Raw genomic sequence first — 56,750 nt, 5'->3', positions numbered from 1 at the left:
GACCCCTGAGCGTGCGTCGGGCGACCGCCGCCGACGCGCGCGGCATCGCCAGAGTTCACGTGCGATCGTGGCGCGAGGCGTACGCTGGCGTGTTCTCGTCGCACCTGCTCGAGAACCTGGATGTCGGCACGCGGGCCGCGCGCTGGGAACGCATCATCGCGGGCGGCAGCGAGGTGTGGGTTGCGGAATCCAACGGGAGGATCGTGGGGTGGGCATCCGCCGGCCCGGCACGCGAGGTCGACGACCCGGCACCGCTCGAGCTCAGGGGCATCTACGTCCTGCGCGACCACTACGGTTCGGGCGCCGGCCAACGGGTGCTGGATGCCGCGCTCGGCGAGTCCGCCGCCTATCTCTGGGTGCTCGCGGACAACCCCCGCGCGCAGGCGTTCTATCGACGCAACGGCTTCGCACTCGACGGGACCGCCAAGGTCGAGTCGTTCGGCGGCGAGCCCGCGCACGAACTGCGCATGGTGCGGACCGCCCGATAGCCGGTGCGGCCGACCTACGGCAGCACGCCGACCGCGGCCAACGCGGCCTTCACGAGCGCGCCGCGGCCACCCTCCAGCTCGGCGGTGACCTGTGACGAGCAAGCCTCCGCCGGCGACAGCCAGGTGAGTTCGAGGGCATCCTGCCGTGGTTCCGTCGTGCCGGTGACGGGCACCACGTAGGCGAGCGAGACCGCGTGCTGACGGTCATCCGAGTACTGCGAGACGCCCGGAATCGGAAAGTACTCGGCCACCATGAACGGCACCGGGCTCGCCGGCAGCTGCGGGAAGGCCATCGGCCCGAGGTCCTTCTCCAGGTGCCGGAACAGTGCGTCGCGCAGGCTCTCGCCGTACATCACGCGGCCGGAGACGACCGTGCGCGTCATCTCGCCCATGGCGTTCGCGCGCAGCAGCAGGCCGACCTCGATGACCTGTCCGAGTCCGTCGACGCGCACGGGGACCGCTTCGACGTAGAGGATCGGCAGCCGGTGCCTGATCTGCTCGAGTTCGATGTCGCTCAGCCAGCCAGGCCCCACGCCGGGCAGCGTGCCGTCGTCGAAAGATCCGGCGTCGAAAGATCCCTCATCGAGAGGCCCCGAGTTCTCCGGATCCGGATCCGGTGTGCGCACCGCCATGGGTCGATCCTACGGATGTCCGGCTGATGCGTCGCCGTCGGCATCACTCAGCCGCCGAACGCGGAGAGCACGATGCCGACCGGAACGCTCAGCAACAAGACCACCAGGATGCTCCCGTACAGCCAGGCCGCCCAGTGCAGCTCGGGTGAAACGCGCCGAAGCTGCACGAGTTGCAGAACAAGGACGACCACCAGGAGCGTGCCACCCAACGCGACGGCGGTCGGGATGCCTGCCAGGTCGCCAACCACGACCGCCGCGTTCCCGACATTCCAGCACACGAACTCCATGGCGAAGCGCGCGCTGGTGATCGGAGACGTGGCAACGTAGCGACGCACAATTCCGAAGAGGCACTGCGCCACCCCACAGACCAGCACGAGATAGGCAGCGACCCAGGGGCCGCTCTGTAACCCGAGCGGTGTCGAGACGGCGGCGACGAGTCCACCAAGGACAATGAACGCCGAGCCGACAAGAAAAGAGGTGAGGGAGTACCTCGCATTCATCGCGCGGCGTCGTCGCCCAGGTGGATGAACTGCAGCGACCACGCCTCAGGCCCACGCTCCAGATAGGTCACGGCGAACCGTTCTCCGGTCCGTTCCCTGATCTGCGCGAGCAACGGCAGCGGGTCGTGCGGTGCGATCAGCACAAGCCCCTCACGAGGACCCAGGGAGTCGAGTGCACCGAACACCGCAGCGTGCCTGACGGCGTGCGGCACCTCGCGCACATCGAACTGCGGCAGGGCTGCACCGGCGACGACCCCGCACTCGCAGACCGCGGCATCCAGCAGCCGACGGTCTTCGGGCGACGGGGCGTGCGCTCTGATCGCCCCGTCGCCGTCCAGCGTGGCCGGATTCGTCTCGGCGATCGCCGAGGGGAAGCCGATCACGTCATTCCCGCCGACGCCCGCCCCATCCGGGGACACCCGCGTCGAGGCGTCGGCGAGAGTCAGAAGCACGTCGGCACGGCCGATCGCGCGCAGTGCGTGTCGAACGTGGGGCGCCAGGTAGAGCACGCCGCCTGCCTCGAATCGTTCCGCCGCCCCGTCGACCTCGATGTCGACTGCGCCGGAGAGCACCTGGATGAGGATCGGCACTGCCGCCTCGTGTTCGGCCAGCTCCTGCCCACCCGCGAAGGTCAAGCGCACCACGACGAATCCGGGCGCCTTCAGGACTCGCCGACTCGCAACGGCGTCGTCACGTATCGCGAGCAGATCGATCAGCCCGGCTCTGTCGCTCGCGATCGTGATGCGGCCACCGGCCGCCACCGAATCAGTCACAGTGCCCTCCGTCGTTTTAGGCGTTGTCGTTTCAGAGCATTATCCTTTTAGAGCATTCAATTCCTTTTTATTCTAATCACAAGCCAGGCGCATGGCTACCGGCCGGATGTTCGAGACCATTCGCCGTCGCGCCCCTCGCTCCACTCCTCGGCGTCGGTTGCGTTCGACAGCACGTCGGTGAGCCAGTAGGTCTGGTCGGGATCCCAGCCGGCGATCGCGCTCGCGACGCCATCCGACACCGGAAGCGCCCGACCGACGACTCCCAGGTACTGCCCGAAGTGTTGCACCGTGCACCACGGTGGTACACTTGCTGTCATGCCGACCACTCGACCGCGATTCCAGGTCACAGAGACGCCCGAGGTCGAGCGCGCTCTGACAATTGCTGAACGGGCTTGGCCCGACGTTCCCCGCGCCGAGCGAGTCTCTCGATTGCTCGAGCTGGGCGCGGATGCCTTGCAATCGGAACACGACGAGCAACGCGGCACGAGACTCGCCGCGATCGACTTCACGGCCGGCAGCCTCGAGGTCGCGTACGGGCCCGGCTACCTGGATCACTTGCGCGACGACTGGCCGGCATGATCGTTCTCGATGCGAGCATCGTCATCGCCCATTTCGATCCTCGTGACGCGCACCATCAACGAGCGACGGCGCTGTTCCGTGATCACCTCGACGACGATTTCGTCGTCCATTCCCTCACGCTGACCGAGATTCTGGTCGGGCCGATTCGCGTCGGGCGCGAGGCGCTCGCCCTACAGCACCTCGACCGCCTGCACATCCGCGAATGGGCCCCGTCCGGCGGCGGCGCCCTACGGCTCGCTCAACTCAGGGCCGAGAGCGCGCTGAAGCTCCCGGACTGCTGCGTGCTCGACGCGGCCATCGTGACGGCGTCCCCGCTCGCGACGTTCGACGAGCGACTCGCCGCGTGCGCGACATCCTTCGGTATTCCCACCCTCCCCTGACTCGCGGCCGGCCCGGAGCCCGGACCTCCTTCAGCCGCTCGACGACCCGGCCCTACTTCAGCCCCTCGACGATGAGCGCACTCAGCTCCTCCGGCCTGGTGAACTGCGGCCAATGTCCCGTCGGCAGATCGACGAGTCGCAGCGAGTGCAGGTGGCCGGTGTCGCCGAGCCACGCGACATCCCGTTCGATGAGGTCCTTCATGTCCGTGCTCGGCATCGTGGACAGGATGATCGTGGCCTGCACGTCGAGACGGCGCTCGTCGCTCACGTGCAGCGGGTCGACAGCGGCGTGAGACGGCGACGGATGCGTGTGCGACGCGATCTGCTCGCCCAGCTCCGATGTGATGTCGCGCACGTCGGCCTCCTCGAAGGCGTCCCAACCGGGGAACGGCATGTCGGCATCGTCGTATGGCAGTTCGTCGTTGACGATCGATCCCTCGCCGCCGGGCCAGGAGTCGACGTACACGACGCGGGTCACGCGGTCCGGTCGCCTGTCGACGGCTCCGTGCGCCACGAGGGCACCGCCGCTGTGGGCGACGAGCGCCACCTCCTCGTCGGCTGGCGTCTCGTCGATGAGGCGCACGACGTAGTCGATGTGGCTGTCGAGGGTGATGGCGGAGCGGTCCGCATCATCCGCCTCGAGCCCGGGCATCGTGAGCGGATGTGCGTGGTGGCCTGCCGCCTCGACCGCGGGAGTCACGGCATCCCACGATGACGCGTCGAGCCAGAGTCCTGGAATGAGAAAGGTCTGCATGCGGCGAAGGTAGCGCGGGCCGGCGACAGCCGGTAGGGGCGGCACGTTCGCCGCAGGCGCACGTCAGACGTTCGTGCTGGGATAGAGCGATGACCGACCTGCTCGACCGCTTCTCCCCCGCCACGCGCGCGTGGTTCGAGGGCGCGTTCGACGCACCCACCTCCGCACAGCTCGGGGCGTGGGATGCCATCTCCCGCGGCGAGCACACGCTGGTGATCGCGCCGACGGGGTCGGGCAAGACGCTGGCGTCCTTCCTCTGGTCGATCGACCGCCTGATGCACCAAAGCGCCGACGCTTCCAGCGCCCTGAGCCCCAGCTCCCTGAGCGAGCGAAGCGAGTCGAAGGGTCCGCCGAAGAGCCCCACCACGCCCAAACGCGGCACGCGCGTCCTGTACATCTCGCCGCTGAAGGCGCTGGGCGTCGACGTCGAACGCAACCTGCGTTCGCCTCTCGTCGGTATCACGCAGACGGCGAAGCGCTTGGGCACCGAGCCGCCGCACGTCACTGTCGGCGTGCGCAGCGGCGACACCCCGGCGAGCGACCGGCGGTCTCTGCTGTCGAAGCCGCCGGACATCCTGATCACGACGCCCGAGTCCCTCTTCCTCATGCTCACGTCGCAGGCTCGCGAGACACTCGCAAGCGTGCAGACGGTCATCGTCGACGAGGTGCACGCGGTCGCGGCCACGAAGCGCGGCGCTCACCTGGCGGTGTCGCTGGAGCGGCTGGATGCCATGCTGCCCAAGCCTGCCCAGCGCATCGGGTTGTCCGCGACGGTCCGTCCGCCAGAGGAGGTCGCCCGATTCCTGGGCGGCCGCAGCCCCGTGACGATCGTTGCACCGCCCTCGCAGAAGAGGTTCGACCTGAAGGTGGTCGTTCCCGTCGAGGACATGAGCGACCTCAGCCCGGCCGCGCACGAGGACGACTCGAGCCCCGCGGGCGGATCCATCTGGCCGCACGTCGAGGAATCGATCGTCGACCGCGTGCTCGAGCACCGGTCATCCATCGTCTTCACGAACTCGAGACGGCTCGCAGAGCGACTGACCGCGCGCATGAACGAGATCTACGAGGAACGCCTGGCGGATGCTGCAGAAAGAGACCGCGAACCGGGCGAGCCGGTCCTCGTCGGGCAGGTTCTCGACGACATCGGTGGTGCGAATGCTCCGAAGCGCGCGCCGGCCGAATTGATGGGCGGATCGGGTCAGACAAAAGGGCTGCGCCAGGCACCCGGTGATGAGAAGGCCACCGACACACTTTTGGCCCGCGCCCACCACGGCTCGGTGAGCAAGGAGCAGCGCGCCGTCATCGAAGACGACCTCAAGAGCGGACGCCTGCGCTGCGTCGTCGCCACGAGCAGTCTCGAGCTCGGCATCGACATGGGCGAGGTCGACCTCGTCGTGCAGGTGGAGGCGCCGCCGTCGGTGGCATCCGGCCTGCAGCGCGTCGGTCGCGCCGGGCACCAGGTCGGCGAGGTGTCGAAGGGCGTGATCTTCCCGAAGCACCGGTCAGACCTGATCAACTCCGCCGTGGCCAGCGAGCGCATGGTCGCCGGCCTCATCGAGGAGCTCCGGGTTCCGGCCAATCCGCTCGACATACTCGCCCAGCAGACCATTGCGGCGACAGCGCTCGAACCGGTGGATGTCGACGGCTGGTTCGACACGGTGCGTCGCAGCGCGCCGTTCGCGACGCTTCCCCGCAGTGCGTACGACGCCACGCTCGACCTCATCGCCGGCCGCTACCCGAGCGACGAGTTCGCCGAGCTGCGACCACGTGTCGTGTGGGATCGCGACCACGGCGTGCTCACCGGCCGTCCTGGCGCGCAACGACTGGCCGTGACGAGTGGCGGCACGATTCCCGACCGCGGGCTCTTCGGCGTCTACATGGTCGGAACGAGCGACGAGACGAATCCGTCGAAGGGTGGCCGCCGCGTCGGCGAGCTCGACGAGGAGATGGTCTACGAGTCGCGCGTCGGCGACGTGTTCGCGCTCGGGGCCACGAGCTGGCGCATCCAGGAGATCACGCACGACCGCGTACTCGTCTCGCCGGCCTTCGGGGAACCCGGGCGACTGCCGTTCTGGAAGGGCGACGGCCTCGGTCGACCGGCCGAGCTGGGCGAGGCGGTCGGCGGATTCGTGCGCGAGGTGGCGCACGTCTCCGAGGCGGATGCCCGTGCCCGCACCGCGAACGCCGGGCTCGACGACTTCGCCACCGGTAACCTGCTCGCTTACCTCGACGAGCAGAAGAAGGCCACCGGCCACCTGCCGACCGACCGCACGCTCGTCGCCGAGCGCTTCAGAGACGAGCTCGGCGACTGGCGCATCGTGTTGCATTCCCCGTACGGCATGCAAGTGCATGCGCCGTGGGCGCTCGCCGTGGCGGCACGCGTTCGGGAACGCTTGAACATCGAGGGCTCCTGCATCGCGAGCGACGACGGAATCGTCGTGCGCATCCCGGATGCCGAAGCCGAGCCACCCGGCGCCGATCTGTTCGTCTTCGAGGCGGAAGAACTCGAGCAGATCGTGACGGACGAGGTGGGCGGCTCCGCGCTCTTCGCCTCACGCTTCCGCGAGTGCGCGGCACGAGCGCTGTTGCTGCCGAAGTACAACCCCGGCAGGCGGTCGCCGCTCTGGCAGCAGCGGCAGAAGGCGGCGCAGTTGCTGGATGTCGCGCGCAGGCATCCGACGTTCCCGATCATCCTCGAGACCATGCGCGAGTGCCTGCAGGATGTGTACGACCTGCCGGCCCTGCGCACGGTGGCGGAGCGGATCGCGAGCAGGGACATCCGCATCGTCGAGGTCGGCACCGACGAGGCGTCGCCGTTCGCGCGGTCGCTGCTCTTCGGATATGTCGCAGCGTTCATGTACGAGGGCGACTCACCGTTGGCGGAGCGCCGCGCGGCCGCGCTTGCGGTTGATGCCTCGCTGCTGTCCGAGCTGCTCGGTCGCGCCGAGCTGCGCGAACTGCTCGACCCGGCCGTGATCGAACGCGTCGAACAGGAGGTGCAGCGGCTCGCTCCCGATCGACGGATGTTCGGCCTGGAGGGAGCAGCCGACCTGCTGCGCCTGCTCGGCCCACTGACCGTCGACGGGGTGGCTGCGCGGTGGTCGCGGGAGCGTCCCCCGAGCGCTCTCAGCTCCCTGAGCGAACGAAGTGAGTCGAAGGGCGGCGACGTCCATGACGAGACCCTTGGACTCGCTGATGCTCGCTCAGGGAACGGGGACGCTGACGCTCGCTCAGGGACCGGGGACCTAGGCGCTCGCTCGGGGAATGAAGCTGACGCGCGCACTGCCCTCGACGAGCTCGTCGCGACGAAGCGCGCGCTCCGTGTCAGCATCGCCGGCGGCGAGCACTTCGCAGCGATCGAGGATGCATCCCGCCTGCGCGACGCACTCGGCGTCCCGTTGCCGATCGGCGTTCCCACCGCGTTCATCGAACCGGTGGCCGACCCGCTCGGTGATCTGCTCGGCCGCTACGCGCGCACGCACGGTCCGTTCACGGTCGCCGACGCGGCATCCCGATTCGGACTCGGCACGGTCGTCGCCCACGACGCCCTGCGCCGGCTTGCGCAGGACCGCCGCATCACGGAGGGCGAGTTCCGACCGAACGCGAGCGGTACCGAGTGGTGCGATGCCGAGGTGCTGCGCCGACTGCGCCGCATGTCGCTGGCGGCGTTGCGGCACGAGGTGGAGCCCGTCGATCCGAAGACGTTCGGGCGATTCCTGCCGCGGTGGCAGCACGTCGGCAGCGGGTTGCGTGGGGTCGATGCCGTGGCATCCGTCATCGAGCAGCTCTCCGGCGCTCGTGTTCCCGCATCAGCATGGGAGAGCCTGATCCTGCCGTCTCGCGTCTCTGACTATTCACCGGCGATGCTGGACGAGCTGACTGCGAGCGGCGAGGTGCTCTGGAGCGGGAGCGGATCACTGCCCGGCAACGACGGCTGGGTGAGCCTGCATCTGACCGAGAGCGCAGCGGTCACCATGATTCCGCCTCCGGAGCACGCCACCGACGAGCTGCAGCGCGAGGTACTCACGGCGCTCGGCGCTGGCGGCGCGTTCTTCTTCCGGCAGCTGTCGGATGCCGTCGGCTCGCTCGACGACGCCGCACTGACCACAGCGCTCTGGGATCTCGTCTGGGCCGGGCTCATCACGAACGACACGTTCGCACCGTTGCGCGCGCTCACCGGCGGCAGCGGTGCCCACAAGCCGCAGCGGGCGACTCCGCGCGGTCGCATCCGCGCTCCACGCGGCTACGGACGGCCGACGTTCGCCGAGGGCCTGCGCGCCGCATCCGCTCGCTCCGGACCGCCGACCACGGCGGGCAGATGGTCGATCCTGCCGTTGCCTGAGACGGATGCCACGGTGCGCGCGAAAGCAGCAGCGGAGACTCTGCTCGAGCGCTACGGCATCGTCACGCGTGGTTCCGTGATGGCCGAGAACCAGCCGGGCGGCTTCGCCCTCGCCTACCGGGTGCTCAGCGGATTCGAGGAGTCCGGCCGCGCCCGCCGCGGCTACTTCGTCGAGACCCTCGGAGCTGCGCAATTCTCCACCGGCGCCACGGTGGACAGGCTGCGCACGTTCACCCTGGACAGCACACTCGAACCGCCGAGAGACGCCGTCGCGTTGGCCGCGACCGACCCGGCGAATCCGTATGGGGCGGCGCTGCCGTGGCCGCAGGCATCCGTGACGGGAGGCAGCGTGTCGGCGACCGGGCACCGACCGGGACGCAAGGCCGGCGCGATCGTCGTGCTCGTGGACGGCGCACTGGTGCTCTACGTGGAACGCGGGGGCAAGACGACGCTGCTTTTCGACCGGGCCGAGGAGCCGATGCGGTCGGCAACGAGGGCACTGGCCGACGTCATCCATCGCGGCCGCATCTCGACTCTGACGATCGAGACGGTCGGCGGCGAGTTCGTTCTCGGCACCCCGTTCGGCGAGGCGCTCACCGCCGCCGGGTTCAACGCGTCGCCGCGCGGCCTGAGGTTGCGGTCGTGAGTTGGTCACCGTGCCCCGGTTTACAGGCAGATATCTCGAGGACAGGCAGATTGTGCCTGTTACCGAGAGGTAACCGCATTCCTGCCTGTTTTGTCGTGGTGGCCGACCGGACAAGTGCGGCGGGCGCGCGGGATGCCTGAGGGCGACACCGTGTACCGGCAGGCACGCGCGCTGAACGACGCGCTCGCCGGGCAGGTGCTCACGCGGTGCGATCTGCGGGTACCGGCCTTCGCGACGCTCGATCTCAGCGGACAGCACGTGCGGGAGGTCGTCAGCCGCGGCAAGCACCTGCTCATGCGCGTCGGCAGGCAGACCATCCACAGCCATTTGAAGATGGAAGGCGAGTGGCGGGTCTACGAGCCCGGCGAACCCTGGCGGCGCCCGGCGTTCCAGGCGCGGGCCGTGCTCGCCACGGTGCGTGCACAGGCCGTCGGCTTCGAACTCGGCCTGCTCGAGGTGCTGCCGACCGTACGCGAAGCGGATGCCGTCGGCCACCTCGGCCCCGATCTGCTCGGCTACGACTGGGACGAGCGTGAGGCGGTGCGGCGTGTTGCTGAGCATCCGGATGCCGCCATCGCCGTCGCCCTTCTCGACCAGCGCAACCTCGCGGGACTCGGCAACGAGTACGTCAACGAACTCTGCTTCGTGCGAGGGATGCTCCCCTCCCGCCCTGTGCGCGACGCCGATCTTCCGAAGACCGTCGCGCTCGCCCACCGCATGATCGTGGCGAACAAGGACAGAACGGTGCGCTCGACGACCGGCGAGACGCGGCGCGGCCGCACATCGTACGTGCACCGCCGCGAGGGGATGCCGTGCCGTCGCTGCGGCACCGCGATCAAACGCATGCAGCTGGGGCGCAACGAACTCGAGCTGCGCGAGACCTGGTACTGCCCGACCTGTCAGAGCTGACGCCGGCCAGGCATCGCGCCCAACGCACGGACGGGCGACCCGAAGGCCACCCGTCCGGCGCTTGCGCGATGTGATCAGGCCGCGGGGCCGGATCCCAGGGTCACGGTCACGGTGTTCGAGGCACCGGTCGCGTCGGTGTAGGTGATCGTGGCGGATGCGCCCGGCTTGAGCTGCGCGAGCGTCGCGGTCAGCCCGTCGGACGACGAGATCGCCGTGCCGTTCACCGCGGTGATGGTGTCGCCGGCTTCGAGGCCTGCGGATGCCGCCGCCGTGCCGTCGATCACCTGGGCGATCTGAGCACCGGAGACCGTCGTCGAGGTTCCGCCGCCGTAGCCGGGGTCGGTTGCGTCGCCGCCACCTGTCGTCGAGCCGTCGGCTGCCACCTCGACACCGAGGAAGGCGGGGAGCCCGATCGTCACGGTCGAGCTGGACTCACCCGACTCGATCTGACCGGCGATGCCGAGGGCATCCTCGATCGGGATCGCGTAGCCGTCGGACTCCGCCGTGTTCGACGACGCCGCCGTGTCGATGCCGATGATGTCGCCCGATGCGTCGTACAGCGGTCCGCCGGAGTCGCCGGCCTCGATGGCTGCGTCGGTCTCGATGAGCCCGTTCAGCGTCTCGGATGCGACGGCCTCTTCCGCCTGCGTGGTGATGGTCTTGTCGGTGCCGGTCACGCTGCCGCTGGCCGCGGTGAGCGTTCCGGTGCCGCCGGCGTTGCCGACCGCGGTCACGCCGTCGCCCACGGCGATGCTTCCGCTCGAATCGATGGATGCCGTCGTGAGGCCGGATGCCCCTGTCAGCTGCAGCACCGCGACATCGTCGGTGGCGTCGGTGCCGACCACGGTCGCCGCGTAGGTCTTCCCGGTCGACGCGATGGTCACCTTGATACTGGTGGAACCCTCGACAACGTGGTTGTTGGTGAGGATCTCGCCGTTCGACGTGAGGATGATGCCCGTTCCCGCGGCTTCGGCGTCGTTGTATTGAAGCACGGTGTCGATGATGGCGACTCCCTTCTCCTGGCTCGCCGTGGCGGCGCTGCCCGAGGATGTCGTCGAGGAGCCGGAACCGGAACCATTCCCACCCGGCGTCTGGTCGCTACCGGAGGATCCGCCGTAGGGGTAGTAGCCCGTGCGCTGGTTCGAGCCCTGCGACGCGGGAGATGCGGAGAGCGCCGACACGACTGTGTCGACGGTGGCGAAGCTCAGGGCGGCTCCGCCGATGGTGAAGACCGCGGTTGCCGCGGCGGCTGCCGTGATCCAGCCGGCGACGTGCCGGCGCTGTGTCTGGTTGCTCATGATCGAGTCCTGTTCTGGTGTGCTGCGGTGTTCGATGTATCCAGTGGACCCCGCCCACGCGGTAAACCTCTTTGACTCCTCCATGTAAAACCTATGAAACGTGGACGGTAGCTGGGAGTTGACTGGATTGCCACTGCCGCTCCGACGGCTTGACAGCGATCATCGCCCTTCCTACGCTGAGAAAACAGCAACTCGCTCAAACGAAACATTTCGCTTGGTCGACCCGCGTTCGGGACTCGATCACCGATCGGTTCCATCCGGACACCCTTCCACGCGGCGAATCTGCTCGAGCCACGACGACGCAGAGCACGCGAAAACATCAAGAGACAGTGAGGTCCCGCCCATGCTCAGCGCGCAACCGCCGAAGTACGTCCGCACCGACGGCACCCGATTCCTCGACGGGTACGGAGCGCCCATCCGCTTCACCGGTGTCTGCGTGGGCGGCTGGCTGAACATGGAGAACTTCGTCACCGGATACGCCGCGAACGAGTCGATGATGCGCACGTCGGTGACGAACGCGATCGGCGCCGAACGCGCTGACCGATTCTTCGAACGACTGCTCACCTCGTTCTACGGCGAGGCGGACGCCCGCTTCCTCGGCGAACTCGGCATGACGATCATCCGCATCCCGGTGAACTACCGGCACTTCGAATCGGATGACCGTCCGTTCGAGATCCTGCCGACCGCGTTCGACCATCTCGATCGCGCCATCGAGGCATCCGGTCGCCACGGCGTCTACTCGATCATCGACCTCCACGCGCTGCCCGGCAGCCAGAACCACCACTGGCACTCCGACAACGAGACGCACCTGCCGCACCTGTGGCAGCATCCGCACTTCCAGGACCGCGTGGAGAACATCTGGAAGGCCATCGCCGAGCACTACAAGCACAACACCTGGGTCGCCGGCTACAACCTGATGAACGAGCCGGCCGATGAATCGCGCGGTGTCGTCGGTCCGCTCTACCGCCGGCTGTTCGAGGCGGTGCGGGCGATCGACCCGCACCACACGATCTTCCTCGACGGCAACACGTATTCCACCGAGTTCGACATGTTCGACAGTGACTCGTCGAACAGTGACTCGTCGAACGGTGCAGTGCCGTGGGAGAACACCGTCTACTCGTTGCACGACTACGTGGCGGCCGGCCTGGGGCGCGGCGGCGACTACCCGGGCGAGACCGACGGCGTGTGGATCGACCGCGACTACGCGTACCAGAAGTTCCTGCAGCGCTCGGAGTTCGCGCGCAAGACCGGCACCCCGATCATGGTCGGCGAGTTCGCACCGATCTACACGGGCGACGAGCGCAGGGATGCCATGCGCCGGCGCATCCTGGCTGACCAGCTCGAGATCTACCGCGATCACGACGTGAGCTGGACGAGCTGGATGTACAAGGACGTCGGCCGCCAGGGCCTTGTCCGCGTCACCCCCGACTCCGCCTACCGTCGACGGTTCGACGCGTTCATCGACAAGAAGAACCGGCTGGCCGCCGACCAGTGGGGCAGCGACCGGCTGGGCGGCGAGGGCGTGCGCGAGGTGAGCCAGGCCGTGCAGGATGTCGTTGCGCGCGAATTCCCGAACTTCGATCCGTACCCGTGGGGCCGCTTCGACTGGGTGTCGACCCTGCTGAACAACCTGTTGTTCGCCCAGCCGCTCGCTCAGGAGTACGCGGATCTCTTCCGCGGCCTGAGCGACGAGGAACTCGACGCCCTCGCCGACTCGTTCTCGTTCGAGCAGTGCGTGGTGTCGGAATCGCTTCGCGACCAGCTCGTTGGCGGGCAGGACCGGCGAAGCGGCACGCCCGTCGAGCGGACGGCGTGACGGTGCGCGCCGTCGTACTGCGCGAGGCCGGAGTGCGCCCGGCCGTCGAGGAGGTCGTGCTCGCGGCGCCGAAGCGCGGCGAACTGGTCGTGCGCATCGAGGCCGCAGGCGTGTGCCACAGCGACTACCACTACGTGACGGGAGAACTCGTCGCACCGCTCCCTCTGGTGCTCGGGCACGAGGGCTGTGGCATCGTGGAACAGCTCGGTCCAGAACCCGACGGCCGCATCGCCGTCGGCGACCGGGTCGCTCTGCTGTGGCGCCCGCGGTGCGGACGGTGCGCAGCCTGCCTCGCAGGCAACCCCGCGCTGTGCGAACGCGGCAGGGTGCAGGCATCCACCGGCGGCCTGCCCGACGGCACGAGCCGACTCTCGCTCCCCGACGGCGGCGAGCTGCACCACCTGATGGGCGTCTCGTGCTTCGCCGAGCGTGTCGTCGTCAGCGAGAACGCCGTGGTGCCGGTGCCCGACGGCGTGCCGCCGGAGGTCGCTGCCATCTCTGCGTGCGCTGTGGTGACGGGCGTCGGCGCCGTGCTCAACGTCGTGGAGCGGGCGGCCGGGCGGGGCATCCTCATCGTCGGCGCCGGGGGCGTGGGCCTCTCGAGCGTGATGGGCGCGCGCCTCGTCGGCGCGAATCCGCTGATCGTGGCCGATGTCGACGACGCGAAGCTCGAGCTCGCGCGCGAGCTGGGTGCGACGCACATCGTCAACAGCTCACGAGACGATCTGGTCGGCGAGGTGCTGCGCATCACCGGAGGGGAAGGCGTGCCCTGGGCGATCGAGGCGGTCGGCAGGCAGCAGACCCTGGAGACCACGCTCGAGTGCCTCGCGGCAGGCGGCACCATGGTCGCGCTCGGTCTCGGCTCGGTGGACACCCGGTTCACCGTTCCGCTCAACCAGCTGGTCCAACGGCAGAAGCGCGTGGTCGGCGCGCTGTACGGCTCGTCCAACCCGCCGCTGGATCTTCCGCGCATCTTCGGCCTCTACCTCGACGGCCGGCTGCCGCTCGACCGCCTCATCGGCGATCGGATGCCTCTGGCCGACGTGAACCTCGCGTACGACGCTCTGCTGAGCGGGGCGGTGGGGCGGGGCATCCTCGTTCCGTGACGGCCGTCGTGCGATGAGCTCGCACCCGACAATCCGATTCAATTGCGCGATGTCAGAACAAATTGGGCAGACTGGAGTCTGCGTCTCTCGCTGCCACGCGACGAAACGCACGCCATGACGCCCCATCGACGCCTCACCGAGCAAAGGAGCTTGCCCATGACACTGCGGAGCCAGGACTGGTATGGCGGCGAAGGCCGTGACCCCTACATCCATCGCGCGTGGATGCGCCGCGGCATCCCGACGGATGCCTTCGACGGCAAGCGCCCGCAGATCGCGATCGCGAACACCGCGGGCGACCTCGTTCCATGCAACATGCACCTGAACGAGGTGGCGCAGTACGTGAAGAACGGGGTGTACGAGGCGGGCGGCATTCCCCTCGAGATTCCGGTCATGGGGCTCGGCGAGACCCTGGTGAAACCCACAGCCATGCTGTGGCGCAACATGGCGGCGATGCAGGTGGAGGAGATGCTGCGTGCCAACCCGGTGGATGCCGTCGTGCTGCTCGGCGGGTGCGACAAGACGATTCCCGCTTTGCTGATGGGCGCGGCATCCGTCGACATCCCGGCCGTCGTCGTGCCCGGCGGGCCGATGCTGAACGGGCACTTCCGCGGCAACCTGATGGGGTGCGGCACCGGCGTGTGGCAGCTCAGCGAAGAGGTGCGAGCCGGCACGCTCACCGAGGCCGAGTTCGAGGGCTCGGAGACGTCGATGATCCGGTCGAAGGGTCACTGCAACACGATGGGCACGGCTTCCACGATGGGGCTGATGGCCGAGGCGCTCGGCATGACGATCCCCGGGCTCGCCGGCACCCCTGCTCCCGACAGCCGCCTGCTCGAGGCGTCGCACGCATCCGGTCGACTGGCCGTCGAGCTCGTGCGTCAGGACCGTCGCATCTCCACCGTCATCACGAAGGAGTCGTTCCACAACGCGATCATCGCCCTCGCCGCGATCGGTGGCTCGACGAACGCTGTCGTGCACCTGCTGGCGATCGCCGGCCGACTCGGCATCGACCTGACGCTCGACGACTTCGACCGCATCGGCAAGGACGTGCCGCTGCTGGTGAATCTGCAGCCGGCCGGCGAGTACCTGATGGAGGACCTGTTCCGGGCCGGCGGCTTCCTCGCCGTGCTCGACCAGGTGCAGGACCTGCTCGACCCGAACGCGCAGACCGTGATGGGCACGGCGCTCACCGAGTTCCTCGGCGACCACCCCGTCTGGGATCGCGACGTCATCTCACTGCGCGAGGATCCGCTGCAGGATGACGCGGGCATCGCCGTGCTGCGCGGCAACCTGGCCACTCGCGGCGCGATCATCAAGCCGGCAGCCGCCACGCCCGAGCTGCTCGTGCACCGCGGCAAGGCGGTGGTCTTCGACTCGATCGAGGATTTCCACGCTCGCATCGACGACCCCGATCTGGATGTCGACGCCGACTCCGTTCTCGTGCTGCGTGGCTGCGGTCCCAAGGGTTACCCGGGCATGCCCGAGGTCGCCAACCTGCCCCTGCCGTCCAAGCTTCTCAAGCAGGGTGTGCGCGACATGGTGCGGGTCTGCGACGGCCGCATGTCGGGCACCGCGTACGGAACCGTGGTGCTGCACGTCGCGCCGGAGGCCGCAGCGGGCGGAACGCTCGCGCTCGTGCACGACGGCGATGTCATCTCGCTCGACGTGCCGAACCGGAGCCTTCAGCTCGAGGTCGACGATGCGGAACTCGCAGCGCGCAAGCCGCCGTTCCGTGAGACCGGAGCGTTTGCGAAGGCGGACCGCGGCTGGCAGAAGCTCTACATCGAGCACGTGCAGGGTGCCGATACCGGTGCCGACCTCGACTTCCTGGTCGGCTCGAGCGGCTCGACCGTGACGAGAGAGTCCCACTGATGGGTCCAGCCGGCGCATTTCGCGAAACCCCGACGAACAACGATCAAGACAGGACGACAGCATGAACACCACAGCACCCCTCGCCCTCGCCCGAGTCGCATCGGGCGACGACATATTGTGGGTCGTGCGCTCGGGCGACGACTTCGCACCGCTGGGCATGACGCTGTCCGAGCTGCTGCGTCTGCCACGGGAGCAGGCACGCGCGGCGGTCGAGGCGGCGGGCGCCAGTGTCACGGGCGGCAGTGCAGCGGGCACGGGCATCCATGTCGACCGCGTGTTGGCACCCATCGACGACGCGCAAGAAGTGTGGGCTGCGGGAGTCACCTACCTGCGCAGCCGCGACGGCCGCATCGAGGAGGCGACGGATGGCTCGCCCTATGACCGCGTCTACGTCGCCGAGCGTCCCGAGCTGTTCTTCAAGGCGACCGGGCGACGTGTCGTGGCTTCCGGCGACCCTGTCGGAGTGCGCGCCGACTCCACGTGGGATGCCCCGGAGCCCGAGCTGGGCGTCGTGCTCGATGCCACCGGCGAAGTGTTCGGCTTCGTGCCGGGGAACGACGCGAGCAGCCGTTCGATCGAGGGCGAGAACCTGCTCTATCTGCCACAGGCGAAGGTCTACACCGCGTCCTGTGCGCTCGGCCCGGAGATCGTGCCCGCCTGGCTGGCCGTGCCACCGTTCGACATCTCGCTGACGATCACGCGTGGCGGCGAGACGGTGTTCGAGGGCGCGACGGCGACGGATTCCATGGCCCGCACTCTGCCGGACCTCGCCGATTGGCTGTTCCGCGGCCTCGACTTCCCCGACGGGGTCTTCCTGCTGACGGGTACCGGCATCGTGCCCGGCGCGGACTTCACACTCACGGCGGGCGACGAGGTGACGATCGACGTCGCGGGCGTCGGCACGCTGACGAATCCGGTGATCACCACAGGTCGGTGATGGACCAGAATAGAGTCGGGAAACGTTTTCTCGGATGCCACGAGGCCCGGTATGCGCGGCGCCGCTGGTGTGCGAGACCCATGCACGAGATCCACGAGCGAGATCGATGAACCAGATCGATGAAGGAGACCCGATGAGCGACACAACAGCGGAACGGTCCGAATCGGTTCAGCCGAGCCCCGACCTCGACGTCGCGATGGCTGCCGCCGTGAAGGCCTCCCCGCTGCTCGCCGCGACGGCTCCGGCGGAACGGGCCGTCTGGCTGCGGGCGATCGCGGACGCGCTGGATGCCGACGCGGACACCCTCGTTCCGCTCGCGATGAGCGAGAGTCACCTGCCTGAGCAACGCCTTACCGGGGAGCTCGTGCGCACAACGTTCCAGCTGCGACTCTTCGCGGAGCTGCTCGAGCGCGGAGCCTACCTGGAGGCGGCGGTCGACCACGCCGATCCGACGTGGGGCATGGGACCGCGTCCCGATCTGCGTCGCGTGCTGCGGCCGCTCGGCGTGGCAGCGGTGTACGCGGCGAGCAACTTCCCGTTCGCCTTCTCGGTTCCGGGTGGGGACACGGCCGCCGCGATCGCTGCCGGATGCCCCGTCGTCGTGAAGGCGCACCCTGCACACCCTGAACTGTCGCGCGCGGTCGCCTCGCACATCGAAGGCGCACTGCGGGCATCCGGAGCTCCGGACGGAACGTTCGCGCTCGTCGAGGGGCTGCAGACCGGACGCGACCTGGTGCTGCACCCCGACCTCACGGTGGCGACGTTCACCGGATCGCTGCGCGGCGGACGCGCCCTGTTCGACTTGGCCGCCTCGCGTCCGACTCCTATTCCGTTCTATGGCGAGTTGGGCAGTGTGAATCCGGTGTTCGTCACCGCGAGCGCCGCCGCCGCGCGCGCCGAGGAGATCGCGACCGGTTTCGCCGGATCGATGACGCTCGGGGTGGGCCAGTTCTGCACGAAGCCCGGCGTGCTGCTCGTGCCGCGCGGCGCAGGAATCGAGCCGCTCGTCGTGGACGCAGTGCGGGCATCCAGCGGCGGGGTCATGCTCGACGACAAGATCCGCGACGGCTTCTTCTCCGGGCTCGGCACGCTGGCCGATCGTTCCGACGTCGAGTTGCTCGCCGGAGATCCGACGAGTGCCGACGTGCCGACGCCCACGCTCTACGCGACGGATGCCGCGGCCCTGCTCGCCCACCCGCACGAGCTGCTCGAGGAGCACTTCGGCCCTGCAGCGCTCCTCGTGCGCTACGACTCGCCAGACGAGGCGGTCGCGATAGCCAACGCGCTCGAGGGTCAGCTGACGGCGACGGTGCAGAGCGAGGAAGGCGACGCGGATGCCGCAGCCCTCGTCTCGGTACTCGCCGACAAGGCGGGCCGCGTGCTGTGGAACGGCTGGCCGACGGGCGTCACCGTGTCGTACGCGCAGCAGCACGGCGGGCCGTACCCGGCGACCACGGCGCCGCACTTCACGTCGGTGGGGACGGCATCCATCGCACGCTTCCTGCGCCCGGTCGCGTACCAGGGAGTGCCGGATGCCGTGCTCCCGCCGTCGCTGCAGGACGCGAACCCGTGGGGAATCCCCCGCACGGTCGATGGAGCGCTGCTGGTCGAGTAGCGCCCGCAACCTTGCCTCACCCGTCGAAGACCGGAAGCGGCCGGCCGGCGATGCCGGGGTCGACCGCGAAGACGGCGCCTGCAGCAGGCTCCGCACCGTCCGCGATCCCCTGCCTCGACGTCGTGATGTACAGCGTCGAGAGATCCGTCCCGCCGAACGCGGCAGCGGTGGTGTTGCTCACGCCCGGCACCTCGACGACGGCGGTGAGCGCTCCCGCCGAGTCGTACCTGCGTACCTGCCCGCCGTTCCAGAGCGCGACCCAGACGCCGCCATCGGCATCCACCGCGAGGCCGTCCGGGTGCCCGTCTGTCGGGTCGACGACGGCGAACGTGCGGCGGTCGTGGAACGAGGCATCCTTTCCATCGAAGTCGAACACGTCGATGTGGTTCGTGGGGGTGTCGACGTAGTACGCGGTCTCGCCGTCGGCGCTCCACTGCAGGCCATTCGAGATGGTCACGCCGTCGAACACCACGTGGGTGGAGCCGTCCGGGTCGAGCCGGTACAGGGTCCCGGCGCCCGGCTCCTCGTCGTACGCCATGGTGCCGCAGTAGAACCTGCCCTGCGGATCGCATCCGCCGTCGTTCATGCGGATGCCGGCATCCGTCACCACGTCGGGCACCGTGCGCTCGAGCTCGAACGGATCGCTGAACAGGCTGAAGCCGTGTTCCGTTGCCACCACGAATCCACCGGATGCCCGAGGCCGCAACGCCGCAGCCACCGGAGACCCGACAGCATGCCGCACCGCCGTGACGGGTTCTCCCGCAGCCCCGGCGGCCGTCGGATCGCCCAGGTCGAGCACCTCGCCGGCGAGCATGTCGACGATGAGCAGGCGGCCGCCCGCGCCATCCCACACAGGGCCTTCACCGTGCTCCGCGACCCGCTCCGTGATCTGCTCGGCCTTCATCGCACCCTCCGTCCGCTCGAGAAGACGATCACTCCCAGCCGCCGTCGACGACCCACGTCTGGCCCGTGCAGAGACGGGAGTCCTCGGCCGCGAGCCACAGGACCATGCGCGCCACGTCGGCGGGGTAGAGCAATTCGGGAAGGGCCTGCATGCGGTAGATGTGTTCTCTCTCCGCGTCGCCAACCCACATCGTGAGCTGGCGCTGCGTCATGATCCACCCGGGGATGACGCAGTTCACGCGGATGCCGTCGCCACCCAGCTCCCTCGCCAGCGTGCGGGTGAGGCCCTCGACGCCCGCCTTCGCCGCGATGTAGATCGGCAGGTCGGTGAGGTCGATGTGCGCGCTGATCGAGCCCAGGTTGATGATCGAGCCGTGGCCGGCCTTTCGCATGCCGGGCGCCACCGCCTGCGCCGCGAAGAAGTGATGACGGATGTTCACGGCCATCCGCTCGTCCCAGAGCTCGACGTCGACCTCGGCGACCGCGTGGCGCGAATCGTTCGCCGCGTTGTTCACGAGCACGGTCACCGGTCCGAAGCGATCGGCTGCGTCGTCGATCGCCGCGACCAGCGCCGGAACGTTTCGCACGTCGACGACGGAGAACACCGGCTCGGGATCACCGCGTTCGACGATCTCCGCAACCAGCGAGCGACCGGATGCCTCATCCAGGTCGACGAACGACACCCTCGACCCCTGGCCGGCGAGCTGGGAGACGAACTCTCGTCCGAGCCCGGAGGCGCCGCCGCTCACGAAGGCGTGCTGCCCCTCGAGTGAGGGATAGGTTGCGAACGCCGACGTTCGATCGGTCATGAATGTTTCCCACGTGTCACGAAATCTATCTATCTCGTCAGCGTAGAGGGACACTTCAGGCACGTCAACGTGCCGGACGGGCGTGGAAACTTTCGTAGGGGCATCCTGTGGCATACAGTGATGGGCATGTCCGACGGCGAGGCGATCACGACACACGCGTCCCGCGCCACCCTCGCCGAGGTGGCAGCGCTCGCGCGGGTGTCGGTGGCGACCGTATCGAAGGTGTTGAACGGCCGCGCAGGGGTCTCCGCCGAGACGCGCAGCAGGGTCGAAGCACTCCTCAACGATCGCAACTACAACCGACGCTCGACACCCCAGGCCACCGCTTCTCTCATCGAGGTGCTCTGTTTCGAGATCGACAGCCCGTTCGGCGCTGCGGCGATCGCCAGCATCGAACGCGTCGCCCGCGAGCAGCAGATGGGCATGGTCGTCTCGGCGTCCGACGACGACCACCTGCCGGCCGCCGGCTGGGTCGACGGTGTGCTGCGCAGGCAGCCGCTGGGCATCATCCTGGTGGCGGCCCAGCTCGAATCGAAGGACATGCAGCGCCTGCGCTCCCGCGGCATCCCGATGGTGATGATCGACCCGTACGGCTCGCCGGCGTCGGATGCCCCATCGATCGGGTCGGCCGACTGGAACGGCGGCTTCCTGGCAACGCAGCACCTGATCGGACTCGGCCACACCGACATCGCGATCATCACCGGCCCCGACAGCATGATGGCGTCGACGGCACGATTGTCCGGGTACCGCGCAGCACTGGATGCCGCGCACCTGCCCGTGCGCTCCGAGTACATCCGCTCCGGACGATTCCACCACGCGGATGGCGTCACTGGCGGCCGCGAGCTGCTCGCGCTGCCTGAGCCTCCTACCGCCATCTTCGCGACTTCGGATCTGCACGCCCTCGGTGTCTACGAGGCTGTCCGATCGCTCGGAAAGACCATTCCGGGTGACGTCTCCGTGGTCGGCTACGACGATCTCGCGATCGCGAAGTGGGCGGGGCCGCCGCTCACGACCATCCGCGTGCCGCTGGCGACGATGGCGGAGCAGGCGACGCACCTGGTGACCCGCCTGCGCGACGAGCCGGAACTCGCGTTCAGCCGCGTCGAGCTGGCGACGTCGCTGGTGGTGCGCGAGAGCACGGCGCCGCCCCGCGGCTGACGCCGCGTACGCGCACCCGCTGATCCAGGAAGAGCGCGCACCCCGCTGGTCGAGTAGCGCGCCGAAGGCCCGCGTATCGAGGCCCTCTCGTGCATCGGGTCTCGATACGCGTCGGCCCGCGGGCGGCGCTGCTCGATCAGTGGGGCGCGAATTGGTAACGAAAGTTTCGTTCTTCACTAGAAACCTTGACATGAAGTTTCGCGCTGGCTAGTTTCATGACGAAAGCGGGTTGCACCCCGCGACCGCAGCAGGAACAACGACGTCAATGCGCGTGATACCTCAGCAGGCATTCGGGTCGGAACGTCGTCACTCCTCTGTGCAGGCCGTGATCAGGGCGATTCCGGCTCCCCAACTCGGATACGACGCCGTGTCCGCAACCGAAGAGGATCACAATGCACTTGCCATTCCGATCGAAGAAGACGCTGCGGGCGGTCACCGTCGCAGCGATGGTGGGCATGACAGCGCTCGGGCTCGCCGCATGCAGCAGCGGCAGCAATCAGAGTTCGAGCGGGTCCGCCACGAAGGGAACCATCAATTGGTGGGGCTGGACACCCACGAACAGCCAGGAGGCGAAGGACTTCATCGCCCAGTTCAACAAGAAGTATCCGAACATCAAGGTCAACTTCAAGCTGATCGACATCACGAGCTACGACGCAACGATTCGCGCGGCTCTCGCTTCCAGCGGCGGACCGGACGTCTTCGACCTCCAGCCTGGCGCGCGCGTGCAGCAGTTCGGGCCGTATGCGGAAGACATGGCGCCCGTCGCGAAGGCCGCGCTCGGCTCCGACTGGAAGTCGAAGATCGCTCCTATCGCCATCAGCGGCATGACGCTCAAGGGCAAGCTGACCGCTCTACCGGTCGGCTCCACCTACGCGGGCATGCTCTGGATCAATTCGGAGCTGTTCGACAAGTACAAGCTGAAGCCGCCGACCACCCTCGACGAGTGGAAGAAGGACTGCCAGGTCTTCAAGCAGAACGGTGTCGGATGCTTCGTGCAGGGCGCGGCACAGGAGGGCTTCGACCAGGACACGCTGCAATCCATCTCCAATTCCGTCAAGCCTGGTCTGTGGACCAAGGCATCGGAGGGCAAAGCCAAGTGGAATGATCCGACCATCGTCAAGACTCTTTCCATCTGGAAGGACCTCTTCGACAGCGGCATCATGCAGTCCGGAGCACTCGGCGCGCAGCAGTACCCTGACGCGAACAACCAGTTCCTCACCGGCAAGTACGCGATGATCATGATGGGCACCTGGTACACGCAGTACTCCACTGAAACCGCCATGAAGGAGGCCATCTCCGCCGCCGGTGTCTCAGGGGCGAAGACGTTCCCGATCCTTCCCGTCGCCTTCCCAGATGTCGCCGGCAAGGGCAACACGAGCGAGATGTACGGCGACGCCGACTACGGCCTTGCCGTGGCATCCAAGTCCAAGAACCAGGCGGCTGCCGAGACCTTCGCCAAGTGGATCGCCACAACTCAGGACGGCCAGCAGACGATCGCCGATCGCCTCGACACCCTGCCGACGCTCAAGGGCATCAAGCCGAACTTCTCGCAGATCAAGTTCGTCGACCCGTCTCTGCAGAGCACCCCGGTCAACGACCTGCTGAAGAAGGTCGGAAGCGTATCGGAGCCCCGCGAGGCCCTGCTCAGCGCCGACGTGCAGAACGCCATCCTCGCGGCGGCGCAATCCGTGGCAGGCGGGAGTTCGACACCTCAGCAGGCCGCCGACACTCTCGAGAAGGCCGCCGAAGCCGCGGCGAGCAAGTGAGGCAGCGATCGGTGATGACTCGTCATCGCATGCGGAGCGATGAATCGTGACCGAGTCCGTTCTTCATCCGCAGCGCACCTCGCGGCAGGCGGCGTCCGGCGGACGGTCCCCCAGGGGGGACGCCCGCCGGCACCGCCGCCTGCAGGCACCCGGGCTGCCCTGGATCCTGCCGGCACTGGTTCTGGGCATCGGCCTTATCTACTACTGCATCGGGTACACGGGATTCATCTCACTGCTCGATTGGGATGGGCTGAGCCCGGAGCCCGAGTGGGTCGGGGTGCACAACTACATCGCGATCTTCCAGGATCCGGTGTTCTGGAAAGCTGCCTCGCACACGGTGCTGTTCTTCATCGTCACGTTCGGTCTGCAGACCTTCCTCGGGCTCGTGTTCGCCGTGATGATGCACTCGAAGATCAGGCTCGGTGTTCTCTACAAGATCATCGTGTTCGTGCCCGTCGTGCTCGCGCCGGCGATCATGGCGCCGGTGTTCCGACAGATGTTCGCGGCGAACGGTCAGTTCAACTGGCTCCTCGATCACATCGGCCTCGGCTTTCTCGCCCAACCGTGGATCGGCCAGGAGAGCACGGCGCTTCCCGTGATCATGGTCATCACCATCTGGCAGTGGACCGGACTCACCTTTGTGCTGTACTTCGCGGCGATGAGCCAGATCGATCAGTCGATGATCGAAGCGGCGCGCATCGACGGCGCCGGCAATGTGCGCACGCTGATCAGCATCATCTGGCCCAGCGTGCGGGGTACGACAGTGGCACTGGCCATCCTGAGCGCGATCGGGGCGCTGAAAACGTTCGACGTGCCGTGGCTCGTCACGATCGCCGGACCGAATAACGCCACCCAGTTCCTCGGCACGTACATCTACCAGACCACCATCCAGCTGGCCCACGCCGGCTATGGAGCGGCACTGTCGATCATCCTGCTCGTCGTCGCTCTGGTGATGGCGATCATCTTCCAGACGGCCGGCCGTGAACGCACCCGAGAGAAGAAGGGAGCTCGCTGATGTTCGAGGTACGCACACGGTGGGGCAAACTCCTGCTGCAGGTGGTCGCGACCGTCTTCGTACTTCCGTTCCTGTTCCCGCTGATCGTCATGGTGCAGGGATCGTTCGCGGGAGCGGGATGGGGCAACTACTCGGCCGTACTCGGAGTTCCGGGATTCTTCCGGTTCTTTCTGAACAGCGCCATCATCGCGATCGGGGTGATCGTGCTCGTGTACGTGGTGACGATGCTGGCGTCGTACGGCTTCGCGAAGCTGCACATCAGGGCGCGCGAGGTGTACTTCTGGATGCTGCTGGTCTGCCTAACACTGCCGGAGGTCGTACTTCTCACGCCGCTCTTCGCCACAACGCAGCAGCTCGGCCTGTACAACACGTACCTCTCGGTGATCCTGCCGTTGGCTGCGTTGCAGGTCCCGTTCGCCGTGCTGCTCACACGCAACTTCATCAACGGTCTCCCGGACGAGATGTTCGAGGCGGCACGTGTCGACGGTGCCAACTCGTTCCGCGGGTTCCTCTACCTGGTTATTCCACTCACCAGGCCGATTGCGGCGGCGGTGTTGATCTTCACTCTGATCGGAGCCTGGAACGACTACCTGATGCCGCTCGTCTTCCTGCAGTCGCAAGACCTGCAGACCATCACGCTGGTTCCGCAGTTCTTCGTCGGCGAGTTCAGCAACGACCAGACCAAGGTATTGGCCTCAGCCGTGCTCACTGCGATACCGGAGATCGTCGCATACCTCTGCCTCCAGGGTCTGTTCGAGCGAGGGCTGTCGGCGGGAGCGATCAAGTGACGACGGCGCGCGATTCCGGTTCCGCACCGAACCCGATTCCTGTCAACAGGATCTCCGAACCACCTGCACTGCGGAATCATCCGGATTTCCGAACCGCCCAGAAAAAGAAGGAGGCCTCGTGCCGCTCATTCAAGTCGATCTGTCCCGCGAGCTGTTCGAGGCGTCGCACGAGAGAATCGGCAACGCGATCCACGACGCACAGATCGAAGCACTCGGCATTCCGGCCGACGACCGCTTCCAGGTGTTCCACCCACACGGGGAAGGCGAACTCAAGTTCGACGCGACCTACAACGACGTCGAGCGACACGACCTTCTGCTCATCCGGGTGACCGCCGTGCACATGTACCCGGTGGCGACGAAGCGACGGTTCTTCGAGGCGGTGGTCGCAGGGCTCGAGCCGCTCGGCATCCGTCACGAAGACGTGCTCATCTGCCTTACCGAGAACGGCTTCGAGGACTGGTGGGCCGGCCGCTAGGCCGCTGACCCGATAGCGGGCCCAGACTCGTAGGCCGAGACTCGTAGGCCCAGACTCGTAAAACCCAGAGAGGAATCACTGTGCTCCAGCACGACAACGCGCCGCTGAGCGTGCTCTTCATCGGCGGAACCGGCACGATCAGCGCATCGTGCGTGCGGCTGGCCGTCGAGACGGGGATGCACGTCACGGTGCTGAACCGCGGCGCCAGCCGGGTGCAGCGCGAGCTGCCGGCATCCGTCGAACGCATCACCGCCGACATCGCCGACGAGGATGCCGTCACCGCCGCGATCGCGGACCGCAGCTTCGACTCGGTCGTCAACTTCGTGTCGTACGACGTCGACGACGTGCAGCGGATGCTCCGCATCTTCACCGGCCGCGTCGGCCAGTACGTGCACATCAGCTCAGGATCGATTTATGCGAAACCGGTGCTGCAGACCCCGATCACCGAGTCGACGCCGACGGCGCCGAACCCTCCGCTGCCGTATGCGACGGCGAAGTGGCGGGCCGAGCGAGCGCTCTTGGACGCGCACACGGCATCCGGATTCCCGGTCACCGTGGTGCGCCCCTCCCACACGTACGACGATCAGAACCCGCCGCTGCCCGGCGGATGGACCGTGGTGGACCGCATCGCCCGGGGAATCGAGATTCCGGTGCACGGCGACGGGACCTCGCTCTGGACGCTGACCCACGCCGAGGACTTCGCCCAGGGGCTCGTCGGCCTGCTCGGCGACTCGCGCACGATCGGCGAGGTCTTCAACATCACCGGCGACGACGTCTACACGTGGGACCAGATCTACACGATCGTCGCCAGGGCCCTTGGCGTCGAACCTAGGCTGGTGCATGTGCCGAGCGAGTTCTACCCCGTGATCGCCCCCGAATGGTTCTGGTCGGGAGAGATGGTCGGCGACCTCGGGCACTCAGCCGTCTTCGACAACGCGAAGATCCGCCGGTTCGTCCCGGGCTACGCCCCGAAGCTCACGTTCGAGCGCGCGGTCGCACGCATGCTGCGGTGGCGGTCGGAGCATCCGGATCTCGCGGGCGGTGACGCGGAGACCGAGGCCGTGCTCGACCGCTTCGTCGACGGCTACCACGCCGCCCGCGATGCGTTCGAGGAGCGGAATCCGGCTCGTGTCGACACCGCCTCGACGGTTGGGGCCGGAGCGTGACCGCGGAAGTCGGCATCCGTTCGCTCGGGTCGAACGGACTCGACGTCACGACCCTCTGTTTCGGCACCAGTCCGTTGGCGAGCATGGCTCGGCTGTACGGCTACGACGTCGACGAGCGCCGGGCGATCGACACGGTGCTGGCGGTGCTGGACAGTCCGATCAGGTTCATCGACACCTCGAACGGCTACGGCGAGAACGGCACCGCCGAGCGCCGCATCGGGGCTGCGTTGCGCGAATTCGGCGGACTTCCGGCCGACGTCGTGCTCGCGACGAAAGTCGACCCGGATCCCGTCACCGGCGACTTCTCTGGAGCGCGAGTCGCGGCATCCCTGCGCGAAAGTCTGGAACGGCTCGGCGTCGACCGGGTGCCGCTGCTGCACCTGCACGACCCGGAGCGGATCGGCTTCGAGCGGGCGGTCGCCGACGACGGACCGGTGGCGGCCATGGTCGCGCTGCGGGACGAGGGCATCGTCGACCGTATCGGTGTCGCGGGCGGCCCTGTCGATCTGCTCGCGAGCCTCCTCGAGACCGGGGCCTTCGACGTGGTGCTGAGCCACAACCGGCACACCCTGCTCGACCGTTCGGCCGACGGGCTGTACGCGATGGCCCGCCGGCGCGGTGTCGGTGTGCTGAACGCGGCGCCGTTCGGCGGCGGGATGCTCGCCAAGGGCCCTGCCGCACAGTCCAAGTACGGCTACGGCGAGCGTGATGACCGCGTCGCGGTGGCCGCGAACGCGATGCAGCATGCCTGTGCACGCCACGGCATCCCGCTCGCAGCCGCCGCGCTGCAGTTCTCGTTACGGTCGCCGTTGATCGACTCGACCGTCGTCGGCATCTCGGCGCCGGAGCGCGTCGCCCAGACCCTGGAACTCGCGAGCATCGACATCCCGCACGAGCTCTGGGACGAGCTCGCGGAGCTCACCCCGCCTGCCGAGGTCTGGCTCGGCTGAAGCTCAGCCACTCTGGTCGAGTAGCGCCCGCGGAGCGGACGCGACCAGCGGCGGCGCTACGGCGCCACGAACCTGCCGGCGTCAGCGTCCGCTGATGCCTGCGCCTTCAGCTTGAAGTGCTGCTTCTTGCCGGTGGCGGTGTACGGCAGCTCGGTGACGAACGTGTACCGCCGCGGACGCTTGTAGTCGGCGAGCGCGACGCTCGCGCGCAGGTAGGCGTCGAGTTCGGTCGCGGCGGCAGCGGCATCCGCCAGCTTTCCATCGCGCGGCTGGATGTACGCGACGACGACCTCGCCCCACTGCTGGTCGGGCAAGCCGACGACGATCGAATCGGCGACGCCCTCGTGCCCCGCCAGCACCTCTTCGACCTGCACCGGATGCACGTTCTCGCCGCCCGAGATGATCATGTCGTCCTTGCGCCCCACCACGGTGACGATCTCGTTCTCGTCCCAGGTGGCGAGATCACCCGGGTACACCCACCCATCGCGGAACTTCTCGGCCTGTTCCTCCGGGTTGCCGAGGTAGGCGTATCCGCTCTTCACGGAGCGCATGATGATCTCGCCGATCTCCTGACCGTCCTTCTTCGCGTGATCCTCCGGCGACGCGATGCCCTCTTTGTAGACCTTGACCACGGCGACGTCGTCGTCGAGGCACGCGCGACCGGCGGCTCCTGCGGCATCCGGCAGATCCTCGGGCCGAAGGTAGGTGTTCCAGAACGCCTCCGTCGTGCCGTAGCCGTTCGCGATCCGCGGAGTCAGCACGCGCTGGTAGCGCAGCGCGGCGGCCCGGTCGAGCGGCGCGCCCATCGTCACGATGCCGTGCAACGACGACAGGTCGCGGGGCTGCGCTTCCTGGGCATCCGCCAGCCGTTCCAGGTTGGTGGGGGCGCCGATCACGTACGTGAGCCTGTAGTCCTGGATGCTGTCGAGCACGACCTGCGGATCGAACTTCGGCAAGGTGACCACCTCGGCGCCCACGAAGAACGCGGTGTTCGGGCCGGCGCAGTAGTTGCCTCCCCGGTGGAACCACGGCGACATGTTCATCGTCTTGTCGGTGGGCGCGAGCGGAAAGTGCATGATCACGTCGTGCGCGGTGAGCACCTCGTTGAGGCTGGTGAGCGGAACGGCCTTGGGCATGCCCGTCGTGCCCGACGTGTACAGGCGAGATGTCTCATCCCAGGTGCTCGCATCCGCCGGCGCGTGGAAGCTCGGCGCGCCATCCGCGAAAAGGTCGTCGAACCGCACGGTGTCGGGCAACAGGTCATCGTCGCCGACGCCGGCGACGATGCGCGGCGCATGCTCGGCGAGGTCGAGAGCAGCAGCGACGTTGGCGGCGTCCGCCGTGTCGTACACGAAGACCACCGGATGCGCCTGGTCGATGATGTGCGCGGTCTCGGCGGGAGCCAAGCGGAAGTTCATCGGCGAACTGACGGCACGCAGCCCCTGCGCCGCGATGTAGAGGAACGCGAACTCGGGCACGTTCATCAGCTGATAGCAGACGATGTCGCCGACACCCACCTCGCGCGATCGCAGTCCTTCGACGAGTCGTCCGGTGACCTGGCCGAGCTCGGCATACGTCCACGATCTACCGGTCGGGGGGTCTGTCATCGCTGGTCGATGCGCATAACGGTGGATGTTGCGCTCGAACGCGGCCGCCCACGTGAAGTGACCTTCGAAGACCCGTCGGAACTCGCTCGGGTCGTACTCGGTGTTGCCTGCACTGTTGCCGACACGGCCGTCTGCCGTCATGGTTGCCTCTTCTCTTCTTGCTCGGGCGGCCGCTCCAGTCGTGACTGAGCGCCCGGACGAAGCCGTCGAGCGTGTCGTGCTCGGCGTCGGGTTTCGCCAGCCTATTACTGCTGTGCCCAGCGCGTGGATGCGCGGTTGCTAGCCTGGAAGGCCATGCAAACCCCCGCAGCGAACATCCGTGTCGATCCCGAACTCGTGCGAAGTCTGCTCGCCGAACAGCACCCGGATCTGACCGGGGACCTCGAACTGGTCGCCAACGGCTGGGACAACGTGATCTACCGGCTCGGGCCCGACCTGGCCGTGCGAGTGCCACGTCGCGATGTCGCGGCGCACCTCATCGCCCACGAGCAGCGCTGGCTCCCTTCACTCGCACCCTGGCTTCCGGTACCCGTGCCCGTTCCCGTTCGCATCGGCGTTCCGAGCCCGCTGTTCCGCTGGCATTGGAGCGTGGTGCGCTGGGTCGACGGCATCGACGGCGCGGATGTCGCTTCCCACGACCGCACGCAGCTCGCCGTGCCGCTCGCCCGCTTCGTGACGGCGTTGCATCGACCAGCGCCGACTGCGCCGGATGGCATGGTGCATCAGGATGTGCCGCTCAACCCGGTGCGCGGTGTGCCACTGCGTTCACGCGACGCCGCAGTGCGAGAGAGACTTCGCGAGCTGCGCACCGACTACGACACCCGGTTGCTCGCCGCGCTCTGGCAGGAGTCGCTCGACGCGCCGGTCTGGGATGGGCCGCCGATCTGGATCCACGGCGACCTGCACCCTGGCAACCTTCTGCTGGATCAGCGCGGGGGCCTCGCCTCCGTCATCGACTTCGGCGACCTCACGGCCGGAGACCCCGCGACGGATCTGGCAACGGCCTGGCTCACATTCCGGCCCGAGTCGCGCGCCGTCTTCCGGGCGCTCATCGACGACGCCACGCACGCGGATGCCGCCACCTGGCTGCGCGCCCGCGGCTGGGCGCTCTGCATGGGCACCGCGCTCGCCACGTCATCCGACGACAACCGGCGGATGTCCACGCTCGGCTCTCACGTGCTGGGCCAGCTCATCTTCCACGACGACTGACGACCACCGCGCCGCACGACGAACGCTCAGGCCGTGCGGCGCAGCAGCGGGGTATCGGCCAGATCACGCCGGTCGGAAGCGATCGCCGTCGGCACGGTCGCACCCGGGTGCTCGGTCAGGGAGCGCAGCGCGCTCTGCCTGACGATGTAGCGCTTGCCGTCGGGGAATCGCACGATGCACGACGGCACGGTGAGGATGGCGATCACGGTGCCGCGGCGGCCGAGCACCTCGACCTCTTGCCCCAAGGTGAAGGGCACCTTGCTCCGCGACCGTCTCATTTCTCCATGGTGAGGGGCGAATCCTTGAGGGTTCTGTGCTGCTCCCGAATACGAACCGAGTGATGACTGTACAGATGATGAGTTCCGTCGTCCACTGCGTCTGAGAGAGGTCATAGGCAGCCCACAACGCACACCGAACGACTCGTCGCACCATGGCATTCGTGCCTGATTACGCAGCCGAGATCGAGTACATCGCAGAAGGATTCGGGCTTTCCGAATTCCGGATGCTCCGCCGTCAGCTCGTTCCCCTCCTCACGGACTCCAAGGGGGTATCGGGCGTGCGAACGGACCGTTCCGGCCGCAGTGTCACTGCCGTTGTCGTGGTGAACGCCCCGAGTTCATCCACGGCGATGGCTCGGGCCGCCTCGACGGCCCGAGCTCTGCTGCCACGGCTTCGTGCGGTTCGAACGGGTTCTCTGTCGCTGCGCATCAGGCTCGAACGCGACGAGCGTGCGGAGGTCGCATCACACGGCGGCTCCCGCGCGCTCGTCGAGCGCTGACATCGTTGTAATCCCCCTCGAATGGGGGACAATAAATACGGTAGGTTGAGGTGACATCCACCGGATGTGACGTCCGGTACTTCCAGGAGGCAGCACTGCCTCGAGGGAAGGCTACAGGCGCGTTCCCGGTGGTGTTGATAGGGAATCCTGGCGGCCAGGTGTTCGGGTCACTTCGCCTCCAGGATTCCCGCTTGTGCGGATGCCGTGCGGCGCCCTGCCGTCGCGCGGCATGATGGAGATCTCGCACGGACGGACACCCACATGCGCATCGGCATCCTTGGCGCGGCGCACATCGCCGCGACATCGCTCGTGGCACCGGCACGCAACGTGATCGACGTGACGATCGGAGCGGTGGCCGCACGCGACGCGAGCAAGGCGGCGGAGTATGCGCACCGGCACGGCATCCCGCGCTCGTATGGCAGCTACAACGAGTTGCTGGCCGACGAGTCGCTGGACGCCGTCTACATTCCGCTGCCCAACGCGCTGCACGGCGAGTACACGCGGCGGGCACTCGAGGCCGGCAAGCACGTGCTCTGCGAGAAGCCGTTCACCGCGAACGCAGACGAAGCGCGCTCCGTTAAAACGGTGGCGGACGCGACCGGTCTGGTGGTGATGGAGGCCTTCCATTACCGCTATCACCCGTTCGCCCGGCGCGTGATCGACATCGTGCGCTCAGGAGAGCTCGGCGTCGTCGAGTCGGTGTCTGCGACGCTCTGCGTTCCGATGCCGCCGTCGAGGCGGAACATCCGCTGGCACTACATGCTTGCCGGTGGATCGATGATGGACCTCGGCTGCTACGCCGTGCACATGGTGCGATCCGCGACAGGCCTCGAGCCCGAAGTCATCGCGGCGAAGACGGCGACCGTGCACAGCGACGCCGCCGTCGACCGCTACCTGCGTACGACTCTGCACTTCCCCGACGGGTCGAGCGGCGCCACGACGGTAGCGATGTGGTCGTCGCGTCTGCTCTCGCTACGGCTCGATGTGCGCGGCACACGCGGCCACCTGACGGCAAGTCGCCTGCTCAGCCCCCAGTTCTTCGCTCGCGCCGTCGTGCACGCGGATGCCGGCAGGCGCGTCGAGCACGCATCCCGCCGCCCCAGCTACGAGTTCCAGCTCGAGGCGTTCCGGGATGCCGTCGCGGGCGACGACACCAACCTCACGCCTCCGACCGACTCGGTCGCCACGATGACGGTGATCGATGCGGCCTATCGCGCGGCCGGTCTGCCGGTGCGGATCCCGTACAAGTAACCCGTCGCGGAGGATGTGCCTGCCACGTCGTGGCTGCAGCATGGGTCATGATCGCACGGGCGCGCATCCACCCGATGCCCGTCTGCACCGCGAGAGGGGATGATCGTGAGCGATTCGGCTCGAGCCGTCACCGGCCTCCGCATGCCGGCCTGGCTCTTCCCCGGATTCTCTGGTTACCAAAGGCGATGGCTGGGCAACGATCTACTCGCCGGGCTCTCCGCAGGCGCTGTTGTCATTCCGCAGGCGATGGCGTACGCCACGATCGCTAACCTGCCGGTGCAGGTGGGCCTCTACACGTGCATCGTGCCGATGGTCGTCTACGTGCTGCTCGGCGGCTCGCGCGCGATGAGCGTCTCGACGACGTCGACCATCGCCACCCTGACCGCGTCGACCCTGGTCACGGTGGGCGTGGCGGCGGGTTCGAAGGATGTCATGGGCTCGGTGATCACGCTGACCCTGCTGGTCGGCGCGATCCTGCTCGTCATGCGGCTGCTGAAGCTCGGCTCCCTGGTCGAGAACATCAGCAAGGCGACCATCATCGGAGTGCAGTGCGGCGTGGGTGCCACTGTCGCGGTCGGGCAACTCCCGAAGCTGTTCGGCGTCGACACGAACTTCACGGGACACGGATTCATCCGTTCGATCATCGCGGTGGTCGAAGCGCTTCCCGGCGCGAACTGGCCGACGGTCATCCTCTCCGTCGTGTCGGTGGCTCTGCTCGTCGTGCTCAAGCGACTCGCACCCGCGATTCCAGCGGCGCTGATCATCGTCGTCGGTGGCATTGCGCTGGTGGCCTTCTCGGGCATCCGTAGCGACGGCGTCGACCTCATCGCTCAGGTGCCGCAGGGACTGCCGATCCCGCACCTGCCGGACTTCACGCACACGCTCGATCTCCTGCCCGGCGCCCTCGGCATCGCGTTGATGGCGTTCCTCGAGACGGTGGCGGTGGCGCGGGGCATCCGCACGTCCAGGGAGCCGCAGATCGACAGCAACCGCGAACTGCTCGCCATCTCGGCCGCGAGCATCGCCGGGTCGTTCTTCTACACGCTGCCGGCTGCGGGCGGCTTCTCGCAGAGCGCCGTCAACCAGAACTCCGGTGCGAAGTCCCAGCTCGCTCAAGCGACCACCGTGGTGCTGGCGATCCTCGTCGCGCTCTTCCTCGGACCCGTGCTCTCTCTGCTACCGCAGGCCACGCTTGCGTCGCTCGTCTTCGTCGCCGTTCTCGGCCTGATCGACGTGAAGGGGCTGGTGCGCCTGGCGAGGATCAGCCCCCGCGACTTCTGGATCGCCCTGGTCACCGCGGGGGTCGGGCTCACGCTCGGCCTGCTTCCCGCCGTGCTGGTGGGCGTCGTCACGACACTCGTGCTCGTGCTGCGCGAGCTGAACACCCCGCTCTTGGAGATCGAGGAACGACGAGGAGACGCTCTCGCGATCCATCTCGCGCGGGGGCTCTACACCGCCAACGTGCTGGAGAACGAGCGGGCGATCCTCGCGCTGGTCGATCAGCAGCAGCCGCCGATCCGCGTACTCGTTCTGAACCTCGAACGCCTCTCCGCCATCTCGATCACGGTGCTCGACGCACTCGAAGACCTGGACAGGGAGCTGTCAGCCAAGGGAATCACGCTCCACGTGGCGTGCATGCCGCAGCCGTCAATCGACATTGCAGGCAAGCTGCCGTGGTACCAGCAGCTGGAGACATCCGGCCGCTCGCACGCCACCGTCGCGGATGCCTTCGCCACGCTCCGCTAGGTCCGCCATAGCGCGTGCCGCCCAGAACCCTGAGCGAGTAGAGCGAGTAGAGCGAGTCGAAGGGTCGCACTTGACGCTTCCGGCACAATGACATATTTTCCTTTCGTGGTAATTTCTACTAAAGGCAACTATGACATCGGCCCCGTCTTCGCCGCGCTCGCCGATCCCACCCGCCGCCGCATCGTGGAGACGCTGCACGACCACGAGGTCACCGTGGGCGCACTCGCCGACGAGCTGCATCTCAGCGCGCCGACGGTCTCGAAGCACCTCACGGTTCTCGAGCGTGCCGGCCTGGTCTTCCGGCAGCGCGACGCGCAGCGGCGGGTCTGCCGCCTCGAGCCGACCGGCTTCGCGAGCCTCGCCGAGTGGTCGAGGCGCTACGAACGATTCTGGGCAGGAAACCTGGAGGGCCTCGACGACTACCTCGCCGAACTCGAGACGGACGAGGCCGCGCGATGACCGGCGCGACGACCGTGAGTCGCACGGCGACGGGCATCCGCCTCGACCGATCGTTCACCGCGGCGCCCCGCACGGTGTTCCGAGCGCTGTCGGAGCGGGAGCACTTGATGCGCTGGTGGGGTCCACCGAACTGCCGCGTCGTGGAGTGCGACGTGGACTTCAGGGTCGGCGGAGTCTGGCATTACCGTCTGCTCTCGCCCGACGGCACCGAGCACTGGAGCCGCGCCGTCTATCGCGACATCGTTCCGGACGAACGCATCGTCTACGTCGAGACCGGGTCGGATGCCGCCGGTGGCGTCGTGCATGACCGGCCGGCATCCGTCGCCACCATCTCGCTCTCGCCGATCGAGCAGGGCACCCACATGGACGTGCAGCTCGTCTTCGTCTCGGCACTCGACCGCGATCGCGCGGTCGCGAACGGGGTTGCGGCCGGATTCGGCGCGGCGCTGGACCAACTTGAACCTCTGCTCGCAGAACTCGTTTCGGACCGAAGGGAACCACACGATGTCCACTGAACAAGCACCCGCCGAACAGGGCGGTGCCGGCCTCACGAGGTTCGACCACTCCACCGCGGCGCACTCCGCCGACGGCATCGCGATCGCGTATGAGATCCACGGTGACGGACCTGGCGTGATCCTGATCGACGGAGCGATGTGCTTCCGCGACTCCGGCCCGATGCGCCCGCTGTGCACGCAGCTCGACGACGATTTCGCCGTGCTCATCTACGACCGGCGTGGGCGCGGGCAGAGCGATGATGCGCTCCCCTACTCCGTCGACCGCGAGCTCGACGACCTGGCCGCGCTCGTCGATGTCGTGAGCGAGACCGCCGGATCCGCAGCTCCGCCTGCGCTGGTCGGCGTCTCCTCTGGCGGTGCCCTCGCGCTGCGGGCTGCGGCACACCTCGACGAGCGCGTGCGCTCGGTCGTCGTCTACGAGCCGCCGTACATGCCGGCCGACCTGGCCGCCGGCGCGCACGAGTACACGGATGCGCTCGGGCACGCACTGGCATCCGGCGACCGCGACACGGCGCTCTCCCTCTTTCTCGCCCGGGTCGGGATGCCAGAGCAGGCGCTCGCCGGCATGCGGCAGAGCCCGGCCTGGCAAGGGATGCTGGCGCTCGCCCCGACCCTCGCCTACGACGACGCCGTGCTCGGCGACAGCATCGTTCCCGCCGAACTCGTCGCGTCGATTCCGGTTCCCGTGCTGGCGATCGCCGGCGGCGCGAGCCCGGCGATGATGCAGCACGGGGCACGGGAGGTCGCCGCCGCTGCAGCGCACGGCGCGTTCGACGAGCTCGCCGGGCAGCAACACGATGCGGATGCTGCGGTGCTGGCCGCAGGCATCCGTGGGTTCCTGAGGCCCTGACCGGCAGGCGCTCCCGCGCCTACCGCGTGGTCGTCGGCGCCGCCGCGACCGGCACCTCGATACGACCCTCGAGCGCGGCCTCTCGGTAGAAGATCACCGACACCCAGCTGAACCACGCCCAGGCCAGGATCACGACGACTGTGAACGCCACGTTCGCCGCGACGTTCCCGCCACCGGCAGCGATCGCCACGAAGCCCACCAGCAACAGGATGCCCGCCACGACACTCAGCACAGCCCAGGTTCGCGACGTGCGCGCCAGTCGCCTAGCGAGGAGGAAGGCGGCGACGGCGAACGCGACGAACCCGACGCCGCCGACGAGCAGGTGCAGCATGCCGTGCACGGTGAATCCGTTGCCCGGGCGGTCGGGGAAGAAGACGCCGGCCGCGACGAGAAGCACTCCGTACACGACGAGGTAGACCCAGGCCGTTGCGCCCTTCCCCTCGGCGATGTGACGGTGCACGCCGATCGCCGCGGCGATGACCATCAGCCCGGTCAGGATGAACACGACGACGTGCACCCAGCCGGCCGCGCCGAGCGAGAGCAGGCTCCAACTGTCCCTGGCGAAGTCGAACCCTGGAGTCAGAAACCCCTGCACGACCGATGCGACGACGTAGAAGGGACCGGCGATCACGCCGTATCCGAGCAGCGATTTCGTGACGCGCGCCTCTGGCGTGCAGTCGTAGCGCACGGCGGCTGAACCCTGCGACGAGAACATGTCATCACATCCAATCAATACTGAACGGTTCAGTTTCGTTTGATGTTAGGCTCCGAACAGCGGGTCGGTCAAGCGATTCGAGCAACTGGGAGGTGGCATGCGCGAGCGGAAGTCGGCGGAGATCCTCGCTGCAGCGCGCGAACTGTTCCTGCGGAACGGCTTCGCTGCCACGTCCATCGACGCGATCGCGTCGGCCGCCGGCGTCTCGAAAGCCACGGTCTACAGCAACTTCGCCGACAAGGATGCGCTGCTGATCACGCTGCTCGACTCCATCACGACGGAAGCGACAGGTATTCTGCAGCACGCGACCGCGGGACTCGAAGGCGATGCGACCCTGCGCGAGCGCTTCGTCGCGGTGGGCACCGCGCTCGTGGCAGGCGTGCTGCGCCCCGAGGTGCTGAGCCTGCGGAGACTCGCGATCGCGCAGGCATCCGCGTTCCCGAAGCCGGTCGGAGAATACTGGCGGCGCGGTCCGGCCGCGACGATCGAGCTGCTGACCGCCCACCTCGAGCGGATGCATGCCGCGGGCGAGCTCCTCGTTCCGGATGCGCATGAGGCGGCATCCCAACTGGCCTACGCTCTCGTCGGCCCTCTGCAGGATCGCGCTCTGCTTTCACCCGCAGATCCGGCACCGGCGAAGGCTGCGGTCGATGAGCACGTCGAGTCGACGGTCGATGCGTTCCTGCGGGCGTACGCGAGATAACGCAACGCGACCGGCGGCAGTGAAGAGGATCAGACGTGCGCGCCCGCGAGCTCTTCCGCGCGGCGCTCTCTTGTCCTGTTGACATGCCGAGCCAGCAGCATGCCGACGATCAAGCACGGGACCCACGAGACCCAGCCCAGCCACGGGTAGAGCCGAGAGAACTGATCGAGCGCGATGATCGCCCCGTTCTCGCCGCGGATCACGACCGCTGCGAAGGTGAGGCTGAAGTTGGAGATGATCCAGAACCGATGTGCCGCGATGTCGTGTCGGATCAGGATGCCGCGCAGAGCCATCACGAGCGTGAACAGCCACGTGAGTCCCAGCGTGCAGAACCCGCTCGTCACGATCAGTCGACCGAACGGGATGACGCCCGGATACGCGTGGAACGACATGAAGACGGCGCAGGTCGCGGAGACCGTGACGGCCACGGCGTAGATGCTGCCGAACACGCGGTGCGTGCGCGTGTACCCGTTGCGCAGCGCGTTCACGAGGTTGATGGGACCGGCGATCAAGGCGACGGTCCCACCGGCGATGTGGGTCAGCAATGGCACGACATAGGTCGCGTAGGTCTGCTCTTGCTGGCTGAAGTAGTACTCCCGAAGGAACGGCATCGCCGGCATCACCACGAAATACAGCGAACCCATCGCAAGCGCCACGAGAAAGCTCGGCACCAGGACGAGCAGGATGACCGGCAGATATCCACCGTGCTGTCGCGCGGCGGCAGGGAGAAACGAGGATCCATCAGAGACGGTCACGAGCGATAGCGTGCCACTCGACACGACCTGCCTCCACTGTGCATTCGGATGCATGCAGGCCGGCACCGCGCATCCGTCGTCCGATGCGGAGCCAGGGCGGAATCGCGTCCGCCCCGCGAGGTCGCGAAGCGCGGGCGCTCGCCGGCCGTAGCATCCTGAGCATGGATGCGTCCATCGGTTCGATCGTGCTGATTCCCGCCCTCGCCGTCGTTGCGCCGATCCTCTCGACGCTCGTCGGTCGCGTGGCCAAGATTCCGCTGGTGGTCTTCGAGATCATCCTGGGCATCCTGATCGGACCGAGCGTGCTGGGTTGGGTGGCGAAGTCCGATGCGCTCGACATGATCTCCAACTTCGGCCTCGCGTTCCTGTTCTTCATGGCGGGCAACGAGATCGATTTCGCGACGATCAGGGGCAGGCCGCTGGGCCGAGCCTCTCTCGGATGGCTGATCTCGCTGATCGTCGGCATCGGGTTGGGCATCCTGCTCGCTCCGAGCCCGATCGCCGGTGTCTATGTGGGGATCGCGCTGTGCTCGACCGCACTCGGAACGCTCATGCCGCTGCTGCGCGACGCCGGCGAGCTCAAGACGCCGTTCGGAATCGCGGTCACCGCGGTCGGCGCGGTCGGGGAGTTCGGTCCGCTGGTCGCGATCGCCCTCTTCCTCTCCGGACGCACCCCGCTGTCGGCGGCACTCGTGCTCGCAGGCTTCGTCGTCATCACGGTGCTCGGCATCTGGCTCGCGTCCAGGGGAACGCACGACCGGTTCCATCGTCTGATTCGCGCGACGTTGCACACCAGCGGACAGTTCGCCGTGCGCTTCGTGATCGCGATCATCGCCGCGCTCGTCGGGTTGAGCCTCGCTCTCGGCCTCGACATGCTGCTCGGGGCCTTCGCAGCAGGAGTGCTCGCCAGGGTGCTGCTGTCCGGCGCGCGCCCCGGCGACGCGAAGCAGATCGAGGGCAAGCTCGAAGCCGTCGCATTCGGCTTCGTCGTGCCGATCTTCTTCATCGCGACGGGCGTCAACTTCGACCTGCGCGGCCTGTTGGCGGACTCCCGGTCGCTCATCCTGCTGCCGATCTTCGTGCTGATGCTGCTCATCGTTCGCGGGGTGCCGGGGATGCTCGCCATCCCGCCAGGATCGACCGCCCGCGACCGCACAGCACTCACACTGTTCTCAGCGACGGGCCTGCCGATCATCGTCGCGGTCACCAACATCGGGCTCGAACAGCACGACATCACGCAGGGCACCGCCAGCGCGCTGGTCGGCGCAGGGATGCTGTCGGTGCTGCTGTTCCCCGCCATCGCGCTGGCGCTGCGCCAACGTTCGTCCGACGGCGGACTGCGCCCGCCCGACGAGGAGCACGTGCCGATCGTCGGGTGAGGTGGGCGGCGTCCCCCAGCTCCCTGAGCGAGCGCAGCCCCGGGTCAGCGTGTCGTCTGCAGCAACGCGGCGTCGCTCTCGATCGCAGCGGGCGCGCGCCCGTAGTCTGCGACCGCACGTGTGATCAGCGCGGCGATGGGGCGGGTCTGCAGCACGCGCATGACGAACCTCATCGTGGCGATGCCGCGGCGGGTGCGCGGGGCGTAGGAGCGCACGCGGCCCGGGTACATCTTCTGAGCCGCCGTGGTGCGCGGGCGCATCTCGCGCTCGTAGGCATCCAGAGCCTGCTCGAGATCGTCGGGGACCGCGCCGTCGAGCGCCGCAGCGAGGGACTCCGCTCCCTGGAGGGCGAGCGCCGTGCCGAGGCCGCTGAGCGGACTCGCACACCAGGCGCTGTCGCCGAGGAGCACCACTCGTCCGCGGTGCCACCGGTCCACGTGGATCTGATCGTAGGTGTCGAGAGCGAAGTCGGCGGCCGAGCGTGAGGCATCGAGGAATTCGCGCGTGCGCCATCCGGTGTCGGCGAAGACTCGTTCCAACAACGCGAACCGCGCCTCGGCATCCTTGCGTGAGGGAAGCGTGTCGGCGGGGAACGTCAGTCCGACCTCCTGCTCGCCAGGATGCCCCGGCCTCGCCCCGATCACCCGCGCGCCCACCGCGTTGCACATCAGCGACCAGCCTTCGACGCTCGGTGTCGTCGCCGTCTCACGCAGCGTGAACCACGCGTGGGCGAGACCGAGCGGATGCCTGAAGTCGCTCTCCGGACCGAACGCCAGCGACCGCACCCGCGAGTGCGTGCCGTCGGCGCCGACAACGAGGTCGAACGTCTCGGACTCGTGACGACGGAACGTGACATGCACGCCGTGCGCATTCTCGGTGAGCTGTGCGACGGTGTCGTCGAAGCGGTGCTCGGTACGCGGACCGGACGCCGCGTGGATGATCCGGGCCAGGTCGGTGCGCAGCAGCTCCTCCGACGAGACGAATCCCTGTCCGCCGAATGCCTCGACCGGCATCGCCGCCCGGCGCTCTCCGCTCTCATCGATCCAGGCGAGCCCGCGCTGGTCCACGAGGTGCAGGAGACACTCATCGAGGAGGCCGAGCCTGTTCAGCACCTCCCGACTGTCACCACGCAGGTCGACGGTCTGACCGCCTGCTCGCAGTTCCGGCGCGATCTCGACGACCGTGACGTCCCATCCGGCGCGGTCCAGCATGAGCGCGAGCGCGTCTCCACCGATTCCTGCTCCGACGATCAGCACCCGTGACATGTCGACCTCCCGTGTTTCCCGCACTCGGCGGTGCTGGCATGCGTCCGCGTATGCGAATCGATTCGCGTTAGCGAGTCTAGACACCATGAGGTCTAAAATGCAACACAATTCGCGTTAGCATGATCGGGTGAGCGGGGACGAGCGATCGACGGCGGCCACACAGGACAGCGAGGAAGCGACCGCAGCCCTGGCCGCCGATGGCGTGCAGACGGTCGGCAATGCTCGGCCTGGAGGTCGCACAGCGCGAACTCGCGCCGCGGTGCACAAAGCCGTGCGGGAGTTGATCGAGCAGAACGGAGAGACAGCGCCGAGCATCCTCGAGGTCGCCGCTCGCTCGGGCGTGCACGCGGCGACGATCTACCGACGATGGCGCACCCCCGAGGCGCTTCTGCTCGACGTCGCGGTGGAGACGGTCAACGAGGTCTCGCCGATTCCCGTCACGGGTGACCTACGGGCCGATCTCACGGCATATACGCACAACCTCGTCACAAGCACCAGACGCCCAGGAGGGTTGGGCTTCTTGAACGCCATGCTCACGGCCGCGCGGAATCCGGAGATCGGCCCGACGGGAATCCAGGAGCTCGTCGCTCCGCGGCTTTCGCACTTTCAGCGCATGCTCGATGCAAGCGGCGCCACCGAGCTCACACCTCTGGATCTCTTCGGGCTCGTCCTCGCACCCGTGTACCTTGGCGCGATGATCGGCGCGCTCCCGCAAGCGCCAGATCAGACCGATCGGGAGGTCGCGGAGATCGTCGACAACGTGATCGCCGTGCGGCTGTATCGCTCGTCACCCTGCTAGGCACCCAATTCACGGAGCGGACAACGTCATCACTCCTGGATTGCGATCGTCTCCCCCGGTCGCACCGCGCGCAGTTCCCGCATGCTCACCAGGCGCAACGGCCGCGAGCGCCAGCGCGGCGTCACCGTGTGCGACGCGGGGTCGAACGTCAACGTGAGCCGGTGGGGAGTGTCGACGAACGCCACGTCGACGCGCACCGTTCCGTCCGACAGGACGCCGCCCCGCAGCGCGACCGGCACGCGGAGGCTTCCAGAGGCATCCGCTTCGGTCGTCACCCACTCGCCGCCTCCGACGATTCCGCCCGCGGTGCCGCCTGGCGCCCCGACGGCGGCAGCGCCTGGGCCGCCCTCGTTCAGCGTCAGACGCCATGACACAGCCGACCCAACCGACCCACCGTCGCGCTCGAGCGTCGCCGCGGCGAGCGCCTCGAACTCGCCGACGGACTCGGCATCGTCCGCTCGCCCATACTCGCCTGCGGCATCCGGGGCGAGGTCGTCCAGTGATTCGGGCAACGTCGGGAAGCCGATCTCACGCACGACGTCGTGCAGGTCGCCACCTCCCTGAGGCCGCAACGGCACCGAGCCGAACGCCGGCAGCAGGTGCTTCCAGACGCGGTTCAGGGCATCCTGCATGTCGATGGTCTGCGAGGTGATCGCCACGACGGCGTCGTGTTCCGGCAGCACAAGGCAGTACTGGCCGAACGCGCCGTCGCCGCGGAAGCCGTGGCGCGACATCCAGAACTGGAAGCCGTAACCCTGCTCCCAGTCAGAAGAAGCAGCGGTGAGGCCACCGGGTGCGGCGTTCGCGACCTGCGCACTGGTCGCTTCACGCACCCACTCCTCCGACAAGAGTCGCTCGCCGTTCCAAACGCCGCGGTTGAGATAGAGCTGGCCGAGTTTTGCGACCGCCTCTGCCGGGGCGAAGAGCCCCGAGAAGCCGAGTTCGACATCCGCGGGCTGCTGCTGCCAGCCGATCGGTGAGATGCCGAGCGGCTCGAGCAGCCTCGGCAGCAGGTACTCGCTCAACCGCTGGCCCGAGCGGCGCTGGATGATCGCTCCCAGTGTGTACGTGGCCAACTGGTTGTAGGTGAACACCGTGCCCGGCTCGCGCTCGGGCGGCATCGAGAAGAAGGCGCGAATCGGATGCTGCGGGTCAGCCTCGAATGCCGGAAACATGTCGTTCAGGTGGCCGGTCGCCATCGACGCAAGGTGCCGCACCAGGATGCCGCGACTCGCGTCGGCGACGCTGTCTGCGTACTCGGGAAAGTAGTCGGCGGCGGGGGTGTCGAGATCGAGGAGACCTTCCGCGACGGCGAAACCGGCGGCCGAGCTGGTGAAACTCTTGCTCAGCGAATAGAGCAGTTGCGGGCGACGTATCGCGTACGGCGCCCACTCCGCCGAGGCGATCACGGCGCCGTGCCGCACGATCACGATCGCGTGCGGATCCTGTGTCTCGTCGGTGTCGAACTCCTCGATCAGCGACCGGATGCCTGCCGGATCGACCCCCTCGGCCTCCGCCGTGCTCATCCGCCACACGCCGGTGGCGTTCAGCTCGCTGGTGTCCTCGGAATTCGCCGTCACGGGCATCCCCTCGTCATCGTCGTGTCGTTCGAGCCTCTCACGGTGGTCCCATGAGTGCGGTGCGGGCGGGACCGTCGCCGAGCGAACCCCGTCACGTCGCCGTGCCCGAGCTTCTCGACGCGGGCTCGGCTGACCCTGCATTCGACTTGAGCGAATCTTGAGGCTATCCCGCGGATTCGGTGTCGGGAGCGCTGGCAGCATGACAGTTGCCGCGATTTTCGCGGAGTCCTCAACCCCCCAAAACAGGCGTATCCAACCCGATGGAAGCGTCTAAGCCCGAACGGACATCTGTCCGGACGTGTGGTTTGGTGCTGGGCCTGTCACCGCTTCAAAGCGAGATCTGGACGGGCCCGGCACCGCCCGCCTGTGGCAGCATCCTCATTCGACGAGAGAACTACTCGCCGACCGGGCGCGTGCCCGTGACCGCCGTGGCGATCGTGCGGCCGTTCTGCAGGAACGTGGCGTTCAAGCCCGCACCGGTGAAATGAGCCTGGACGTTCGTCTCCACCCGGAACTCTCCGAATGCCGGGAACTCGATCGTGAGGAAGCGCGGCTGAACCCCGTATTCGTTCTCGTGGATGCGCGCGGCCGAATGGAACAGGAGCATCCCGGGCAGGTGATCGACCGGGTGGTCGAAGAAGAAGGGATCGGACTCGTTCACACCCAATCGCGCCGTCAGGTGATCGCCATCACGTTCTACCACGTCGATGAGCTCGGTGGCCGGCTCGCGGATCTCGTCGTCGAGCGGCAGCGCGTTGCGCCGGAGCACCCGATAGTCGCGGTCGGTAAGAATGCGGGCATCCACGTGGCCGGACGCGAGCCCGGGGAGCACGTAGTCGACGTTGAGGATGTGCGGTACTCCCTTTCGGAACCCGATGTCGGCGAACGTCACCTCCAGCCGTTCTTCGAGGGCGCCGAATCGCGGGAAATGCAGGGACGTCGTCTCCACCTGAACGGTCATCGTCGAGACGACGAAGTGCACCGACTGCCCCATGCCGAGTCCGGCGACGCAGATCGCAAGACCGGCCTGACGGAACGCCTCCGCCAGCAGCGTGACCGGTACGACGTCGGGCACGGGGTGGCAGAGCCAGTGACTGCGGGGTATCTCGACGTCGGCGTACCAGGTCTGTCCCTTGCTGCCCTCCGAACCCTCTGATGCCCGCCCGATCGCCCAGACCAGCGACTCGGATCGAGTGGAACGATGAGCGGCGCTGTTGTCAATGAGAGCCAAGTGACGCACCTTCGGCTTGTTCCGCTCGCATCCACGGAGCTGCCCCGAACCGCGCAGCGATCAGGCAACTCCCCGGCCGCTTCGGGTGAGGCCGAGCGAGGTGGTTCAACACTAATAGCGCGTCCGCGTACCCGAATACCCTCCGAGCTTCGGGCTCGTCGGCACGTGTCATGGTTGGAGCGGAAGCGTCGGAAGGGGGCTCGCTTCGGCGCGCATCGGGAGCCGCACCGTGAAGGTGGATCCGCGTCCGGGTTCACTGTCGACCGAGATCGTGCCGCCGTGGGCGTCGACGATCGTCCGCACGATCGTCAGGCCGATTCCCACACCTTGGATCGCCGCCTCGCGAGCATCCCTCGTTCTGAAGAACCGGTCGAAGAGGCGAGCCTGATCCGGCTTGCTGATGCCCGAGCCGTTGTCAGCAACGGTGATCACGACCGTGTCGGCGTCGGGCTTCAGCCCGACGGTGATCACTCCGCCTTCATCGGTGTACTTCGTCGCGTTCGAAATCAGGTTGTCGACGACCTGCCTGACCCGTCCGGCGTCGAGATGCGCGAGAACCGTCGCCTTCGGGGTCTCCAACTGCAGCGTCTGGTGAGCCGCCTCCAATGTCGGCCGGAACGTCGAAACCGACTGCGCGAGGAGTGCAGAGAGGTCGACGGGCTCGATGCGCAGCGAGAGATCGCGGGTGCTCGTGCTCAACAGGTCGCGAATCAGGCCGAGCATCTGCTCGGCGCTGCGTTGGATGGTCCTGAACTCCCTGCCGAATCCGAGAGCCTCCACGTCGTAACCGTCGTCGATGAGATCGAGATAGCCGACGATGGATGTCAACGGCGTACGCAGTTCATGCGAGACGGTCGCCAGGTATTCCTCCCTGATCTCGATCGCATTCGCCAGGTCTGTGACGTCGTAGGTGACGATCGCCGATCCCAGTTGTTCTCCGTTCGGCTTGCTGATGGCGTGCGCCTCGGTCACGACGGCGCGTTGCTCGCCTTCGGGATCGCCCATCCAGTAGATGAGTCCGCGCTGATCGCCTTCGAGGGTCTCGGAGACGATGTTCACGCCCTCCTTGACCCGCGTGTGCCTGTCCGACCCGTAGACGTGCGTGCTGAAACCGGTCGCCTCGTTGAAACCGGCGAGGGCGAGCAGCCGTTCGACCATGTGGTTGTGCAGCTTCGGCTGGTTGTCGGTGTCGTAGAAGATGACCCCGACGTTGACCGCATCGGCGATGGAGCGGATGACGACTCCGAGGTCGTCCATCTCATCGACCAGCCGCTGCAGCTCGGCCGATGTCTTGTGCAGTTGCTCTTCGGATGCCTGCTGCCGGTCGCGCAGCCAAAGCTCCGAAGCGGCACGGCCCACCTGCATTGCGACGTACGACATCAGCCCGCGCTCGTACTCCGTCCGGCGCGCGGGCTCGGCGGCGTCAGCGAGGAAGAGCGCACCCCTGGCACCGCCGTCGAACTCGACAGGAACCAGCATGATGTGACGGGCGTCCGTGCCGAACAGCCGCTCGACGGTCTCAGCGTTCTGCTCACGGAAGAGGTCGTCGACGGGCTTCGCCAGCCGCAGGTGCAGGTCGGCCGGGGCAGGCAATCTGTCCAAGGCCTCCGCGGTCGCCAAAGACTCCATCAGTTCGGCGAGTTCCGGCGAAGAGCCGTGATCAGCCGTCCAGGCGATCGATGTCGGGTCACCCGCCGCTTCTGGGTCAGCCGGGATCACCACGGCGGCGGCGTGGGCCGAGAACATGCGGCGAAGCCCTTCGGTCACCGCAGCGGCGAGATCGTCGATCGTCTCTGCCGTGTGCACCGCGAACGTGAGCTCCATCGTCTCCGTGCGCATCTGCTCGGCGTTCGCCAATCGGGACCGCCTCCGCCATGCTCGTTCCCTGAGCACCCGCACGCGCGCCGGGACTTCACGTGCAGCGTTGTCGATCAGAACGAAATCGCGGTCGACCGCCGACACGAGCAGATCGGTGTCGATCTGCTCAGCGTTTGCAGCGACCAGCAGCACGGGGTGGTGCGTGTTCTCGTCGAGGGTGTCCTCGACCGTCGCGACATCGGAGCCGAGACCGGCCGCGTCCAGTGCCGCCCGTGCCGCCTCCGCGCAGGATGCGTTCGCGGCGAAGACCACCACGCTGAGCGGATCTACGGCATCGCTGTCTCTTGACTCTGGCATCGCGAACCCCTCTCTTTACGCCACGCTAGATGATCGCGCGGCAGGCGTCCGCTGTGCACCGCCGAGGCTCCGACTCACCTTCTGCACGTCCTGAGCGACTCTTGAGCAATCCCCGCGCTCAAACCGTCGAGTTGGATTGCAGACTGTACATGTCGCCGCAACGCCAAGGCTTATGCCACAGCCCGGAGGCCTTTGATGGGGCGCCTTCAACCCGAATGAAGGCGCCCCTCTCCCTGAAGTCCGAGACATACCTCAACCCGAATGTGTGGTCTCCCGGCACACCACGTCGTGAAGACAGCGGTGCGGAGAACTCCAGGGTAACTGCCCCCACCTGTAGTTATCCACACAATGACGAACCTGACCAGCCTTTGCCTGGCCCGAAAACGGGGGGTGCCCGTACCGGCGGCCGTCGACACGGGCGGTTTTCCGTCGGTTATTCCCGTCGCGCCGCGAGCCGGTATCCGACTCCGCGCACCGTTTCGATGAGATAAGGAGCCGCGGCATTATCCGCGAGCTTCTTGCGAAGGTTGCCGATGTGCACTTCGACACCGCGCCGATCGGCTTCGCCGACGTAAGGGTTGACCACGTAGCCGTCACCACGCAAGAGGCGCGCGAGGTCGTCCTTGCTGCGCACGGTACGACCCGACCGGAGCAGTGCTTGCAACAGCTCGAACTCGCTGCGCGTGAGGTCGAGTTCTTCGCCGTCGCGCTCGACGATGTGGGTGTCGGGATCGAGCACGACCCCGTTGTGCTCGAGTACACCGCGTCGCGAGGGTGCGACGTCATCCGTGCCCTCTACGACGTCGGAGGTGACGACGCCAGGGGGCGCCGAACCGACGGCAACCGAGGCCGGACGCTCAACGTTGCGCGGTCGCCGGAGCATCGCCTCGGCCCTCGCCCTCAGCTCACGGGGGCGGAACGGCTTCAGCACATAGTCGTCGGCGCCCGCACCGAGCCCCTGAAGGGCGTCGATCTCCTCGTCACGTGCCGTCAACATCATGATGTAGGCGCTGCTGATCGCCCGAATGCGCTTCGCCGTCTCGAATCCATCGATGCCCGGCATGCTGACGTCCACCGTCACGAGCACAGGATGCCGTGCCTCGACCTGAGCGACACCCTCAACACCGTTCGCGACGGCGATCACCTCGAGGCCCAGCTGGCCCAGAACCGTGCCGATCAGTTCGCGGATGCCGTCGTCGTCTTCGATCACGACCACGCAGTCGCCCTCCACCGCTCCCATGTTCGGAAGCGTAGCAATCGCGCGGCGAGGATCGCCTTTGCACACGGCTCCGTGGCGCAGCAGGACACGGGCAAGCGGATCCCCTGCGCCTATCGCCTGCAGAACGAGCTGACGCCTAGGCTGGCTCTCGATGACACAAGCACGGGCCGTAGCACGGCGTGACGAGATCCTGCGAGCGGGCGCCGCAGAGTTCGACGAGGTCGGATATGCCGGTGCCTCGCTTTCCAGCATCGCCGCGCGGTTGAACAGAACAAAGGGCGCCCTCGGGTACCACTTCTCATCGAAGTCGTCTCTGGCGTATGAGGTCGCGACGAGCCAGTTCAGCCACTGGGATGCGATCGCCGCCCAGATCCGGGCCGACGGGTTTTCGGGGTTGGATGCGGTGGTCATCATGTCGTTCGTCGTCGCCGGAAGGTTCCGCGACGACGTTCTCGTGAGGGCGAGCATCCGTCTGCAGCACGACGCCGGCCTGCACGACGTGAACCTGCCGACCCCGTTCCTGGGCTGGATGCAGCTCGTACGCGCGTTGCTCGCGGATTCCGAGGCACCCGTTACGTTCCCTCCCGGTCTCGACGTCGACTCGGCTTCCGAGGTCCTGGTCGAGGCGTTCACCGGGCTCCAGCAGGTGGCCCATCGGCTCACCCGCGCTCGCGACATCCACGAGCGCGTTGCTCGCTATTGGCTCCTCATCCTGCCGTCGTTCGGCGTGAGTGGCAGTGAGGCGATGGTGGCTGAACTCGGGACTGCATCCGGAGCATACTGAGTACTACTCTGTCCCCAGTGTTGGGGGCTTCAATCCACCTGAGACGACCGTCTAGATTGTCTTCGGGGCTTGGGCGAAGAGAAGGAATCGATCGCGTGGACACTCTGCGGGTACCGTCGGGCTTCCTTCGTGTCCTACTGAGACAGGGCGGGCCCGGATCGCGGCGACTCGAAGCGCGGTTCGCAATCAAACCCGGGGTGAGGTGAGCCGCGCCGCAAGCCGGAACGCGGTCGTCATCGAAGACGACGACGGGATCCGGTCCCTCATCCGTGCCGTGCTCGAGCGTGCGGGCTTCGACGTGATCTCTACGACGAACGGACTAGACGGCATCGCTGCGGTTCGCGGCTGTCATCCCTTGGTCGTGACCATCGACATCCGGATGCCCGGCATGGACGGAATCGAGGCGACGCGTCGCATCCGCGCGATCAGCGACGCCCTCATCGTCGTGCTGAGCGCGAGCGGCGCCGAACGGGACGAGGCCGAGAGCCTGGAATCCGGAGCCGACATGTTCATGGTGAAGCCGTTCCGCCCCCGCGATCTGCAACGGGCTGTCGAAGCGCGCCTGCACGAGCATCCGGAAGTCTGAGCACCGCGCGCGGTGCAGCGCGCCTCAGGAATCGGCGAGCGGCCGCACGAGCTCTTCCAGGGACGCGAACCGACCGTCCTCGGCGATCTGCCCGAAGAGGAACACCTCCTGGGCGGCCGTCGAGCCGTCCCGCTGGGTCGCAGTGAGGATGTGTCGCTCCGCATAGGAGGCGTCGTCCGACAGCTCGTCGAGCACGCGAATCTCGACATGGTCGACGTAGAGCCGCAACTGGGTCAGCTGCTCGGCGAAACCAGCGCGATCGATCCAGTCGCCGTTGGTGCTCTGCCGGTATTCGTCGGTGAAATGCCTGGCAAGCGCATCCTCTACCGAAACGTCACGCTCATTGAGCAGGTCGTACAGGGCCGCGGCGATGGATGGCATCAGGATCCTTCGTGAGCATTACATCGGAGTCATGCTCACCGTACCGTGAGTCGATTCGAAGATGTGGATGCCGCCCGGACTGGCTCAGGCGCGTGGTGCCAGCGGCTTGTCGATGGGCATCACCGGCCAGCCGCGCTGTGCGGCGAGCGCGCCCAGCGCCGGGTCCGATCCGACGACCACCGGATGGTCGACGCGCTCGAGCAAGGAGAGGTCGCTCGGGTGGTCCCCGTAGCCCCAACTGACCGTCTCGTCTGCGAGCCCGGTGAGGTAGGCGTCGACAGCGTGCCGCTTGTCGTCGTCGATCATCGCAGCGCCGATCTCTCCGGAGTAGACGCCGTCGAGGGTCTCGAGTTCTGTGCAATACAGGCCGTCGACGCCGAGCGCGTCGCCGAGCGGACGCAACGGCGGGCCGAACGATCCGGACACGAGCACGACCTGGTCGCCGACATCCTGATGCTCGCGCAGCCGCTGCAGCACGTTCGCGCGATAGAAGTCGGGATGCTCCGACACCTCGGCGAACCAGCCGTGGCCGGCCTCGAGCACGTCCGCCTCCGCCTGCCCTGCCCAGATGCGGAAGTAGAGCCGATTGAACTCGGCCCGACTCAGCTGCACGACCTGCTGCCTGAGCTCTGCGAGCCGCTCGAAGGAGATCATCGAGGGCACGCGCTTGAGGTAATAAAGCAAGAAGGACTCGAGCGTGCGCACCGAGACGAGGGTCTCGTCGACATCGAAGAAGGCAACGCCTCGGGCGGGCGACATCGCGGTTGTGCTCCTTGCTGGCTCGGGTGGGCCTCACTCGTAGGGGCGGCGAGGCCGGTTTGACGGTAGCACGGCCCGATCGTGGATCCCGATGGCAACCCGATCACGCTTGTCGGGAACCTCCGAGAGGCGTGCCAGTCTCGCCGACAAACCCCGGTTTGCACCTACGTGACCTTCAGATCTCGACGTCGCTGCCCATCGTGACGGTCCGAGACGTCGGCAACCCGAAACGCGCGGCCGGGTCGGCCGCGTTGTGCGCGAGTGCGACGAAAAGCGAGCGGCGCCACGGGAACATGGTCTTGGTGCGCGTCGTGCGGAGGGCACCGCGCGAGATGAAATACGACGCGTGTGCGAAGGCGCCGGCATCCAGAGGGAGCGTCCCCGCACGGCATGCGGCACGCAGCGCGCGAGGGATGTTCGGCTCGTCCGAGAACCCGAATCTGATGGTCAAGTGCTCGATGCCGTCATCGGAATACCCCAGCTCGTCATAGACGAAGGCGTCGGATGTCGTTACGTGCGGTACCGGAGCGGTGACGATCGAGACGATGATGACGTGCTCGTGCAGAACGTGGTTGTGCTTCACATTGGCTCGCAGCGCCAGTGGTGTCGTGTCTTTGTTGGGATGCGGGAAGATCGCTATTCCCGCTACGCGGGGCAGGTCCTTCTGCCGCATATCCTCGATGAACTTGGCGAGCGAGCCCTCCATCTTTCGTCTGTCGTTCTGCACGAGTTGCCGACCACGCCGCCAGGTCGTCATCACGATGATGACGGCAGCTGCTATCAGCAGCGGCACCCAGCCTCCGTCGATGATCTTGAACAGGTTGCCGGCGAGGAAGGCCAACTCGAGCCCGCCGAAGCAAACGGCCGCGAGCACGATCTTCCACGGCGCCCAATGCCAGAGCGGGCGGGCGACGAAGAGGAGAAGCAGAGTGTCCACCACGAGTGCACCGGTCACCGAGATGCCGTAAGCGGTGGACAATCGTGCGGACGAGCCGAAGGCGAGCGTGACTGCGATGACGGCGATGAAGAGCAAGAAGTTGATGGCGGGAAGGTAGATCTGGCCGCCCTCGCGTTTGGAGGTGTGCTTGATCGTCAGGGGCGGCAGCAAGCCCAGCCGCACAGCTTGCCGCGAGAGTGAGAACGCACCTGAGATCACGGCCTGACTCGCGATCACGGTCGCCACTGTCGCCAGAATCACGACGGGAAGCCGACCCCACTCCGGGATCAACAAGAAGAACGGATTGACGGTCGCGGCCGGGTTCTGCAGGATGAGCGCTGCCTGGCCCAGATAGTTGAGAGTGAGTGCCGGGAACACCAGGAAGAACCAGGCCCGGCGTATCGGCGACGGCCCGAAATGTCCCATGTCGGCGTAAAGCGCCTCGGCTCCGGTGATCACGAGGACGACCGCTCCGAGGGCGATGAAAGAGATCGCCGGGTGGGCGATGATGAAGGCGATCGCGTAGGTCGGCAGAAGGCCGAGCAGAACCTCCGGGTGCTGGATGACCATGGCCAGTCCGGCCACGGCCAGCACGACGAACCACAGCACCATGACCGGACCGAAGAGCACGCCGACCCGGCCTGTGCCGAAACGCTGCACGGCGAAGAGTGCGACCAGGATGACGGCGGCGATCGGAATGATCAGGTGCGTGATGGCCGGTGTCGTGACGTTGAGACCCTCGACGGCCGACAGAACGCTGATGGCCGGGGTGATGATCGAGTCACCGTAGAAGAGCGAGACGCCGACGATGCCGATGATGACAAGCGCGCCGGCGCGACTCGCCTTACTCGCGTAGAGGCGCTGCGCAAGCGCCGCGAGGGCCATCACCCCGCCCTCGCCGTCGTTGTCGGCACGCATCAAGATGCCGACGTATTTGATCGACACGATGATCGTGATGCTCCAGAAGATCAGCGAGACCACGCCGTAGACATCCTCTTGCACCGGTCGGACGGCGCCGCCGTCCAGGAGGAACACCGTCTTCAGCGCATACAACGGGCTCGTGCCGATATCGCCGAACACGACTCCCAGTGCGGCGACCGCGGCCGCTACCGCCCCGGCACGGTGGCCCGCGAACGGCACCGCTATGCCGCGCTTCCGCAGAGGCTCGGGACCGTCACCTTTGACAGGAGCGCTCATCGGGCGCATTCGGCAGCGCTGAGCCTTCTGGTCGGCCGTTCCGATGTGGTCATCACGACCTCAAATTCCCTTGCACCTGCGCCACGCTACCCCGGTTACACCGGGGTATCGCGCACGCCGACCCGCTTGAGCACGCGGCCGGTCCACCACTGACCGAGCCGGCTGCGGACAGACGCGAAATCAGTTGTGGCCGGACGTAGTCGGATCCGCCGCCTACGCGGCGGGAGCGACCACGCGGACCCCGGCCGAGGAGGCTGCGCGCGCTAGTTCCTCGTCGTACGTGATGATCTCGTCGACCCCTGCGCGTAGCGCGGTCGCACAACAACCAGGATGCAGCGAGACGACGGTTCGAGTTCACCGGTTCGAGCGAGAGGATCTCGGATTCGCTCTCCTCTACGAGTAGCTTCATCGCCGCCGAGGTGTCGCGGTACGCAACTGTCACCAGTTGCCTCGACTGTCTTCGATCAGCTCTCGAGAACTCATCGCGGATGGCGCACGTTCGATTGTGGCGAGCGCTTCTGCGTTCGTTCGGGCTGCGCGCGCTTCGCCGCCACGGTTGCGCATTTCGCGGTGGGTGATCGTCTCCATGGCCGAGAGCCATGCACGGCGTAGCACAGCCGGACGTGCGTTTCGCCAGGTGGTTCCCGGCCGGTTCGCGCTCGTCGTCGACCGCATGGGCGGTCCGATAGCCAGGCTCACCGCGGCGACGCGACTGCCGACCCCGCGGAAAAGCGAATAGCCCGAACCCACAAAACGTAGATTCGAGCTATTCCGATGTCCTGAGACATCACAATGGCGGTATCGGTGGGATTTGAATTCTCCACGTCATCAGGAACTGTGGAGCGCCCGCGAAATCCCTGGTGTCTCGGGATCAATGGGCCCTCCTCGATCAGCACGACCTTGCTCACTTGTTGCCAGATTCTTGCCACGCCCGGGGACCATCGCGGACGGCGAGATCCGCGAGGTCCACGAGGTCCACGTCGACAAGGACGAGTAGTGCGGAGCGCAGCCCAGGCCGCCGCAACCGTCACTGCAAAGCTGCACGGGTGCGACTCTAAGGCCGCAGAACTCCAGCGAAGCAATCCGACGGGCAAGTTCTCCCATTGAGGGAACGTCAAGCCGACGTCCAAGAAGTAATCAGGGACGATGTTGCAGTTGTCGTACCTTCGCGGGCATCTTCATCGGGCGGGTCTTACGGGCACTTGAGCGTTCGAAGACACAATGGTCAACACAATTGACGAGACCGGCGCGGTGGGGGACCGGCTATCGGTCGGTCGAGCGGCAACCAGGTCGCAAGATCTTGGCCTGCACCTACTGACGCTCGAACCCGTATCTGTCCGACTGAAGGAAGGCCCTTCGATAACGTGGCAGGGAGTCGGATCAGTGGGGAGCGAAATGGCAGGGTACGACCTAGAGAAGATGCTTGTTGTTGGAGTGGCTTCGAGCGCGCTCTTCGATCTGTCCGCCGCCGACGCGGTGTTCAAGAAGGAGGGCGAGGCCCGCTATCGCGAGTACCAAGAGGACCACATCGCAGATCCACTTGAGCCCGGCGTGGCGTTCGCGTTCATCCAACGGCTGCTTTCGCTAAATGACTTGTCCGAAGACGGCCACCCGCTCGTCGAGGTAATCGTGCTGTCACGCAACGATCCTGAGACTGGCCTACGAGTCATGCGGTCTATCGCGCATCACGGACTTGAGATCTCGAGAGCCATCTTCATGCAAGGTCGGTCACCGTACGCCTACATGGGAGCACTCAACATGTCTCTTTTCCTGTCTCAGAATGAGCGCGACGTGCGAATCGCTCTCGAGATGGGATTCGCCTCTGGCCAGGTGCTCGGCTCACCCGCCGCCGACTCGAATGGTTTCGATTTGCGCATTGCCTTTGACTTCGACGGCGTACTCGCTGACGATTCATCCGAGCGCGTGATGCAGTCCGACGGCCTACCCGCGTTCCATGCACACGAGACCGAGCATCTGGAAGAGCCGCTACCCGAAGGAAAGCTTTCGGAATTCTTGAGGGGAGTCAACCGCATCCAGGACATCGAGGAGCGGCGCGCGACTGCCGACGCGACTTACAACCGGCGGGTTCACGTCGCGATCGTGACAGCTCGTAACGCTCCATCACACGAGCGCGTTGTCAGAACACTCCAGTCCTGGGGAGTCCGAGTCAACGATGCCTTCTTCCTTGGAGGGATCGAGAAGGCCAAGGTGTTGCGAGTCCTCAAGCCTCACATCTTCTTCGACGACCAGCTGAAGCATCTGGAAGGCGCGGCGGACGAGATCCCAAGCGTGCACGTGCCGTTCGGGGCGGTCAACGAGACGAAGGAAAGCTAGACGCCCGAGCGGAGCCACCACCCGACCGGCCGCGTTGCGCACCGGCTCGATGGGATGACTCTGACACTGTTGTGCCCATGATTACCGAACGGCAGCCGGCGGATTGGCGAGAGCTACAGCACGACGTCGCACGAATCCTCAGTGAGTGCGGGATGCATGCGGAGGTCGAAAAGTCGGTTCCTCTCGCGCGCGGCACAGCAGAGATTGACGTCTTCGCGGTCGAGACGATCCGGGGTCGGACCAACACGATCTTCTGCGAATGCAAGCTCTGGACCAGGTCAATTCCGCAACACGTCATTCACGCCTTCCGAACCGTTGTTGCCGACGGCGGCGCTAACTATGGATACGTCATCACCTCGAGCGATTTCCAGCGTGGCGCGCTGACCGCAGCCGACCTGACGAACCTGCGACTGGTTAGTTGGGCCGAGTTCCAATCGGAGTTTGAGAGTCTGTGGATCGAGAACCATCTTCGCCCGCGGGTGACGGAGCGACTTGACCCGCTCCTGTCCTACGTCGAGCCGATTCTGCCCCGCGCGTTTGAAGAACTTTCGGACGATGAAAAGCTCGCTTACCTGGAAGTGCGAGAGCGCTACGTCGATTTTGGCGCGATCGTCATGCTGTTCACGATGTACGGAACCTTCATTTCTCCGACGGTTCCGCAGCTGCCGCTCCGCGAGCGGTTCCCGCCGACTGCCGACGCAGACAAGATGCCCCCCGGAATGCTCGATGCGAGCGCCTATGGCGACTTGCTCGACATTCTCATCCCCCATGGAGAGCGAGCTATCGCTGAGCTCCGGGGGGCGCTCGGTCGAAGGCCGGCTGACGGTTCGGTTGACTCCTGACTCCACTGCTCGCGTCGTGATCCGCGCGCTGTACGACCCGTTGTCGGACCCTGCTGCGGCGCCCTATTCGCGTTATCGGCGGGGTTCGTGGCTGGAATGCAGTCGAACTACCGAGTTCTGGATGTTTGTCGCTGACGTCCATACGCGGCGAGCAGATTCGATTCAGCTCGGCACTGTCTGAGGCGGTGTTGGTGATTGAACGCTTCGCCTACACGCACCCTAGATCAACGTCCTTGTGCCGCAGACTGGGGTGTAGCCCCAAGTCGTTAGGCATGTTCCGGGCTACGACACTTATACCGTTGGTGCATCACGAGCGCTTGCACGCGAGGAGGCGATGATGCCGAGTGAACGCGCACGCGTTCTCATCACGGTGAAGGCATCCCCCGAGCCGTCAAAGACCTACGGCGACACAGTCTGTGTTGCGGGTGTTCGGCTGCACGATGACGGCTCTGTTTCCTGGGTGCGGATCTATCCCGTAGCGTTCAGACACTTGGACAGCGAGCTTCAGTTCAAGAAGTTCGAGGTCATCGAGGTCGATCTGACCCGCTCAACCAAAGACGCCCGAGCCGAGAGCTACCGCCCGAATTGGGAGACGCTGTCGCGACAGAAACAGGGCGACAAGTTCAAGACCTATCCCATGGACGCCCGAGGACACGTGCTCGACCAGCTCATCGGACCGACCATGTGTGATCTTCGCGCTGGAGTTGAGGCCGACCTGAACGCGCAGTCACTCGGCCTCGCGGAGGTGCGCGAACTCAAGTCATTGAGATTTGAGGACCACGGCCCGTGGACCGACGAGCAAGTGGCGAGCATGACGGCCGCGATGAGCCAACCTGACCTTTTCGGAGAGATTGACACCACTCCCGTGCTCATCACCCCGCGATACAAGGTGCACTACGACTACCGGTGCATGAACCCCGATTGCAAGGGTCACAAGCCGCGGATTCTCGACATGGAGTTGAGCGCGCTCCAGCACCACTACCGGTTCAGGTCTGATGACGAACTTAAGGCGATCAT

General features: G+C 66.8%; 53 protein-coding genes (2 of these 53 running past the window's edge). 32 read left to right on the top strand and 21 right to left on the bottom strand.

Translation table 11 applies throughout. The annotated features are described in order from the left end of the window. A protein-coding gene (locus MJ603_RS03865) for a GNAT family N-acetyltransferase (RefSeq protein ID WP_243062336.1) crosses the window boundary here: on the top strand, positions 1 to 488 show its 3' portion. The gene continues 16 nt to the left of window position 1, outside the view; only the last 488 of its 504 coding nucleotides appear in the window; the start codon falls outside the window, past its left edge; its stop codon occupies positions 486 to 488. A gap of 14 nt (positions 489 to 502) precedes the next feature. On the opposite strand, the gene MJ603_RS03860 is transcribed toward MJ603_RS03865, so the two are convergent. From MJ603_RS03860 to MJ603_RS03845, 4 genes are all read right to left on the bottom strand, one after another. Then, complete coding sequence (locus MJ603_RS03860; protein WP_243062335.1) at positions 503 to 1,120, bottom strand: NUDIX hydrolase family protein; 618 nt, start codon at positions 1,118 to 1,120, stop codon at positions 503 to 505. Between the two features lie 47 nt (positions 1,121 to 1,167). Next, on the bottom strand, positions 1,168 to 1,620 hold the full coding sequence (locus tag MJ603_RS03855; protein ID WP_243062334.1) for a hypothetical protein: 453 nt from the start codon (positions 1,618 to 1,620) through the stop codon (positions 1,168 to 1,170). Beyond that, positions 1,617 to 2,393 (bottom strand): DUF2249 domain-containing protein, encoded by a 777-nt coding sequence (locus tag MJ603_RS03850; RefSeq protein WP_243062333.1) that lies wholly within the window; start codon positions 2,391 to 2,393, stop codon positions 1,617 to 1,619. Before MJ603_RS03850 ends, MJ603_RS03855 begins: the two co-directional genes overlap by 4 nt. Before the next feature lie 95 nt (positions 2,394 to 2,488). Then, positions 2,489 to 2,710, bottom strand: a complete 222-nt coding sequence (locus MJ603_RS03845; protein WP_243062332.1) for a hypothetical protein — start codon at positions 2,708 to 2,710, stop codon at positions 2,489 to 2,491. Between MJ603_RS03845 and MJ603_RS03840 the strand changes: the two genes are divergently transcribed. Together MJ603_RS03840 and MJ603_RS03835 are read left to right on the top strand one after the other, a co-directional pair. After that, entirely contained in the window at positions 2,709 to 2,972 is a 264-nt protein-coding gene (locus MJ603_RS03840; protein WP_243062331.1) for an aldehyde dehydrogenase family protein, read from the top strand. The genes MJ603_RS03845 and MJ603_RS03840 overlap by 2 nt on opposite strands. After that, a complete protein-coding gene (locus MJ603_RS03835) occupies positions 2,969 to 3,352 on the top strand; it encodes a type II toxin-antitoxin system VapC family toxin (protein ID WP_243062330.1) in 384 nt (127 codons plus the stop codon). Before MJ603_RS03840 ends, MJ603_RS03835 begins: the two co-directional genes overlap by 4 nt. A 52-nt stretch (positions 3,353 to 3,404) precedes the next feature. Here MJ603_RS03835 and MJ603_RS03830 read toward each other — a convergent pair whose 3' ends face one another. Beyond that, positions 3,405 to 4,106, bottom strand: a complete 702-nt coding sequence (locus MJ603_RS03830) for an alpha/beta fold hydrolase (protein WP_243062329.1) — start codon at positions 4,104 to 4,106, stop codon at positions 3,405 to 3,407. Between the two features lie 89 nt (positions 4,107 to 4,195). Here MJ603_RS03830 and MJ603_RS03825 point away from each other — a divergent pair, with 89 nt between their 5' ends. Continuing rightward, a complete protein-coding gene (locus MJ603_RS03825) occupies positions 4,196 to 9,094 on the top strand; it encodes a DEAD/DEAH box helicase (RefSeq protein ID WP_243062328.1) in 4,899 nt (1,632 codons plus the stop codon). Positions 9,095 to 9,226: 132 nt separating this feature from the next. Then, positions 9,227 to 10,003, top strand: coding sequence for a DNA-formamidopyrimidine glycosylase family protein (locus tag MJ603_RS03820; protein WP_243062327.1), 777 nt, complete (start codon positions 9,227 to 9,229; stop codon positions 10,001 to 10,003). Between the two features lie 74 nt (positions 10,004 to 10,077). Here MJ603_RS03820 and MJ603_RS03815 read toward each other — a convergent pair whose 3' ends face one another. Then, a complete protein-coding gene (locus MJ603_RS03815) occupies positions 10,078 to 11,301 on the bottom strand; it encodes a S1C family serine protease (protein WP_243062326.1) in 1,224 nt (407 codons plus the stop codon). Positions 11,302 to 11,644: 343 nt separating this feature from the next. On the opposite strand from MJ603_RS03815, the gene MJ603_RS03810 reads away from it, so the two are divergent. The 5 genes from MJ603_RS03810 (at position 11,645) to MJ603_RS03790 (ending at position 18,647) form a co-directional block, all read left to right on the top strand. Continuing rightward, complete coding sequence (locus MJ603_RS03810; RefSeq protein ID WP_243062325.1) at positions 11,645 to 13,117, top strand: glycoside hydrolase family 5 protein; 1,473 nt, start codon at positions 11,645 to 11,647, stop codon at positions 13,115 to 13,117. After that, positions 13,114 to 14,223, top strand: coding sequence for a zinc-binding dehydrogenase (locus tag MJ603_RS03805; protein ID WP_243062324.1), 1,110 nt, complete (start codon positions 13,114 to 13,116; stop codon positions 14,221 to 14,223). Before MJ603_RS03810 ends, MJ603_RS03805 begins: the two co-directional genes overlap by 4 nt. A 156-nt stretch (positions 14,224 to 14,379) precedes the next feature. Further along, positions 14,380 to 16,095 carry a dihydroxy-acid dehydratase gene (locus MJ603_RS03800; protein WP_243062323.1) on the top strand — a complete coding sequence of 572 codons (1,716 nt, stop codon included), beginning with the start codon at positions 14,380 to 14,382 and terminating at the stop codon, positions 16,093 to 16,095. Between the two features lie 61 nt (positions 16,096 to 16,156). After that, the gene (locus tag MJ603_RS03795) at positions 16,157 to 17,032 is read left to right on the top strand and encodes a fumarylacetoacetate hydrolase family protein (protein ID WP_243062322.1); all 876 of its coding nucleotides are present in this window, start codon (positions 16,157 to 16,159) and stop codon (positions 17,030 to 17,032) included. Between the two features lie 34 nt (positions 17,033 to 17,066). Beyond that, positions 17,067 to 18,647 (top strand): aldehyde dehydrogenase (NADP(+)), encoded by a 1,581-nt coding sequence (locus tag MJ603_RS03790; RefSeq protein ID WP_308220560.1) that lies wholly within the window; start codon positions 17,067 to 17,069, stop codon positions 18,645 to 18,647. A gap of 16 nt (positions 18,648 to 18,663) precedes the next feature. Here MJ603_RS03790 and MJ603_RS03785 read toward each other — a convergent pair whose 3' ends face one another. After that, complete coding sequence (locus MJ603_RS03785) at positions 18,664 to 19,551, bottom strand: SMP-30/gluconolactonase/LRE family protein (protein WP_243062320.1); 888 nt, start codon at positions 19,549 to 19,551, stop codon at positions 18,664 to 18,666. A gap of 28 nt (positions 19,552 to 19,579) precedes the next feature. Continuing rightward, positions 19,580 to 20,359 (bottom strand): SDR family NAD(P)-dependent oxidoreductase, encoded by a 780-nt coding sequence (locus MJ603_RS03780; RefSeq protein WP_243062319.1) that lies wholly within the window; start codon positions 20,357 to 20,359, stop codon positions 19,580 to 19,582. Between the two features lie 126 nt (positions 20,360 to 20,485). Here MJ603_RS03780 and MJ603_RS03775 point away from each other — a divergent pair, with 126 nt between their 5' ends. The 7 genes from MJ603_RS03775 (at position 20,486) to MJ603_RS03745 (ending at position 27,677) form a co-directional block, all read left to right on the top strand. Continuing rightward, positions 20,486 to 21,517, top strand: a complete 1,032-nt coding sequence (locus MJ603_RS03775) for a LacI family DNA-binding transcriptional regulator (RefSeq protein WP_243062318.1) — start codon at positions 20,486 to 20,488, stop codon at positions 21,515 to 21,517. Positions 21,518 to 21,909: 392 nt separating this feature from the next. Then, a complete protein-coding gene (locus MJ603_RS03770) occupies positions 21,910 to 23,283 on the top strand; it encodes an ABC transporter substrate-binding protein (RefSeq protein WP_243062317.1) in 1,374 nt (457 codons plus the stop codon). A 46-nt stretch (positions 23,284 to 23,329) separates the two neighbouring features. Further along, on the top strand, positions 23,330 to 24,298 hold the full coding sequence (locus MJ603_RS03765) for a carbohydrate ABC transporter permease (protein WP_243062316.1): 969 nt from the start codon (positions 23,330 to 23,332) through the stop codon (positions 24,296 to 24,298). Further along, positions 24,298 to 25,086, top strand: coding sequence for a carbohydrate ABC transporter permease (locus MJ603_RS03760; RefSeq protein WP_243062315.1), 789 nt, complete (start codon positions 24,298 to 24,300; stop codon positions 25,084 to 25,086). Before MJ603_RS03765 ends, MJ603_RS03760 begins: the two co-directional genes overlap by 1 nt. A 118-nt stretch (positions 25,087 to 25,204) precedes the next feature. Beyond that, entirely contained in the window at positions 25,205 to 25,561 is a 357-nt protein-coding gene (locus MJ603_RS03755) for a tautomerase family protein (protein WP_243062314.1), read from the top strand. A gap of 80 nt (positions 25,562 to 25,641) precedes the next feature. Next, positions 25,642 to 26,727 (top strand): NAD-dependent epimerase/dehydratase family protein, encoded by a 1,086-nt coding sequence (locus MJ603_RS03750; protein WP_243062313.1) that lies wholly within the window; start codon positions 25,642 to 25,644, stop codon positions 26,725 to 26,727. Next, positions 26,724 to 27,677: an aldo/keto reductase gene (locus tag MJ603_RS03745; RefSeq protein WP_243062312.1), complete on the top strand. Its 954-nt coding sequence runs from the start codon at positions 26,724 to 26,726 to the stop codon at positions 27,675 to 27,677. The genes MJ603_RS03750 and MJ603_RS03745 overlap by 4 nt, the downstream gene beginning before the upstream one ends. 56 nt (positions 27,678 to 27,733) lie before the next feature. On the opposite strand, the gene MJ603_RS03740 is transcribed toward MJ603_RS03745, so the two are convergent. Beyond that, the gene (locus MJ603_RS03740) at positions 27,734 to 29,425 is read right to left on the bottom strand and encodes a class I adenylate-forming enzyme family protein (RefSeq protein WP_243062311.1); all 1,692 of its coding nucleotides are present in this window, start codon (positions 29,423 to 29,425) and stop codon (positions 27,734 to 27,736) included. 153 nt (positions 29,426 to 29,578) lie between these two features. Between MJ603_RS03740 and MJ603_RS03735 the strand changes: the two genes are divergently transcribed. Continuing rightward, a complete protein-coding gene (locus tag MJ603_RS03735; RefSeq protein ID WP_243062310.1) occupies positions 29,579 to 30,493 on the top strand; it encodes an aminoglycoside phosphotransferase family protein in 915 nt (304 codons plus the stop codon). Positions 30,494 to 30,519: 26 nt separating this feature from the next. Here MJ603_RS03735 and MJ603_RS03730 read toward each other — a convergent pair whose 3' ends face one another. After that, the gene (locus MJ603_RS03730) at positions 30,520 to 30,771 is read right to left on the bottom strand and encodes a hypothetical protein (RefSeq protein ID WP_243062309.1); all 252 of its coding nucleotides are present in this window, start codon (positions 30,769 to 30,771) and stop codon (positions 30,520 to 30,522) included. A gap of 161 nt (positions 30,772 to 30,932) precedes the next feature. On the opposite strand from MJ603_RS03730, the gene MJ603_RS03725 reads away from it, so the two are divergent. From MJ603_RS03725 to MJ603_RS03700, 6 genes are all read left to right on the top strand, one after another. After that, complete coding sequence (locus MJ603_RS03725) at positions 30,933 to 31,271, top strand: hypothetical protein (protein ID WP_243062308.1); 339 nt, start codon at positions 30,933 to 30,935, stop codon at positions 31,269 to 31,271. Positions 31,272 to 31,532: 261 nt separating this feature from the next. Then, positions 31,533 to 32,522, top strand: coding sequence for a Gfo/Idh/MocA family protein (locus tag MJ603_RS03720; protein WP_243062307.1), 990 nt, complete (start codon positions 31,533 to 31,535; stop codon positions 32,520 to 32,522). A 105-nt stretch (positions 32,523 to 32,627) separates the two neighbouring features. Beyond that, positions 32,628 to 34,268: a SulP family inorganic anion transporter gene (locus tag MJ603_RS03715; RefSeq protein ID WP_374230806.1), complete on the top strand. Its 1,641-nt coding sequence runs from the start codon at positions 32,628 to 32,630 to the stop codon at positions 34,266 to 34,268. Between the two features lie 105 nt (positions 34,269 to 34,373). Next, entirely contained in the window at positions 34,374 to 34,727 is a 354-nt protein-coding gene (locus MJ603_RS03710; RefSeq protein ID WP_243062305.1) for a helix-turn-helix transcriptional regulator, read from the top strand. Then, positions 34,724 to 35,242, top strand: a complete 519-nt coding sequence (locus tag MJ603_RS03705; RefSeq protein ID WP_243062304.1) for an SRPBCC domain-containing protein — start codon at positions 34,724 to 34,726, stop codon at positions 35,240 to 35,242. The genes MJ603_RS03710 and MJ603_RS03705 overlap by 4 nt, the downstream gene beginning before the upstream one ends. Further along, complete coding sequence (locus MJ603_RS03700) at positions 35,232 to 36,092, top strand: alpha/beta fold hydrolase (protein ID WP_243062303.1); 861 nt, start codon at positions 35,232 to 35,234, stop codon at positions 36,090 to 36,092. The genes MJ603_RS03705 and MJ603_RS03700 overlap by 11 nt, the downstream gene beginning before the upstream one ends. Before the next feature lie 19 nt (positions 36,093 to 36,111). Here MJ603_RS03700 and MJ603_RS03695 read toward each other — a convergent pair whose 3' ends face one another. Further along, positions 36,112 to 36,807: a DUF998 domain-containing protein gene (locus MJ603_RS03695; RefSeq protein WP_243062302.1), complete on the bottom strand. Its 696-nt coding sequence runs from the start codon at positions 36,805 to 36,807 to the stop codon at positions 36,112 to 36,114. Between the two features lie 97 nt (positions 36,808 to 36,904). On the opposite strand from MJ603_RS03695, the gene MJ603_RS03690 reads away from it, so the two are divergent. Continuing rightward, on the top strand, positions 36,905 to 37,510 hold the full coding sequence (locus MJ603_RS03690; RefSeq protein WP_243062301.1) for a TetR/AcrR family transcriptional regulator: 606 nt from the start codon (positions 36,905 to 36,907) through the stop codon (positions 37,508 to 37,510). 29 nt (positions 37,511 to 37,539) lie between these two features. Here the strand turns inward: MJ603_RS03690 and MJ603_RS03685 are convergent, their stop codons facing one another. Continuing rightward, positions 37,540 to 38,265, bottom strand: coding sequence for a DUF2306 domain-containing protein (locus tag MJ603_RS03685; protein WP_243062300.1), 726 nt, complete (start codon positions 38,263 to 38,265; stop codon positions 37,540 to 37,542). A gap of 161 nt (positions 38,266 to 38,426) precedes the next feature. On the opposite strand from MJ603_RS03685, the gene MJ603_RS03680 reads away from it, so the two are divergent. Then, complete coding sequence (locus MJ603_RS03680) at positions 38,427 to 39,644, top strand: cation:proton antiporter (RefSeq protein ID WP_243062299.1); 1,218 nt, start codon at positions 38,427 to 38,429, stop codon at positions 39,642 to 39,644. A 44-nt stretch (positions 39,645 to 39,688) separates the two neighbouring features. Here the strand turns inward: MJ603_RS03680 and MJ603_RS03675 are convergent, their stop codons facing one another. Then, positions 39,689 to 40,909, bottom strand: a complete 1,221-nt coding sequence (locus tag MJ603_RS03675) for an FAD-dependent monooxygenase (protein WP_243062298.1) — start codon at positions 40,907 to 40,909, stop codon at positions 39,689 to 39,691. A gap of 127 nt (positions 40,910 to 41,036) precedes the next feature. On the opposite strand from MJ603_RS03675, the gene MJ603_RS03670 reads away from it, so the two are divergent. Then, positions 41,037 to 41,708, top strand: a complete 672-nt coding sequence (locus MJ603_RS03670) for a TetR/AcrR family transcriptional regulator (protein WP_243062297.1) — start codon at positions 41,037 to 41,039, stop codon at positions 41,706 to 41,708. A gap of 29 nt (positions 41,709 to 41,737) precedes the next feature. Here the strand turns inward: MJ603_RS03670 and MJ603_RS03665 are convergent, their stop codons facing one another. The 4 genes from MJ603_RS03665 to MJ603_RS03650 all read right to left on the bottom strand — a co-directional run bounded on the left by MJ603_RS03665 (position 41,738) and on the right by MJ603_RS03650 (position 47,934). Then, entirely contained in the window at positions 41,738 to 43,288 is a 1,551-nt protein-coding gene (locus MJ603_RS03665; RefSeq protein WP_243062296.1) for a serine hydrolase, read from the bottom strand. A gap of 394 nt (positions 43,289 to 43,682) precedes the next feature. Continuing rightward, a complete protein-coding gene (locus MJ603_RS03660) occupies positions 43,683 to 44,519 on the bottom strand; it encodes an AfsA-related hotdog domain-containing protein (RefSeq protein ID WP_243062295.1) in 837 nt (278 codons plus the stop codon). A gap of 168 nt (positions 44,520 to 44,687) precedes the next feature. Further along, a complete protein-coding gene (locus MJ603_RS03655) occupies positions 44,688 to 46,694 on the bottom strand; it encodes a cell wall metabolism sensor histidine kinase WalK (protein ID WP_243062294.1) in 2,007 nt (668 codons plus the stop codon). A 433-nt stretch (positions 46,695 to 47,127) separates the two neighbouring features. Next, positions 47,128 to 47,934: a response regulator transcription factor gene (locus MJ603_RS03650; protein WP_243062293.1), complete on the bottom strand. Its 807-nt coding sequence runs from the start codon at positions 47,932 to 47,934 to the stop codon at positions 47,128 to 47,130. Positions 47,935 to 48,064: 130 nt separating this feature from the next. Between MJ603_RS03650 and MJ603_RS03645 the strand changes: the two genes are divergently transcribed. Both MJ603_RS03645 and MJ603_RS03640 read left to right on the top strand, forming a co-directional pair. Further along, complete coding sequence (locus MJ603_RS03645; protein WP_243062292.1) at positions 48,065 to 48,697, top strand: ScbR family autoregulator-binding transcription factor; 633 nt, start codon at positions 48,065 to 48,067, stop codon at positions 48,695 to 48,697. A gap of 202 nt (positions 48,698 to 48,899) precedes the next feature. Continuing rightward, complete coding sequence (locus tag MJ603_RS03640) at positions 48,900 to 49,283, top strand: response regulator transcription factor (RefSeq protein ID WP_243062291.1); 384 nt, start codon at positions 48,900 to 48,902, stop codon at positions 49,281 to 49,283. A 24-nt stretch (positions 49,284 to 49,307) separates the two neighbouring features. On the opposite strand, the gene MJ603_RS03635 is transcribed toward MJ603_RS03640, so the two are convergent. The 4 genes from MJ603_RS03635 to MJ603_RS03620 form a co-directional block, all read right to left on the bottom strand. After that, the gene (locus MJ603_RS03635) at positions 49,308 to 49,664 is read right to left on the bottom strand and encodes a hypothetical protein (RefSeq protein ID WP_243062290.1); all 357 of its coding nucleotides are present in this window, start codon (positions 49,662 to 49,664) and stop codon (positions 49,308 to 49,310) included. A gap of 84 nt (positions 49,665 to 49,748) precedes the next feature. Beyond that, on the bottom strand, positions 49,749 to 50,423 hold the full coding sequence (locus MJ603_RS03630; RefSeq protein WP_243062289.1) for an HAD family phosphatase: 675 nt from the start codon (positions 50,421 to 50,423) through the stop codon (positions 49,749 to 49,751). Positions 50,424 to 50,598: 175 nt separating this feature from the next. Continuing rightward, positions 50,599 to 52,557 carry a potassium transporter Kup gene (locus MJ603_RS03625; protein WP_243062288.1) on the bottom strand — a complete coding sequence of 653 codons (1,959 nt, stop codon included), beginning with the start codon at positions 52,555 to 52,557 and terminating at the stop codon, positions 50,599 to 50,601. 438 nt (positions 52,558 to 52,995) lie between these two features. Further along, positions 52,996 to 53,145 (bottom strand): hypothetical protein, encoded by a 150-nt coding sequence (locus tag MJ603_RS03620; protein ID WP_243062287.1) that lies wholly within the window; start codon positions 53,143 to 53,145, stop codon positions 52,996 to 52,998. A gap of 807 nt (positions 53,146 to 53,952) precedes the next feature. Between MJ603_RS03620 and MJ603_RS03615 the strand changes: the two genes are divergently transcribed. The 3 genes from MJ603_RS03615 to MJ603_RS03605 all read left to right on the top strand — a co-directional run. Then, positions 53,953 to 54,891 (top strand): 5'-nucleotidase, encoded by a 939-nt coding sequence (locus MJ603_RS03615; RefSeq protein WP_243062286.1) that lies wholly within the window; start codon positions 53,953 to 53,955, stop codon positions 54,889 to 54,891. 77 nt (positions 54,892 to 54,968) lie between these two features. Then, positions 54,969 to 55,733, top strand: coding sequence for a restriction endonuclease (locus MJ603_RS03610; RefSeq protein ID WP_243062285.1), 765 nt, complete (start codon positions 54,969 to 54,971; stop codon positions 55,731 to 55,733). A gap of 337 nt (positions 55,734 to 56,070) precedes the next feature. Next, a protein-coding gene (locus tag MJ603_RS03605; RefSeq protein WP_243062284.1) for a hypothetical protein crosses the window boundary here: on the top strand, positions 56,071 to 56,750 show its 5' portion. Its footprint extends 154 nt past the window's final position; the window shows 680 of its 834 coding nt (coding positions 1-680); its start codon is at positions 56,071 to 56,073; the stop codon falls past the right edge of the window.

It is taken from the genome of Humibacter sp. RRB41, assembly GCF_022761015.1.
Lineage (GTDB): Bacteria > Actinomycetota > Actinomycetes > Actinomycetales > Microbacteriaceae > Humibacter.
Note: the sequence above shows the minus strand (reverse complement) of the source record. Positions and strands in the feature narration are given on the sequence as shown.

Excerpts from the sequence above, each read along its gene's own strand:
- MJ603_RS03845 (WP_243062332.1), bottom strand. The coding sequence starts at position 2,710 with ATGACAGCAAGTGTACCACCGTGGTGCACGGTGCAACACTTCGGGCAG.
- MJ603_RS03775 (WP_243062318.1), top strand. The coding sequence starts at position 20,486 with ATGTCCGACGGCGAGGCGATCACGACACACGCGTCCCGCGCCACCCTC.
- MJ603_RS03735 (WP_243062310.1), top strand. The coding sequence starts at position 29,579 with ATGCAAACCCCCGCAGCGAACATCCGTGTCGATCCCGAACTCGTGCGA.
- MJ603_RS03830 (WP_243062329.1), bottom strand. The coding sequence starts at position 4,106 with ATGCAGACCTTTCTCATTCCAGGACTCTGGCTCGACGCGTCATCGTGG.
- MJ603_RS03790 (WP_308220560.1), top strand. The coding sequence starts at position 17,067 with ATGCCACGAGGCCCGGTATGCGCGGCGCCGCTGGTGTGCGAGACCCAT.
- MJ603_RS03655 (WP_243062294.1), bottom strand. The coding sequence starts at position 46,694 with ATGCCAGAGTCAAGAGACAGCGATGCCGTAGATCCGCTCAGCGTGGTG.
- MJ603_RS03815 (WP_243062326.1), bottom strand. The coding sequence starts at position 11,301 with ATGAGCAACCAGACACAGCGCCGGCACGTCGCCGGCTGGATCACGGCA.
- MJ603_RS03645 (WP_243062292.1), top strand. The coding sequence starts at position 48,065 with ATGACACAAGCACGGGCCGTAGCACGGCGTGACGAGATCCTGCGAGCG.
- MJ603_RS03780 (WP_243062319.1), bottom strand. The coding sequence starts at position 20,359 with ATGACCGATCGAACGTCGGCGTTCGCAACCTATCCCTCACTCGAGGGG.
- MJ603_RS03630 (WP_243062289.1), bottom strand. The coding sequence starts at position 50,423 with ATGTCGCCCGCCCGAGGCGTTGCCTTCTTCGATGTCGACGAGACCCTC.
- MJ603_RS03835 (WP_243062330.1), top strand. The coding sequence starts at position 2,969 with ATGATCGTTCTCGATGCGAGCATCGTCATCGCCCATTTCGATCCTCGT.
- MJ603_RS03610 (WP_243062285.1), top strand. The coding sequence starts at position 54,969 with ATGATTACCGAACGGCAGCCGGCGGATTGGCGAGAGCTACAGCACGAC.
- MJ603_RS03675 (WP_243062298.1), bottom strand. The coding sequence starts at position 40,909 with ATGTCACGGGTGCTGATCGTCGGAGCAGGAATCGGTGGAGACGCGCTC.
- MJ603_RS03625 (WP_243062288.1), bottom strand. The coding sequence starts at position 52,557 with ATGAGCGCTCCTGTCAAAGGTGACGGTCCCGAGCCTCTGCGGAAGCGC.
- MJ603_RS03620 (WP_243062287.1), bottom strand. The coding sequence starts at position 53,145 with ATGGAGACGATCACCCACCGCGAAATGCGCAACCGTGGCGGCGAAGCG.
- MJ603_RS03855 (WP_243062334.1), bottom strand. The coding sequence starts at position 1,620 with ATGAATGCGAGGTACTCCCTCACCTCTTTTCTTGTCGGCTCGGCGTTC.
- MJ603_RS03760 (WP_243062315.1), top strand. The coding sequence starts at position 24,298 with ATGTTCGAGGTACGCACACGGTGGGGCAAACTCCTGCTGCAGGTGGTC.
- MJ603_RS03705 (WP_243062304.1), top strand. The coding sequence starts at position 34,724 with ATGACCGGCGCGACGACCGTGAGTCGCACGGCGACGGGCATCCGCCTC.
- MJ603_RS03810 (WP_243062325.1), top strand. The coding sequence starts at position 11,645 with ATGCTCAGCGCGCAACCGCCGAAGTACGTCCGCACCGACGGCACCCGA.
- MJ603_RS03730 (WP_243062309.1), bottom strand. The coding sequence starts at position 30,771 with ATGAGACGGTCGCGGAGCAAGGTGCCCTTCACCTTGGGGCAAGAGGTC.
- MJ603_RS03795 (WP_243062322.1), top strand. The coding sequence starts at position 16,157 with ATGAACACCACAGCACCCCTCGCCCTCGCCCGAGTCGCATCGGGCGAC.
- MJ603_RS03720 (WP_243062307.1), top strand. The coding sequence starts at position 31,533 with ATGCGCATCGGCATCCTTGGCGCGGCGCACATCGCCGCGACATCGCTC.
- MJ603_RS03635 (WP_243062290.1), bottom strand. The coding sequence starts at position 49,664 with ATGCCATCCATCGCCGCGGCCCTGTACGACCTGCTCAATGAGCGTGAC.
- MJ603_RS03650 (WP_243062293.1), bottom strand. The coding sequence starts at position 47,934 with ATGGGAGCGGTGGAGGGCGACTGCGTGGTCGTGATCGAAGACGACGAC.
- MJ603_RS03785 (WP_243062320.1), bottom strand. The coding sequence starts at position 19,551 with ATGAAGGCCGAGCAGATCACGGAGCGGGTCGCGGAGCACGGTGAAGGC.
- MJ603_RS03770 (WP_243062317.1), top strand. The coding sequence starts at position 21,910 with ATGCACTTGCCATTCCGATCGAAGAAGACGCTGCGGGCGGTCACCGTC.
- MJ603_RS03690 (WP_243062301.1), top strand. The coding sequence starts at position 36,905 with ATGCGCGAGCGGAAGTCGGCGGAGATCCTCGCTGCAGCGCGCGAACTG.
- MJ603_RS03860 (WP_243062335.1), bottom strand. The coding sequence starts at position 1,120 with ATGGCGGTGCGCACACCGGATCCGGATCCGGAGAACTCGGGGCCTCTC.
- MJ603_RS03680 (WP_243062299.1), top strand. The coding sequence starts at position 38,427 with ATGGATGCGTCCATCGGTTCGATCGTGCTGATTCCCGCCCTCGCCGTC.
- MJ603_RS03615 (WP_243062286.1), top strand. The coding sequence starts at position 53,953 with ATGGCAGGGTACGACCTAGAGAAGATGCTTGTTGTTGGAGTGGCTTCG.
- MJ603_RS03695 (WP_243062302.1), bottom strand. The coding sequence starts at position 36,807 with ATGTTCTCGTCGCAGGGTTCAGCCGCCGTGCGCTACGACTGCACGCCA.
- MJ603_RS03740 (WP_243062311.1), bottom strand. The coding sequence starts at position 29,425 with ATGACGGCAGACGGCCGTGTCGGCAACAGTGCAGGCAACACCGAGTAC.
- MJ603_RS03820 (WP_243062327.1), top strand. The coding sequence starts at position 9,227 with ATGCCTGAGGGCGACACCGTGTACCGGCAGGCACGCGCGCTGAACGAC.
- MJ603_RS03840 (WP_243062331.1), top strand. The coding sequence starts at position 2,709 with ATGCCGACCACTCGACCGCGATTCCAGGTCACAGAGACGCCCGAGGTC.
- MJ603_RS03825 (WP_243062328.1), top strand. The coding sequence starts at position 4,196 with ATGACCGACCTGCTCGACCGCTTCTCCCCCGCCACGCGCGCGTGGTTC.
- MJ603_RS03700 (WP_243062303.1), top strand. The coding sequence starts at position 35,232 with ATGTCCACTGAACAAGCACCCGCCGAACAGGGCGGTGCCGGCCTCACG.
- MJ603_RS03800 (WP_243062323.1), top strand. The coding sequence starts at position 14,380 with ATGACACTGCGGAGCCAGGACTGGTATGGCGGCGAAGGCCGTGACCCC.